Here is a 55,177-nt window from a genome sequence, read left to right as displayed (position 1 = left end):
GCTAGCGTTGAATCAGCTATGCGCATGGTTGAAGGTACTGCACGCAGTATGGGTATTGTCATCGAAGATTAATTTATTGTCTTGTTGGGTTGCGAGTTTGGTTTTGACAAGTTCGCAACCCTTATTCGTGGGAGGTTATTCCGCTAAAACCACATAAGGAGGATTTTTATAATGGCTAAAAAAGGTAAAAAGTATGTAGAAGCTGCTAAGCTGATCGAACGTACTAAAGCGTATGATGTAGCTGAAGCTGTTTCTCTTACAAAAAAAGCAAATACAGCGAAATTTGATGCGACTGTAGAAGTTGCTTTTCGTTTGGGCGTAGACCCTCGTAAAAACGATCAACAAATCCGCGGTGCAGTTGTACTTCCTAACGGAACTGGTAAAACTCAACGCGTTCTTGTGTTCGCTAAAGGCGAAAAAGCAAAAGAAGCAGAAGCTGCTGGAGCAGACTACGTTGGAGATTCTGATTACATCACTAAAATCCAACAAGGCTGGTTCGAATTCGATGTAATCGTTGCAACACCTGACATGATGGGTGAAGTTGGTAAGATCGGTCGTGTACTTGGACCAAAAGGTCTTATGCCAAACCCTAAAACAGGAACTGTTACATTCGAAGTAGAAAAAGCAATCAATGAAATCAAAGCTGGTAAAGTAGAATACCGCGTTGATAAAGCTGGTAACATCCACGCGCCAATCGGAAAGGTTTCTTTCGAGGACGAAAAGCTTGTTGAGAACTTTGCAACAATCTATGATACAATCCTTAAAGCAAAACCTGCAGCGGCTAAAGGTGTATACGTGAAAAACGTTTCTGTTACAACTACTATGGGCCCTGGCGTGAAAGTGGATCCATCTTCTTTCTCTGCAAAATAAATCTTGACTTATCACAATCGTTTTGATAATATCAAAATGTTGTAAAATAGAATATGTCCATTTATACCGTAGACAGCAGGGGCCTTATGGCTTAATTAACCCGCCGAGGTGTATATGTCACAGTCTTACGTTAACGTATGCTTGTATATACAGCCTCCATGTCTTAATGGAGGCTTTTTATATGGAGAACCGTTCGTTAGGAACGTGATGGCCTGATCGGTATAAGTGTTACACAAAGAATGTACAGGAGGTGTAACCATGAGCAATGCAATCGATACTAAAAAAGTTGTCGTTGATGAAATTACTTCTAAATTTAAAGACAGTATGTCTACTGTAATTGTAGATTACCGTGGTCTTTCAGTTTCTGAAGTGACTGAACTTCGTAAACAGCTTCGTGATGCTGGCGTAGAATTCAAAGTTTACAAAAATACTTTGACTCGCCGTGCAGTTGAACAAGTTGAACTAACGGGTTTAAACGATTTCTTAACAGGTCCAAACGCTATCGCATTCAGTAACGAAGATGTTATCGCACCTGCGAAAATCATCAACGAATTTGCGAAAAGCCACGAAGCTTTAGAAATCAAAGCTGGTGTCATCGAAGGAAACGTAGCGACTGTAGAAGAAGTGAAGGCTCTTGCGGAACTTCCGTCTCGCGAAGGCTTACTTTCTATGTTGCTTAGCGTTCTTCAAGCTCCAGTTCGTAACCTTGCTCTTGCTACTAAAGCAGTTGCAGAACAAAAAGAAGAACAAGGCGCTTAATGCGTACTTAACGTAAAAAACTTAAAATGGAGGAATTACAAATGGCTTTAAATATCGAAGAAATCATTGCTTCAGTTAAAGAAGCAACTGTACTTGAGTTAAACGACTTAGTAAAAGCAATCGAAGAAGAATTTGGCGTAACTGCTGCTGCTCCTGTAGCTGTAGCTGCAGCTGGTGGTGCCGCTGCTGAAGAGAAAACTGATTTTGATCTAGTACTTGCTGGTGCTGGAGACCAAAAAATCAAAGTTATCAAAGTGGTTCGTGAAATCACTGGTCTTGGCTTGAAAGAAGCTAAAGAACTTGTTGACAACACTCCAAAACCACTTAAAGAAGGTATTGCTAAAGAAGAAGCTGAAGAACTTAAAGCTAAGCTTGAAGAAGTTGGCGCTTCTGTAGAAGTTAAGTAATCTTCGCCTAATCTTTTGGGAAAGCTCGCTTTTACTGGCGGGCTTTTTCTTTTCTATTCTCCTGAAACGATTGAATCCAGAGGAGGTCCATTCATCATGAGTGACCACTATTATACGGAAAAGCCATCAGTGAAAAGCAATAAACAGACATGGGGCTTCACCTTGAGAAACCGTACCTTTACTTTTACAAGTGACAGTGGAGTGTTTTCTAAGAAAGAAGTCGACTTTGGTTCAAGGCTTTTAATTGAAGCTTTTGAAGAACCTGACGTGGATGGCGATGTCTTAGATGTCGGTTGCGGTTATGGACCGATTGGCTTATCGTTAGCAAACGAAATGACGAGCCGCACCATTCATATGATTGATGTGAACGAAAGAGCAGTCGAACTTTCAAAGGAAAACGCTAAACATAATCGCATTGATAATGTCCGCATCTATCAAAGTGATTTGTTCTCGAATGTTCATTCATCAGCTGCTTTTGCCTCTATACTGACCAATCCCCCAATACGGGCAGGGAAGAAAGTTGTACATGCGATCTTTGAAAAAAGTGCTGATCATTTATTGCCGGAAGGTGAGTTGTGGGTGGTTATTCAGAAAAAGCAGGGCGGACCATCTGCGATTGAAAAATTAGAACAGCTCTTTGGAGAAGTCGAGGTTGTATTGAAAAAAAAGGGCTACTATATTATCAAAGCTAAAAAAGTTTGACGCAGTTTCCTAGCTGTGTTAACATTATAAAATGCCAATGTGTATATTTTGCTTGATAGGCTTAAAAAACAACTATTTTGTATAAATTATGCATACTTGGGAAAACTAATAAAATCGGTATTTGTTTTTGGATGTGGTTTTCTTATTTTAGAAACCCTTTTTTCTTTTGTCTTGTAAAAGTATTTCTTTACTGACATTTGAAAGGCTGAAATACTTTTTACACATATAATACGCATGATTTGAGGGGTGAATCAGTTGACAGGTCAACTAGTTCAGTATGGACGACACCGCCAGCGCAGAAGCTACGCACGCATAAGCGAAGTGTTAGAATTACCAAATCTCATTGAAATTCAAACCTCTTCTTATCAGTGGTTTCTTGATGAGGGTCTTAGAGAGATGTTTCAAGATATATCCCCAATTGAGGATTTTACTGGTAACCTTTCTCTTGAATTCATTGATTACAGCCTAGGGGATCCTAAGTATCCTGTAGCAGAATCAAAAGAACGTGATGTAACTTACTCTGCTCCACTAAGAGTAAAAGTTCGTTTAATTAACAAAGAAACTGGAGAAGTAAAAGACCAAGATGTGTTCATGGGTGATTTCCCAATCATGACAGACACAGGTACTTTTATCATTAACGGTGCGGAACGTGTAATCGTTTCTCAGTTAGTGCGTTCTCCAAGTGTATATTTCAGTGGTAAAGTAGACAAAAACGGTAAAAAAGGTTTTACTGCGACTGTCATTCCAAACCGTGGCGCATGGTTAGAATACGAAACTGATGCGAAGGATGTAGTCTATGTACGCATCGATCGCACACGTAAGTTGCCGGTTACGGTTCTTTTGCGTGCTCTCGGCTTCAGCTCTGATCAAGAGATTCTTGACCTCATTGGCGAGAATGAATACTTACGCAACACGCTGGAAAAAGACAATACAGAGAATGCGGATAAAGCACTTCTCGAAATCTACGAGCGCCTCCGTCCTGGAGAGCCGCCAACTGTTGAAAATGCGAAAAGCCTGCTAGACTCTCGCTTCTTCGATCCGAAGAGATATGACCTAGCTAATGTTGGACGCTACAAGATTAATAAAAAGCTTCATATTAAAAATAGACTGTTCAATCAAAAATTGGCTGAAACGTTAGTTGACCCTGAAACAGGTGAAATTCTAGCAGAAAAAGGTCAAATTTTAGACAGAAGAGTTCTTGATAAAGTTCTTCCATACTTAGAAAACGGCATCGGATTTAGAAAGCTTTATCCAAATGGTGGCGTAGTAGAAGATGAAGTAGAACTTCAATCTATTAAGATTTATGCACCGTCTGATCAAGAAGGCGAGCAAGTGATCAACGTGATCGGGAATGCATACGTAGAGGAAGCTGTGAAAAACATCACGCCTTCTGACATCATTGCATCGATCAGTTACTTCTTCAACCTTCTTCATGGTGTAGGTGACACAGATGATATCGATCACCTTGGTAACCGTCGCCTGCGTTCTGTAGGTGAGCTTCTGCAAAACCAATTCCGTATTGGTTTAAGCAGAATGGAGCGTGTTGTTCGTGAAAGAATGTCGATCCAAGACACAAACACGATCACACCTCAGCAGCTGATCAACATCCGTCCTGTGATCGCTTCTATCAAAGAGTTCTTTGGTAGCTCTCAGCTTTCTCAGTTCATGGATCAAACAAACCCGCTTGCTGAATTGACGCACAAACGTCGTCTGTCGGCGCTTGGACCGGGTGGTTTGACACGTGAGCGTGCAGGAATGGAAGTTCGTGACGTTCACTACTCTCACTATGGCCGTATGTGTCCGATTGAAACACCAGAGGGTCCAAACATCGGTTTGATCAACTCTCTATCTTCATTTGCAAAAGTGAATCGCTTCGGCTTTATTGAAACACCTTACCGCCGGGTTGACCCTGAAACAGGTAAAGTGACACCGAGAATCGATTACTTAACTGCTGATGAAGAGGATAACTACGTTGTAGCACAAGCGAATGCTATATTAGGTGAAGATGGTTCGTTTATCGATGATAATATCATTGCTCGTTTCAGAGGGGAAAACACAGTTGTTCCTCGAAACCGCGTTGACTACATGGACGTTTCGCCAAAGCAGGTTGTTTCTGCAGCGACAGCATGTATCCCATTCTTAGAAAACGATGACTCTAACCGTGCTCTAATGGGAGCGAACATGCAACGTCAGGCTGTGCCTTTGATGCAGCCGGAATCACCGATTGTTGGTACAGGTATGGAGTATGTATCAGGGAAAGACTCTGGTGCTGCTGTTATCTGCCGCTACCCTGGTGTTGTAGAACGTGTTGAAGCGAAAAATATTTGGGTTCGCCGCTATGAAGACGTTGACGGACAACAAGTCAAAGGAAATCTAGACAAATACAGCTTGCTGAAATTTGTCCGATCTAACCAAGGGACTTGCTACAACCAGCGTCCAATCGTAAGTGTTGGAGATGAAGTCGTAAAAGGAGAAATCCTTGCAGACGGTCCTTCAATGGAAAAAGGTGAATTGGCTCTAGGACGTAACGTCATGGTCGGCTTCATGACTTGGGACGGTTATAACTACGAGGATGCGATCATCATGAGTGAGCGCCTTGTAAAAGATGACGTCTACACGTCTATTCATATTGAAGAATATGAATCAGAAGCTCGTGATACAAAGCTTGGACCGGAAGAAATCACTCGTGATATTCCAAACGTTGGGGAAGATGCTTTACGAAACCTTGACGAGCGCGGAATCATCCGTATTGGTGCAGAAGTAAAAGACGGAGACCTTCTTGTAGGGAAAGTAACGCCTAAAGGTGTAACAGAACTAACAGCTGAAGAACGTCTATTACATGCAATCTTCGGTGAAAAGGCTCGTGAAGTGCGTGATACGTCTCTACGTGTTCCACACGGCGGCGGCGGAATTATCCACGACGTCAAAGTCTTTAACCGTGAAGATGGAGATGAATTACCTCCAGGTGTAAACCAGTTAGTCCGCGTATACATCGTTCAGAAGCGTAAAATTTCTGAAGGTGACAAAATGGCCGGACGACATGGTAACAAAGGGGTTATCTCTAAAATCCTTCCAGAAGAAGATATGCCGTATCTTCCAGATGGAACACCGATTGATATCATGTTAAACCCTCTAGGGGTACCATCTCGTATGAACATCGGTCAGGTACTTGAGCTTCATATGGGTATGGCTGCACGTTACCTTGGCATCCACATTGCGTCACCAGTATTTGATGGTGCGCGCGAGGAAGATGTTTGGGAAACGCTTGAAGAAGCAGGTATGTCCCGTGATGCAAAAACAGTCCTTTATGACGGTCGAACTGGTGAACCATTCGATAACCGTGTATCAGTCGGAATCATGTACATGATCAAACTGGCTCACATGGTTGACGATAAACTTCACGCTCGTTCAACTGGACCATACTCACTTGTTACGCAGCAGCCACTTGGCGGTAAAGCCCAGTTTGGTGGTCAGCGTTTCGGAGAGATGGAAGTATGGGCGCTTGAAGCTTACGGTGCAGCATACACACTTCAAGAGATCTTAACAGTTAAATCGGATGACGTTGTAGGTCGTGTGAAAACATACGAGGCCATCGTCAAAGGGGATAACGTCCCTGAACCAGGTGTCCCTGAATCATTCAAAGTGTTAATTAAAGAACTTCAAAGTTTAGGTATGGATGTCAAAATCCTATCTGGCGATGAAGAAGAGATAGAAATGAGAGATTTAGAAGACGATGAGGAAACGAAGAAAGCAGACGGATTAGCGTTATCTAATGACGAAGATGCTGCAGACCTCGCACCTGTCGATCTTGAACGTGACGCAGTCACAAAAGAATGAAACGATTAGAGCAAGTGACTAGGGTATAACCCGAAGATTAAAAGGGAGGTAGGCCCCTTGCTAGATGTGAACAATTTTGAGTATATGAACATCGGTCTCGCATCACCTGATAAAATCCGTTCTTGGTCTTTTGGTGAAGTGAAAAAGCCTGAAACGATTAACTATCGTACACTGAAACCTGAAAAAGATGGTCTCTTTTGTGAACGTATCTTCGGACCGCAAAAAGACTGGGAATGTCATTGTGGAAAGTATAAACGCGTTCGTTATAAGGGTGTTGTATGTGACCGTTGTGGTGTAGAAGTAACACGGGCAAAAGTCCGTCGTGAGAGAATGGGGCATATCGAACTGGCTGCCCCAGTTTCCCACATTTGGTATTTCAAAGGTATCCCAAGCCGTATGGGTCTTGTTCTTGATATGTCACCACGTGCGTTAGAAGAAGTGATTTACTTCGCTTCTTACGTTGTAACAGATCCGGGCAACACACCGCTTGAGAAGAAACAACTTCTTTCTGAGAAGGAATTCCGTGCTTATTTAGATAAATACGGTAATACGTTCCAAGCAGCTATGGGTGCAGAAGCAATCAATAAACTTCTTCAAGATATCGATCTTGTAAAAGAAGTAGATACACTGAAAGAAGAGCTGAAAACTGCTCAAGGACAGCGTCGTACACGTGCGATTAAACGCCTTGAAGTGCTAGAAGCCTTCCGTAACTCAGGAAACAAACCATCATGGATGATTCTTGATGTACTTCCGGTTATTCCGCCAGAATTACGTCCAATGGTCCAGCTTGATGGTGGACGTTTTGCTACTTCTGACTTAAACGACCTTTATCGTCGTGTTATCAACCGTAACAATCGTCTGAAACGTTTATTAGATCTTGGTGCGCCAAGCATCATCGTTCAGAACGAGAAGCGTATGCTTCAAGAAGCTGTCGATGCCTTGATTGATAATGGACGTAGAGGCCGACCAGTAACAGGACCAGGAAATAGACCATTGAAATCTCTTTCTCATATGCTGAAAGGGAAACAAGGACGTTTCCGTCAAAACTTGCTCGGTAAACGTGTTGACTATTCTGGACGTTCCGTTATCGTCGTAGGACCTCATTTGAAAATGTATCAGTGTGGACTTCCGAAAGAAATGGCTCTTGAATTATTCAAACCATTCGTGATGAAGGAGCTTGTTGAAAAAGGTTTAGCTCACAACATCAAGAGTGCGAAGCGTAAAATTGAGCGCGTGCAGCCGGAAGTATGGGATGTTTTAGAATCAGTTATTCGTGAGCACCCAGTCTTACTAAACCGTGCACCGACTCTTCACAGACTTGGTATTCAAGCGTTTGAACCTACACTTGTGGAAGGACGCGCAATTCGTCTGCATCCACTTGTATGTACAGCCTACAACGCTGACTTTGACGGTGACCAAATGGCGGTTCACGTACCATTATCTGCTGAGGCTCAAGCTGAAGCTCGTATCTTAATGCTTGCTGCTCAAAACATTTTGAACCCGAAAGATGGAAAACCTGTTGTTACGCCATCTCAGGATATGGTGCTTGGTAACTACTACCTTACACTTGAGCGTAAAGGTGCTATCGGAGAAGGTATGGTCTTCAAAGATACTGACGAAGCCCTTCTAGCTTATCAAAATGGGTATGTGCATCTTCATACACGTGTAGCTGTTGCAGCTAGCTCGTTGAAGAATGTGACATTCACTGATGAACAGCGTTCTAAATTGTTGATTACAACAGTCGGAAAACTGATCTTTAACGAAATCTTACCGGAATCATTCCCTTACATGAATGAGCCGACAAAGAGCAATATTGAAGAAAAAACGCCTGACCGCTTCTTCCTTGAAAAAGGTGAGGATGTCAAAGCTGCGATCGAGAAACAAGAAATCAATGCGCCGTTCAAAAAAGGTATTTTAGGTAAAATCATTGCGGAAATCTTTAAGAGATTCCATATCACTGAGACATCTAAAATGCTTGACCGCATGAAAAATCTTGGTTTCAAATACTCTACTAAAGCGGGTATTACGGTTGGTGTGTCTGACATCGTCGTATTAGATGATAAGCAGAAGATCCTCGAAGAAGCACAAGCAAAAGTAGATAACGTCTTGAAGCAATTCAGACGTGGTTTGATTACTGAAGAAGAGCGTTACGAGAGAGTCATTTCGATCTGGAGTTCTTCTAAAGATGTCATCCAAGGTAAACTGATGAAGTCCCTTGATGAAGTCAACCCAATCTACATGATGAGTGACTCTGGAGCGCGTGGTAACGCATCTAACTTCACTCAGCTGGCTGGTATGCGTGGTCTGATGGCCAACCCGGCTGGACGTATCATTGAACTTCCGATTAAATCTAGTTTCCGTGAAGGTTTAACCGTATTGGAATACTTTATTTCCACTCACGGAGCGCGTAAAGGTCTTGCCGATACAGCCCTTAAAACAGCTGACTCAGGTTACCTTACGCGTCGTCTCGTCGATGTTGCACAGGATGTTATCATCCGTGAAACAGATTGCGGTACAGACCGTGGTATCTTGGCGAAGTCCATTAGAGAAGGAAATGAAATTATTGAGAAGCTTGAAGAACGTCTGATCGGACGTTTTGCAAGAAAACCAATTGTTCATCCTGAAACGGGCGAAGTCATTGTGGACGAAAACGAACTAATTGATGAAGATAAAGCACTTGAAGTAGTTGAAGCAGGAATTGAGGAAGTATGGATCCGTTCTGCATTTACATGTAACACGCCTCATGGTGTATGTAAACGATGCTACGGCCGTAACCTTGCAACTGGTACTGACGTTGAAGTCGGTGAAGCAGTTGGAATCATCGCTGCTCAATCAATCGGTGAGCCAGGAACACAGCTTACAATGCGTACGTTCCACACCGGTGGGGTAGCAGGAGACGATATCACACAAGGTTTACCTCGTATCCAAGAGCTATTTGAAGCGCGTAATCCGAAAGGGCAAGCGACCATTTCTGAAATTGATGGTGTCGTTGCTGAAATTAACGATGTTCGTGACAAGCAGCAGGAAATTGTGGTACAAGGCGACGTTGAAACTCGTTCTTACACAGCTCCTTACAATGCGCGTCTGAAAGTTGTTGAAGGTGACAAAGTCACTCGTGGTCAAGTACTGACAGAAGGTTCGATCGATCCGAAAGAACTTCTTAAAGTGACTGACATGACAGCTGTTCAAGAATATCTGCTTCATGAAGTACAAAAAGTATACCGTATGCAAGGGGTAGAAATCGGAGATAAGCACGTTGAGGTAATGGTTCGCCAAATGCTTCGTAAAGTGCGTGTCGCTGATGCAGGGGATACAGATGTATTACCAGGCACACTTCTTGATGTACATCAATTCACTGAAGCGAACAAAAAAGTACTATACGAAGGCAAACGTCCTGCAACAGGCCGTCCAGTTCTTCTTGGTATTACAAAAGCATCGCTTGAAACAGACTCATTCTTGTCTGCGGCATCCTTCCAAGAAACGACTCGTGTCCTAACAGATGCGGCGATCAAAGGAAAACGTGATGAACTGCTTGGCTTGAAAGAGAATGTTATCATCGGTAAACTTGTTCCAGCTGGAACAGGAATGCCAAACTACCGTAAAGTTAAGCCGGTTTCACAAGTGCAGCCGTCTGACGATATGGTTCCTGTAGAGTAATCTTTCTCGTGAGATTCCTATAAAATCATCAAAAAATGGTGAAGGATGTCAAGATAATCTGTCATATGATATTGACATCCTTCTGCCATGATGATAATATAACCAAGGTGCTCAAAATAAAACCTGTTACTTTGGAGGATATTCGATGTCTTATGATAAAGTATCACAGGCTCAATCCATTATTATTGGTACGAAGCAAACAGTAAAAGCTCTGAAACGAGATTCAGTAAAGGAAATCGTCGTAGCGAAAGATGCTGATCCTGCTTTAACAGCTAGTGTAATAAAACTAGCGCAAGAGAAGGGTGTAGACATTTTAGTGGTAGATTCCATGAAAAAGCTCGGCAAAGCCTGCGGAATTGAAGTTGGGGCAGCAGCTGTTGCCATTATGTTATAGCGTACTTGTTTTGTTTTTGCATGTGTAAATGCAAAAGCATTGTTTTTTGCCTTTTGATGAACCACCTGGGTATGTGGGTTATAAAAAAAGCAACGAAGGGAGGAATAACAACATGCCTACAATTAATCAGCTAATACGCAAAGGACGCGTGAGTAAAGTTGAAAACTCAAAGTCTCCTGCACTTAACAAAGGATACAACAGTTTCAAAAAAGAGCACACTAACGTAACATCTCCACAGAAGCGCGGGGTTTGTACTCGTGTCGGTACAATGACACCGAAAAAACCAAACTCAGCACTACGTAAATATGCTCGTGTACGTTTGTCTAACCTGATTGAGGTAACAGCTTACATTCCTGGTATCGGACATAATCTACAAGAGCACAGTGTAGTACTTATCCGTGGCGGACGTGTAAAAGACTTACCGGGTGTACGTTACCACATCGTTCGTGGTGCGCTTGATACTGCCGGAGTTGACGGTCGTATGCAAGGACGTTCTAAATACGGAACAAAACGCCCTAAACAAAGCAAATAATACAAACAAACATAAGGGTTTTTAGAAGTTGATATCAGATCAGTGGAGTCAGGCAACTGACAATGATATTGAGATGAGAGACAGATAGAAATCCTTTTAAATGAGAAGGGAGGCTATCAGATGCCACGTAAAGGTCCTGTAGCAAAAAGAGACGTATTGCCAGATCCAATTTACAATTCTAAACTTGTATCTCGTTTGATCAACAAAATGATGATCGACGGTAAAAGAGGAAAGTCACAAACAATTCTCTACAAGTCATTTGATATCATCAAAGAACGTACTGGTAATGAAGCGATGGAGGTTTTCGAACAAGCCTTGAAAAACATCATGCCAGTTCTTGAAGTTAAAGCACGTCGTGTAGGTGGAGCCAACTACCAAGTTCCTGTAGAAGTTCGCCCAGACCGTCGTACTACTTTAGGTCTTCGCTGGTTAGTAAACTACGCTCGTCTTCGTGGAGAAAAAACGATGGAAGAGCGTCTTGCTAACGAAATCCTTGACGCAGCTAACAACACTGGTGCTGCTGTTAAGAAACGTGAAGATACACACAAAATGGCAGAAGCGAACAAAGCATTCGCTCACTACCGCTGGTAGGATTTATACCAAACTAAAAAAACTATTCCCTAATAAGGAAGGAGAAATTACCCAATGGCAAGAGAGTTCTCCTTAGACAAAACTCGTAATATTGGTATCATGGCTCACATCGATGCCGGTAAAACGACAACGACTGAGCGTATCTTATACTACACTGGTCGTATCCATAAAATTGGCGAAACTCACGAAGGAGCTTCCCAAATGGACTGGATGGAGCAGGAGCAAGAACGTGGTATTACAATCACTTCTGCTGCTACTACAGCACAATGGAAAGGTTACCGTGTAAACATCATCGATACACCAGGACACGTAGATTTCACAGTTGAAGTTGAACGTTCTTTACGTGTACTTGATGGTGCGGTTACTGTTCTAGATGCACAATCAGGTGTAGAGCCACAAACTGAAACAGTTTGGCGCCAAGCAACAACTTACGGAGTACCTCGTATCGTATTCATTAACAAAATGGATAAAACAGGTGCGGACTTCCTTTACTCTGTAGGCACATTAAGAGATCGTCTTCAAGCGAACGCTCATGCAATTCAATTGCCGATCGGCGCTGAAGATCAATTCGAAGGAATCATCGACCTTGTAGAAAACGTAGCATACTTCTACGAAGATGACCTTGGAACTCGCTCTGATGCACAAGAAATCCCTGCTGAGTATAAAGACAAAGCTGAAGAGCTTCGCAACAGCCTAATTGAAGCTGTCGCTGAGCTTGACGAAGAGCTTATGGAAAAATACCTTGAGGGTGAAGAAATTACAATTCCTGAATTGAAAGCTGCAATCCGTAAAGGAACGTTGAATGTTGAATTCTATCCAGTTCTTGTTGGATCTGCTTTCAAAAACAAAGGTGTTCAGCTTGTACTTGACGCTGTGCTTGATTACCTTCCTGCACCAACTGATGTTGCTGCAATCAAAGGTACCTTGCCAGATTCAAATGAAGAGGTTGTACGTGAGTCTACTGATGACGCACCATTCGCAGCCCTTGCTTTTAAAGTAATGACTGACCCTTATGTTGGGAAACTAACTTTCTTCCGTGTATACTCTGGAACACTTGATTCTGGTTCTTACGTGAAGAACTCTTCTAAGAACAAGCGTGAGCGTGTTGGACGTATCCTTCAAATGCACGCAAACAGCCGTGAAGAAATTTCTACTGTATATGCAGGGGATATCGCAGCAGCTGTAGGTCTTAAAGATACATCAACTGGTGACACTCTTTGTGACGAGAAAAGTCTTGTTATCCTTGAGTCTATGGAATTCCCAGAGCCAGTTATCGATGTAGCAATCGAGCCTAAGTCTAAGGCTGACCAAGATAAAATGGGTATCGCTTTAGCTAAACTAGCTGAAGAGGATCCAACTTTCCGTACACAAACAAACACTGAAACTGGTCAAACGATCATCTCTGGTATGGGTGAGCTTCACCTTGATATCATTGTTGACCGTATGAAGCGTGAGTTCAAGGTTGAAGCTAACGTAGGAGCTCCTCAAGTTGCGTACCGTGAAACATTCCGTTCTGGTGCAAAAGTTGAAGGTAAATTCGTACGTCAGTCTGGTGGACGCGGTCAGTTCGGACACGTTTGGATCGAATTCGAACCAAACGAAGAAGGCGCAGGCTTCGAATTCCAAAATGCAATCGTCGGTGGGGTTGTTCCTCGTGAATACATTCCAGCTATTCAAGCAGGTCTTGAAGATTCACTTGAAAATGGTGTATTAGCTGGATTCCCATTAATCGACATCAAAGCAAAATTATTTGATGGATCTTACCACGATGTTGACTCTAACGAAATGGCGTTTAAAATTGCTGCATCTATGGCATTGAAAAATGCTGTCAGCAAATGTAACCCAGTTCTACTTGAGCCAATGATGAAAGTGGAAGTCGTTATCCCTGAAGAATACATGGGAGACATCATGGGTGATATCACATCTCGTCGTGGACGTGTAGAAGGTATGGAAGCTCGCGGTAACGCTCAAGTTGTTCGCGCAATGGTTCCACTTTCTGAAATGTTCGGATATGCAACTGCACTCCGTTCTAATACACAAGGACGCGGTACTTTCACTATGCACATGGATCACTACGAAGAAGTGCCTAAGAGCATCAGTGAAGAAATCATCAAAAAAAATAAAGGTGAATAATTGATTTTGCCTTTAAACTAAAGTATAACTACTATTGAAGATCAGAAAGTGAGAGGTAACTCTTCACTTTCTATCACTCTATACCAAATACAATGAACCTTTAAGGAGGATTTTTAGAATGGCTAAAGAAAAATTCGACCGTTCCAAATCGCATGCTAACATTGGTACAATTGGACACGTTGACCATGGTAAAACAACTCTAACTGCTGCTATCTCAACAGTTCTTCATAAGAAATCTGGTAAAGGTACGGCTATGGCTTATGACCAAATCGATGGTGCTCCAGAAGAGCGCGAGCGTGGAATCACAATCTCAACAGCACACGTTGAGTATGAAACTGAAACTCGTCACTATGCACACGTAGACTGCCCAGGACACGCTGACTATGTTAAAAACATGATCACTGGTGCTGCTCAAATGGACGGCGCGATCTTAGTAGTATCTGCTGCTGATGGTCCAATGCCACAAACACGTGAGCACATCCTACTTTCTCGTAACGTAGGTGTACCATACATCGTAGTATTCCTTAACAAATGTGACATGGTTGACGATGAAGAGTTACTTGAACTTGTTGAAATGGAAGTTCGTGACCTTCTTTCTGACTATGACTTCCCTGGTGACGATGTACCTGTTATCAAAGGTTCTGCTCTTAAAGCTCTTGAAGGTGATGCTGATTACGAAGCAAAAATCTTTGAACTTATGGATGCAGTTGATGAGTACATCCCAACTCCAGAGCGTGACACTGAGAAGCCATTCATGATGCCAGTTGAGGACGTATTCTCAATCACTGGTCGTGGAACAGTTGCTACTGGTCGTGTTGAGCGTGGACAAGTTAAAGTCGGTGACGAAGTTGAAATCATCGGTCTTCAAGAAGAAAACGGTAAAACAACTGTTACAGGTGTTGAAATGTTCCGTAAGCTTCTTGACTATGCTGAAGCTGGTGACAACATCGGTGCACTACTTCGTGGTGTATCTCGTGAAGATATCCAACGTGGTCAAGTACTTGCTAAACCAGGTACAATCACTCCACATAGCCGTTTCAAAGCTGAAGTTTATGTACTTTCTAAAGAAGAGGGTGGACGTCATACTCCATTCTTCGCTAACTACCGTCCGCAGTTCTACTTCCGTACAACTGACGTAACTGGTATCGTACATCTTCCAGAAGGTACTGAAATGGTAATGCCTGGCGATAACACTGAGATGGAAGTTGAACTTATCTCTACTATCGCTATCGAAGAAGGAACTCGTTTCTCTATCCGTGAGGGTGGACGTACTGTAGGTTCTGGCGTCGTTTCAACTATCATTAAGTAATAAAACATATAAAAGAGACTCCTTGCAAAAGGGTCTCTTTTTTTGCTTTTCCAGATCAGAACGGCTACTATAAGCTATAGAATCTAATTGGAACCGAGAGGATCACTGGAATGACGAAGATATATTTGAAGAAATGGTTAATCGGCGGGGTTGACCAATGGATTATGATCAAAGAAGATCACACAAATGAAGCGAAGCCTGTTCTTTTATTTTTACACGGTGGGCCCGGCTCCGCTCAAATCAGCTATATCGACTCGTTTCATGAGGAACTTAATCAAGATTTTACAGTAGTTCATTGGGATCAGCGAGGGGCAGGACTTTCCTATCAAAAGAATCTTCCCGATACTTCCATGACCATTCAGCAATTTATTGAAGATACGATTGAACTGACAGAGAAAGTCCTTTCATATCTAGGTCAATCAAAATTGTACATCGCAGGATATTCATGGGGATCATTAATCGCCATACAAGCAGTACATAAGCGTCCAGATCTATATCATGCTTATTATGGAATTAGTCAGGTAGTAGATGTATTAAAAGAAGATATTGTGTCGTACGAGCTCCTTTTGGAGAAATACCATCGGAATCGGTTGTTTACTTGGTGCCTGCGATTACTGACGCCTCCTCCGTGGAAACGAATATCAGCTCATGCTCTGTTCTCTCTCTATAAAGAGCTCGGAAGCGTAGGTCTCACACATAGGTGGAGGCCGCTTATTCAAATGCTGCGCGGATTTCTTTTTAGTAAGGAATATCAGCTGAAAGATAAGTGGAAATTCCTTAAAGGACAGAAGTTTAGTCAGGACATGCTATGGGATGAATTGATGAATGAGAGCATTGAATACCGAGTTTCTACTATATTAATACCTTGCTACTTTATCATTGGAGAATATGACATGATTACACCAGCTGCTGTATCAAAACCATATGTTGATCAATTAACAGCACCAATCAAAGAATGGTTCACCTTTAAAGAATCTGCACATTCCCCGCACCTAGAAGAACCAGAAAAATTCATCCGTACCATAAAAAAGACTGCTGTACATCATCTTCAGGGAAAGCTTGATTTATAGGCTGAACCCCTGTATAATATGAAAAGTGTGCAAATCATAAATTTATCCGATTTATTATTGCAACACGCAGGCCAATTTGGTACAATAGTGCATGTTGGTCTTTGACTGCGATGAAGTGAGAGGTTGCTGACACACCCGGCCGCTTTGCCATGGCAAGGTGATCAGGTTTTTCTCACGGAGAACTGTCTAACGTAAGTAGGCGAAAAGGAGGGAAAATAATGGCAAAACAAAAAATTCGTATTCGTTTAAAAGCATATGATCATAGAATTCTTGATCAATCTGCTGAGAAGATTGTTGAAACGGCTAAGCGTTCTGGTGCTAGTGTATCTGGTCCAATCCCGCTTCCAACTGAAAAATCAGTTTACACAATCCTTCGTGCGGTGCATAAGTACAAAGATTCTCGTGAGCAATTTGAGATGCGTACTCACAAACGTCTAATCGACATCGTGAATCCAACTCCGCAAACAGTTGATGCACTTATGCGTTTAGATTTACCATCTGGTGTAGATATCGAAATCAAACTTTAATTCAAATAGAAAACACATATTATAGGAGGTGTGACTAATGACCAAAGGAATCTTAGGTAGAAAAATTGGTATGACGCAAGTATTCGCAGAAAACGGTGATCTTATCCCTGTAACTGTTGTTGAGGCTGCTGCTAACGTTGTTCTTCAAAAGAAGACTGCTGACACGGATGGCTATGAAGCAATCCAAATCGGTTTTGACGACAAACGTGAAAAGCTTTCTAACAAACCAGAGAAGGGCCACGTTGCTAAAGCGGAAACTGCTCCTAAGCGCTTCGTAAAAGAATTACGCGGTGCGGAGTTAGATGCGTATGAAGTTGGTCAGGAAGTCAAAGTTGATATTTTCGCAAATGGAGATATCGTAGATGTAACAGGAACATCAAAAGGTAAAGGATTCCAAGGGGCTATCAAGCGCCACGGACAATCACGCGGACCAATGACTCACGGCTCACGTTACCACCGTCGTCCTGGTTCAATGGGACCTGTTGATCCAAACCGAGTATTCAAAGGTAAACTTCTTCCAGGTCGTATGGGCGGAGAGCAAATCACTGTCCAAAACCTTGAGATCGTTAAAGTTGATGCAGAACGCAATCTACTATTGATCAAAGGAAATGTACCAGGAGCTAAAAAATCTCTAGTAACTGTAAAGAGTGCAGTTAAATCTAAATAACTCTCTTAGGAAAGGAGGAAACAAGTCATGCCAAAAGTAGCATTATTTAACCAAAACGGTTCTACTAACGGTGAAATCGAATTAAACGCTTCTGTGTTTGGAATCGAGCCAAACGAAAGCGTAGTATTCGATGCTATTCTTATGCAAAGAGCTTCCTTACGTCAAGGAACTCATAAAGTAAAAACTCGTTCTGAAGTACGTGGCGGAGGTCGTAAGCCTTGGAGACAGAAGGGTACAGGTCGTGCTCGTCAAGGTTCTATTCGTTCACCACAATGGCGCGGAGGCGGTATCGTATTCGGTCCAACACCACGCAGTTATTCATATAAATTACCTAAAAAAGTTCGCCGCTTGGCTATCAAGTCAGTATTGTCTTCTAAAGTAATCGACAACAACATCATCGTTCTTGAAGATTTGACTCTTGATGCAGTGAAAACGAAAGAATTCGCAGGCATCCTTAAAGGATTATCTGTTGAGAAGAAAGCGTTGATCGTCACTGCGGATGCAAACGAAACAGTTGCTTTATCTGCTCGTAACATCCCTGGAGTAACAGTTGTTGAAGCTAACGGTATCAACGTTCTTGACGTTGTCAACCACGACAAACTTCTGATCACTAAAGCAGCGGTTGAAAAAGTAGAGGAGGGACTTGCATAATGAAAGATCCTCGTGATGTTCTAAAGCGCCCTATCATTACTGAACGTTCTGCTGATCTAATGACAGAGAAGAAGTACACGTTCGAAGTTGATGTCAGAGCTAACAAAACAGAAGTGAAAGACGCTGTTGAAGAAATCTTTGGAGTGAAAGTTGAGAAAGTCAACGTTCAAAACTACAAAGGAAAATCTAAACGCGTTGGACGCTACACTGGTATGACTAGCCGTCGCAGAAAAGCGATCGTGAAATTAACTGCTGACAGCAAAGAAATCGAAATTTTTGAAGCGTAAATCTTAAAAAGAAGGAGGGAAATTCAAAATGGCGATTAAAAAGTATAAACCAACCAGTAATGGTCGTCGTGGCATGACTACTTCAGATTTTGCTGAAATCACGACTGACAAACCAGAAAAATCGTTGCTTGCACCGCTTCACAGAAAAGGCGGACGTAACAACCAAGGTAGATTGACTGTTCGTCATCAAGGTGGCGGTCATAAACGTCAATACCGTATCATCGACTTTAAGCGTGATAAAGACGGTATACCTGGACGCGTTGCTACAATCGAGTATGATCCAAACCGTTCAGCGAACATCGCTCTTGTAAACTATGCAGATGGTGAGAAACGTTACATTCTTGCTCCGAAAGGAATCCAAGTTGGTACTGAAGTTACTTCTGGACCAGAAGCTGACATCAAACCAGGTAATGCTCTTCCACTTATCAACATCCCAGTTGGTACAGTTGTGCATAACATTGAATTAAAACCAGGTAAAGGTGGACAATTAGTTCGTTCTGCTGGTACTTCTGCTCAAGTTCTTGGTAAAGAAGGTAAATACGTTCTTGTACGTTTGAACTCAGGAGAAGTTCGCATGATTCTTTCTGCTTGCCGTGCGACTATCGGTCAAGTTGGAAACGAGCAACACGAATTAATTAACATCGGTAAAGCTGGACGTTCTCGCTGGAAAGGCGTACGCCCAACAGTTCGTGGTTCTGTAATGAACCCTAACGATCACCCACACGGTGGTGGTGAAGGACGCGCTCCAATCGGACGTAAATCACCAATGTCTCCATGGGGTAAACCGACTCTTGGATTCAAGACTCGTAAGAAAACCAACAAGTCTGATAAATTCATTGTACGTCGTCGTAAAAACAAGTAACGGGGTTGTCTACGGTTCATTTAGGACCGTAGTTCAATCACGAAGGGAGGTTCCACAATGGCTCGCAGCTTAAAAAAAGGACCATTTGTTGATGATCATTTGATGGCTAAAGTCGAGAAATTGAATGAAACTGACAAAAAGCAAGTCGTAAAAACTTGGTCTCGTCGTTCTACAATTTTCCCACAATTCATCGGTCACACAATCGCTGTCTATGACGGACGCAAACATGTACCTGTTTTCATTTCTGAAGATATGGTAGGTCACAAATTGGGCGAATTCGCACCAAGCCGTACTTACAAAGGTCATGCTAGTGACGATAAAAAAACAAGACGCTAATGAGAGGAGGCTTTTAAATGCAAGCTAAAGCTGTCGCAAGAACAGTCCGTATTGCTCCTCGTAAAGCACGTCTAGTAATGGACCTGATCCGAGGTAAGCAAGTAGGAGAAGCAGTTTCTATCTTAAACCTTACACCTAAGGCTGCTTCACCAATTATTGAAAAAGTATTAAAATCTGCTATCGCAAACGCTGAGCACAACTACGAGTTGGACGCTAACAGCCTAGTGATTACTCAAGCATTCGTTGACGAAGGTCCAACACTTAAGAGATTCCGTCCACGTGCTATGGGTCGTGCGAGCGCAATTAACAAACGTACTAGCCACATTACAATCGTTGTATCAGAAAAGAAGGAGGGATAATCCGTGGGTCAAAAGGTAAATCCAGTAGGTCTTCGTATTGGCGTCATTCGTGATTGGGAATCTAAATGGTTCGCAGGAAAAGATTACGCTGACTTCTTACATGAAGACTTGAAAATCCGTGAATTCATCAGCAAGCGTTTGTCTGACGCGTCTGTTTCTAAAGTAGAAATCGAACGTGCTGCAAACCGCGTAAATATCACAATCCACACGGCTAAACCAGGTATGGTAATTGGTAAAGGCGGATCTGAAGTTGAAGCACTTCGTAAAGCTCTTAACAGCCTAACTGGCAAACGTGTACACATCAACATTCTTGAAATCAAGAGAGCAGATCTTGATGCTCAGCTAGTTGCTGAAAACATCGCTCGTCAACTTGAAAATCGTATTTCATTCCGTCGTGCACAAAAACAAACAATCCAACGCACAATGCGTGCTGGAGCACAAGGAATCAAAACAATGGTTTCTGGTCGTCTTGGCGGTGCAGATATTGCTCGTTCTGAATATTACAGTGAAGGTACTGTTCCGTTGCACACACTTCGTGCTGACATCGACTATGCTACTGCTGAAGCTGACACTACTTATGGTAAGCTTGGCGTAAAAGTATGGATCTATCGTGGAGAAGTCCTTCCAACTAAGAAGAATACTGCGGAAGGAGGAAAATAATATGTTATTGCCAAAACGCGTGAAGTATCGCAGAGAACATCGTGGGAAAATGCGTGGTCGTGCAAAAGGTGGCACTGAAGTACATTTCGGTGAGTACGGTATCCAAGCTCTTGAAGCTTCTTGGATCACGAACCGTCAAATCGAAGCTGCTCGTATTGCTATGACTCGTTACATGAAACGTGGCGGTAAAGTTTGGATTAAAATTTTCCCTTCTAAGCCATACACAGCTAAACCTCTAGAAGTCCGCATGGGTTCCGGTAAAGGTGCTCCAGAAGGATGGGTAGCTGTAGTAAAACCGGGCAAAGTTTTATTTGAAATTTCTGGTGTGTCTGAAGAAGTTGCTCGTGAAGCTCTTCGTCTTGCATCTCACAAATTGCCAATTAAAACGAAGTTCGTAAAACGTGAAGAAATTGGTGGTGAATCAAATGAAAGCTAATGAAATTCGTGACCTTACCACTGCTGAAATTGAACAAAAAGTAAAGTCTCTTAAAGAAGAACTTTTCAATCTTCGTTTCCAATTAGCGACTGGGCAGCTTGAAAACACTGCTCGCATTCGTGAAGTGCGTAAATCAATCGCACGCATGAAAACTGTGATTCGTCAAAGAGAAATCGCTGCTAATAAATAATAATTAGAGGGGAGGCCCCGCAAACATGAGCGAACGTAACCAACGTAAAGTGTATCAAGGTCGTGTTGTTTCTGACAAAATGGATAAAACCATCACTGTTGTAGTTGAAACATACAAAAAGCATTCACTTTATGGCAAACGTGTAAGATACTCTAAGAAGTTCAAAGCACATGATGAAAACAACCAAGCAAAAATCGGAGACATCGTAAAGGTCATGGAAACTCGTCCTTTATCTGCGACTAAACGCTTTCGTCTAGTTGAAGTTGTCGAAGAAGCCGTTATTATCTAATAAAGTTCGGATTTCTTTTTCCGAAAGGAGGTAACATTAATGATTCAACAGGAGACTCGTTTAAAAGTAGCTGACAACTCTGGCGCACGCGAAGTACTAACGATTAAAGTTCTTGGTGGCTCTGGACGTAAGACGGCTAACATCGGTGATGTCATTGTTTGTACGGTTAAACAAGCAACACCAGGAGGCGTTGTCAAAAAAGGTGAAGTTGTGAAAGCAGTTATCGTTCGTACAAAGAGCGGAGCTCGCAGAAACGATGGATCTTACATCAGTTTCGATGAAAATGCATGTGTCATTATCCGTGACGACAAGAGCCCGCGTGGAACTCGTATCTTCGGACCAGTAGCACGTGAACTTCGTGAAAACAACTATATGAAAATTGTTTCTCTAGCACCAGAAGTACTTTAATGAATACAATCCGCGACTCAAGGAGGTGCGATTAAATGCATGTTAAAAAGGGCGATAAAGTAGTGGTTATCTCTGGTAAAGATAAAGGTAAACAAGGAGTCATCCTTGCTGCTTTCCCTAAGAATGACCGTGTTTTAGTAGAAGGTATTAACCTTGTGAAAAAACACTCTAAACCAACCCAAGCTAACCCTCAGGGCGGAATTTCTGAACAAGAAGCGCCGATCCACGTATCAAACGTAATGCCGCTTGATCCTAAAACGGGTGAAGTGACACGTGTTGGGTATAAAGTTGAGGACGGAAAGAAAGTCCGTGTAGCGAAAAAATCTGGGCAAGTTCTAGATAAATAGTAAATAAGGAAGGGAGGTCTTTCTCATGAACCGCCTTAAAGAAAAGTATGTAAAAGAAATTACACCTGCATTAGTTTCTAAGTTTGAATACAAATCAGTAATGCAAGTGCCAAAAATCGAAAAAATCGTGATCAACATGGGTGTTGGTGACGCTGTTCAAAACGCTAAAGCAATCGATACTGCTGTTGAAGAATTAACGTTTATCGCTGGTCAAAAACCTGTCGTTACTCGTGCGAAGAAGTCTATTGCTGGATTCCGTCTACGTGAAGGAATGCCAATCGGTGCGAAAGTAACACTTCGCGGAGAGCGCATGTACGATTTCCTTGATAAACTTATTTCTGTATCTTTACCACGTGTACGTGACTTCCGCGGGATTTCTAAGAAATCTTTCGACGGTCGTGGAAACTACACGCTTGGTATTAAAGAACAGTTAATCTTCCCAGAAATTGATTACGATAAAGTAACAAAAGTCCGCGGTATGGATATCGTTATCGTTACGACTGCCAATACGGACGAAGAAGCACGTGAGTTATTAACTCAAGTAGGTATGCCGTTCCAGAAATAATCAATGAAAGGGAGGCGAAATCGTGGCTAAAAAGTCTATGATTGCGAAACAACAACGCAAACAAAAGTTTAAAGTTCAAGAGTATACGCGCTGCGAACGTTGTGGACGTCCACATTCAGTAATTCGCAAGTTTAAACTTTGCCGTATTTGTTTCCGCGAACTTGCATATAAAGGACAAATTCCTGGCGTTAAAAAAGCCAGCTGGTAATCCCCATAAATGGGAAGGAGGTTATTAAATAATGGTTATGACAGATCCGATTGCAGATTTGCTGACTCGTATTCGCAATGCGAACATGGTACGTCATGAGAAGCTAGAAGTACCGGCTTCAAAAATCAAAAGAGAAATTGCTGAAATCTTAAAGCGTGAAGGTTTTATCCGTGACGTTGAATATGTTGAAGACAGCAAACAAGGAATTATCCGTATGTTCCTTAAATATGGCCAAAACAACGAGCGTGTTATCACTGGTCTAAAAAGAATCAGTAAACCTGGTTTACGTGTATATGCGAAATCAAATGAAGTACCACGTGTACTTAACGGACTTGGAATCGCAATTATTTCTACATCACAAGGTGTTTTATCGGACAAAGAAGCCCGTGCTAAACAAGCTGGTGGAGAAGTACTTGCTTACGTATGGTAAAAAAAGTTTAAGATGAATGGAGGTGCTTGGTATGTCTCGTATAGGTAAAAAACTAATCGAGATCCCTTCAGGAGTTACTGTGACAAACAACGATAACACAGTGACAGTAAAGGGACCAAAAGGTGAACTAACTCGTACATTTCACCCTGATATGGAAATTAAAATTGAGGACAGCGTCTTAACTGTAAGCCGTCCGTCTGATCATAAAGAACACCGTGCTTTACATGGTACAACACGTAGCTTAATTGCAAACATGGTTGAAGGTGTATCTAAAGGTTTCGAAAGAGGTTTAGAACTTATCGGTGTCGGTTACCGTGCAGCTAAATCTGGAAACAAACTTGTTCTTAACGTTGGATACTCTCATCCAGTTGAAATCGTTCCTGAGGCTGGAGTTGAAGTCGAAGTTCCATCTCAAACGAAAGTAGTCATTAAAGGTATCGATAAAGAGCGTGTGGGAGCTCTAGCTTCTAACATCCGCGCTGTCCGTTCTCCAGAGCCTTACAAAGGTAAAGGAATTCGTTACGAAGGTGAATTCGTTCGCCGTAAAGAAGGAAAAACTGGTAAGTAAGATCGCTTAATGTGAAGAAAGGAGTGACTCGGATGATTACGAAAACTAGCAAAAACGCTACTCGTCTTAAAAGACACGCTCGTGTTCGTGCGAAACTTTCAGGTACTGCTGAAAGACCTCGCCTTAACGTTTTCCGTTCTAACAAGAACATCTACGCTCAAGTAATTGATGATGTTAACGGTGTAACACTTGTAAGTGCTTCTACTCTTGATAAAGAGTTAAAGATCGAGAATAGTTCTGACGCTGCAGCTGCTACTAAAGTTGGCGAACTTGTTGCAAAACGTGCTGTTGAAAAAGGAATCTCTAACGTGGTATTTGACCGCGGAGGATACTTATATCATGGACGTGTAAAAGCTCTAGCTGAAGCTGCTCGTGAGGCTGGACTTAAATTTTAATAAAAGAAGGAGGGACACATCCGAATGAGTCGTATTGACCAAAGCAAATTAGAGTTAGAAGAACGCTTAGTTACGGTTAACCGCGTAGCGAAAGTTGTTAAAGGTGGACGTCGTTTCCGTTTTGCAGCTTTAGTTGTTGTCGGTGACAAAAACGGTCATGTAGGTTTCGGTACTGGTAAAGCACAAGAAGTACCAGAAGCGATCCGCAAAGCTGTTGAAGATGCGAAAAAGAATTTAATTGAAGTACCAATGGTTGGAACTACAATTCCACATGAAATCATCGGTCGATTCGGTGCAGGAAACGTTCTATTGAAGCCTGCTTCAGAAGGTACAGGAGTTATCGCTGGAGGCCCAGTGCGTGCGGTTCTTGAGCTTGCTGGTCTAGCTGATATCCTTTCTAAATCTCTAGGTTCTAATACACCGATCAACATGATCCGCGCAACACTTCAGGGTTTAAGTGAACTTAAACGTGCTGAAGACGTTGCGAAGCTTCGTGGAAAATCTGTAGAAGACCTGTTAGGATAAGGAGGGAACATTAATGGCAAATAAATTAGAAATTACCCTCAAACGCAGTGTAATCGGTCGCCCAGAAGATCAGCGTGTCACTGTTCGTACTCTTGGTCTTAAGAAAACAAACCAAACAGTCGTACATGAAGACAATGCAGCGATCCGCGGCATGATTAACAAGGTGTCTCATTTAGTTTCTGTTAAAGAACAATAAAACATTTTTAATCGATAAGGAGGTGCCCAAATGAAACTTCATGAATTGAAGCCTTCAGAAGGTTCACGTAAAGTACGCAACCGTGTTGGTCGTGGTATTGGATCAGGTAACGGTAAAACTTCTGGTAAAGGTCATAAAGGTCAAAACGCTCGTTCTGGCGGCGGTGTACGCCCTGGTTTCGAAGGTGGTCAAATGCCTTTATTCCAACGTCTTCCAAAACGTGGTTTTACAAACATCAACCGTAAAGATTACGCGGTTATCAACTTAGACAGATTAAACAGTTTTGACGAAGGAACGGAAGTAACTCCTGAACTTCTTCTAGAGACTGGTGCAATAAGCAAGTTAAAAGCAGGAGTAAAAATTCTTGGCAACGGTAAATTAGAAAAAAAATTAACTGTAAAAGCCAATAAATTCTCTGCTTCTGCGAAAGAAGCTATTGAAGCTGCTGGCGGTACAGCCGAGGTGATCTAACTTGTTTAAGACAATCTCCAATTTTATGCGCGTGAAAGATATACGGAATAAGATTATATTCACTCTTTTAATGTTAATCGTCTTTCGTATAGGTGCTTTCATCCCTGTGCCTAATGTGAACGCCGAAGTTCTCCAGGCACAGGATCAAATGAGTGTTTTCGGGATCCTCAACACGTTTGGGGGCGGGGCACTTTTCCAATTCTCCATTCTTGCAATGGGGATTATGCCGTATATCACTGCTTCGATCATCATTCAGCTCTTGCAGATGGATGTTGTTCCGAAGTTCACTGAGTGGTCAAAGCAAGGAGAGGTTGGCCGCCGAAAATTAGCACAATTCACAAGGTATTTTACAATTGTTCTAGGTTTTATCCAGGCGTTAGGAATGTCATATGGATTCAACAATATGGCAGGAGGCATGCTGATTGAAAACCCAGGTGTTTCAACGTACCTCTTAATTGCGGTCGTACTCACTGCGGGAACAGCATTTTTAATGTGGCTAGGAGAGCAGATTACTGCTCACGGTGTTGGTAACGGTATTTCGATTATTATCTTTGCCGGTATCATCGCAGGTATCCCTCAAACATTAAAACAAGTGTACGCTCAGCAATTTGTGGGTGGAGATGGACAGCTGTTCATGCAAATCCTGAAAATTGCCCTTATTGTTATTGCTATCCTTGTCATTGTTATCGGTGTTATTTACATTCAAATGGCAGTGAGAAAGATTGCGATTCAATATTCAAAAGGAACTGGCCGTGCACAAATGTCTGCTAGTCAAGCAACGCACCTTCCATTGAAAGTGAATCCAGCAGGGGTGATTCCAGTCATCTTTGCCGTTTCTTTCATTATTACTCCGCAGACGGTTGCATCGTTCTTCGGAACCAATAATGTGACAACTTGGATAACCAACAACTTTGACTATACTAAGCCAATCGGTATGACGATTTATGTAGCACTGATTGTTGCTTTCACATATTTTTATGCCTTTGTCCAAGTGAATCCTGAACAAATGGCTGAAAATCTGCAAAAGCAGGGTGGCTATATCCCGGGAGTTCGTCCAGGGAAAATGACTCAAGATAGAATTACGAGCATTTTGTACCGACTCACGTTTGTGGGCGCCATTTTCTTAGCCGTGATTTCAATACTTCCTATCTTTTTCATTCAATTCGCTGGATTACCTTCCGCTGCACAAATTGGCGGCACAAGTCTTCTCATTGTTGTAGGTGTTGCACTTGAAACAATGAAACAGCTTGAAAGCCAATTAGTGAAACGAAACTACCGTGGATTTATGAAATAAAACAGAGGGCTGGGCTTCTGCCCAACCTCTCTAAGTAAGGAAGGGGAAATCCGAAATGAACTTAGTCTTAATGGGGCTTCCGGGTGCTGGTAAAGGCACTCAGGCAGAACGAATTGTTGATGATTATGGGATCCCTCATATCTCAACAGGAGATATGTTCCGCGCTGCTATGAAAGAGGAGACACAACTTGGGCTCGAAGCAAAATCCTTTATCGATAAAGGAGAGCTTGTTCCTGATGAGGTCACAATCGGTATTGTTAGAGAAAGACTTGGCAAAAATGATTGTGAACAAGGTTTTCTTCTGGACGGATTTCCGCGAACAGTCGCTCAGGCTGAAGCTTTAGAAGAAATTCTAAAGGACCTTGGCAGAACGATTGATTATGTCATTAATATTAAAGTCGATAAAGATGCTTTGATGGAGCGTCTGACTGGCCGAAGAATTTGCAAAAATTGCGGAGCGACATATCATTTAGTATTCAATCCACCTGCGAAAGAAAATGTTTGCGATAAGTGTGGAGGCGAACTTTATCAACGTGCAGATGATAATGCAGAAACCGTTTCGACTAGACTTGAAGTAAACTTAAAGCAGACTGAACCTTTACTGAACTTCTATTCAGAAAAAGGATATCTTGCAAACATTGATGGTGCGAAGCACATTAACGATGTATATGCAGATATCAAGAACCTGCTTGGGGGATTAAATAAATGATTATCTGTAAAACTCCTCGCGAGCTTGAGATTATGAGAGAAGCTGGACGCATTGTCGCACTGACTCATGAAGAGCTGAAGAAACACATAAAACCAGGTATTTCGACAAAAGAATTGGATCAAATTGCCGAACGTTTTATTACAAAGCAGGGTGCAATCCCATCTTTTAAAGGGTATAATGGTTTTCGCGGGAGCATTTGCGTTTCGGTGAATGAAGAACTCGTTCACGGTATTCCTGGTAAACGGGTTTTACGTGATGGCGACATCATTAGTATCGATATTGGCGCAAAGTTAAATGGCTATCATGGTGACTCTGCTTGGACTTATCCAGTTGGGGTAATCAGTGATGAAGACCGCAAACTACTGGAAGTCACAGAGGAATCTCTATATAAAGGCTTACAGGAAGCAAAGCCAGGCGAACGTCTGTCGAACATTTCCCATGCCATACAAACGTATGTAGAAAACGAGAATTTCTCAGTTGTTAGAGAATATGTTGGACATGGGGTCGGACAGGATCTTCATGAGGACCCTCAAATTCCTCATTATGGTCCGCCCAACAAAGGCCCGCGGCTAAAACCTGGAATGGTGTTGGCCATCGAACCGATGGTGAACGCAGGCAGCCGATATGTGAAAACATTGGCTGATAACTGGACGGTTGTAACGGTTGATGGGAAAAAGTGTGCTCACTTTGAGCATACGATTGCGATTACAGATACAGGTTTTGATATACTGACTAAGATTTAGGTCTTCACTGAAGCCTTTCAGGCCCAAATCGGGCAGGTTGTCTGTATAGTCCAAAGGAAAGAACAAGATCAGTATACAGGTGTCATCGGCATGTTCGGTGGCTGCCATGTACTAATCGCAGACGGAGAAAAGCGTAAATTTCATTCTCCTAAGAAAAAATATCAATCATATAACCTTTTATGGTTGCGTATCTCCGGAAGTTCAGAACAGTATATTCAAAACAGGTCGGGTGATAGATGGACAATTGAGATGATCTCATTTGGACATTTGTCAGAGAGCAAGTTACTGATTTGAAGAAGGGAGAACACTTGAATGGCGAAAGACGATGTAATTGAAGTGGAAGGTACTGTAGCAGAAACTTTGCCAAATGCAATGTTCAAAGTTGAACTAGAGAATGGTCATACAGTTTTGGCTCATGTATCAGGAAAAATCCGTATGCACTTCATTCGCATTTTACCTGGAGACAAAGTTACGGTAGAATTATCTCCATATGACTTAACTCGTGGTAGAATTACGTACCGTTACAAATAAAGCAACTCCGGAAGAAGGAGGTTGGAAACACATGAAAGTGAGACCATCTGTTAAACCTATCTGTGAAAAATGTAAAGTGATTCGCAGAAAAGGAAAAGTAATGGTGATCTGTGAAAACCCAAAACATAAACAAAAACAAGGCTAATAACAAGGAGGTGCCCAAATCATGGCTCGTATTGCTGGTGTAGATATTCCACGTGATAAACGTGTTGTCATTTCTTTAACATATGTTTTTGGAATTGGTCGTACGACTGCGCAACAAGTCCTTAAAGAAGCAGGTGTTTCTGAAGACACTCGCGTTCGCGATCTAACTGAAGACGAACTTGGTAAAATCCGTGATATCATTGACAAACTTAAAGTAGAAGGTGACCTTCGTCGTGAAGTTTCACTTAACATTAAGCGTCTAATTGAAATCGGAAGCTACCGCGGAATCCGTCATCGTAGAGGACTTCCTGTTCGTGGACAAAACACAAAAAACAACGCGCGTACTCGTAAAGGTCCGCGTCGTACTGTAGCTAACAAGAAAAAATAAGTAAAGGAGGTAGTTAAAGAATGGCTGCTGCTCGTAAACAAAATACGCGTAAACGTCGCGTGAAAAAGAATATTGAAGCTGGAATCGCTCATATCCGTTCCACTTTCAACAACACGATTGTAACGATTACTGATGTTCATGGAAACGCAATTTCTTGGTCAAGTGCTGGTGCATTAGGATTCAGAGGTTCTCGTAAATCTACTCCTTTCGCTGCACAAATGGCTGCTGAAACTGCTGCTAAAGGTTCTATCGAACATGGTCTTAAAACACTTGAAGTAACTGTTAAAGGTCCTGGTTCTGGTCGTGAAGCTGCAATTCGTGCACTTCAAGCTGCAGGTCTTGAAGTTACTGCAATCAGAGACGTAACTCCAGTTCCTCATAACGGATGCCGTCCACCAAAACGTCGCCGCGTGTAATTTGTTTGTATAGATTTTGTGTCCCTGTCAATAATGGGTTATGATACAGTTATTTATGAGACGAATACACGACTCGTTGCCTGAGCACATACGGGACTAAACAATGAGGAATTTCGGATGGAATCTCATATGATTCTATTCGAGGTTTCGACGTTTTGAAGGAGGGTTTTATTAGATGATCGAAATTGAAAAACCAAAAATCGAAACGGTTGAAATCAGCGACGATGCCAAGTATGGCAAGTTTGTCGTAGAGCCACTTGAGCGTGGATATGGTACCACTTTAGGGAACTCCCTTCGTCGTATCCTTTTATCCTCACTTCCTGGTGCAGCTGTAACATCGATCCAGATAGATGGTGTCTTACACGAATTCTCAACGATCGAAGGCGTGGTTGAAGATGTTACAACGATTATCTTAAACATTAAAAAGCTTGCACTCAAAATCTACTCTGAAGAAGAGAAGACGCTTGAAATTGATGTACAAGATGAAGGTACTGTAACAGCTGCTGATATTACACACGACAGCGATATTGAAATCTTAAATCCAGATCTCCACATCGCAACTCTTGGCAAGAATGCGAGCTTCCGTGTTCGCTTAACTGCACAAAGAGGTCGCGGGTATAATCCTGCTGATGCAAACAAAAGAGACGATCAGCCAATCGGTGTTATTCCGATCGACTCAATCTATACACCTGTATCTCGTGTGACTTATCAAGTGGAGAACACCCGTGTTGGGCAAATCACAAACTATGATAAATTAACACTAGATGTATGGACTGATGGAAGCACAGGACCGAAAGAAGCGATCGCTCTAGGTTCTAAGATTTTAACTGAACACCTGAATATTTTCGTTGGGTTAACTGACGAAGCTCAGCATGCTGAAATCATGGTTGAGAAAGAAGAAGACCAAAAAGAAAAAGTGCTTGAAATGACAATTGAAGAGCTTGATCTTTCTGTTCGTTCTTACAACTGTTTGAAGCGTGCGGGTATTAACACTGTTCAAGAGCTTGCTAACAAGACAGAAGAGGATATGATGAAAGTTCGTAACCTTGGACGTAAATCTCTTGAAGAAGTGAAAGCGAAACTAGAAGAACTTGGACTGGGTCTTCGTAAAGACGATTGACTAGTTTCATTGTGAACTAGGATTTTCGTGTGTTTTTTATTCATACAGCATCTCTAACTAAGGAGGGGACATCACATGGCATACAGAAAGCTAGGACGCACTAGTGCACAACGTAAAGCAATGCTTCGTGACCTAACGACTGATTTGATCATCAACGAACGCATCGAAACAACTGAAACACGTGCGAAAGAACTTCGCTCTGTAGTTGAAAAAATGATCACTCTTGGCAAACGCGGAGATCTTCATGCTCGCCGTCAAGCTGCAGCTTACATTCGTAATGAAGTAGCTAATGCTGAAACAAACCAAGATGCACTTCAAAAATTATTCGCTGACGTTGCAACTCGCTACGAAGATCGCCAAGGTGGATACACTCGTATCATGAAGCTTGGACCTCGTCGCGGCGATGGCGCACCAATGGCTGTCATTGAATTAGTTTAATCACATAGCGTGTATCTAAGAAAGGGCGGGACAGTTCATAACTGGATCTATGCCCTTTTTTAGATACTACGGCTTTTTAGCAATAAGCAAAGAAGAGGTTGAGCTGAGAGGAGGTCCGGTAGAGATGGGGAAGACATTAGTTGACGTAAAGGACATTGTATTTCGTTATCACAAGGATGCGGACAAGCCCGCTTTAGATCAAGTGTCATTGCATGTGAATCAAAATGAATGGCTCGCCATTGTTGGTCATAACGGTTCAGGTAAATCCACACTTGCCCGTGTACTGAATGGGCTCATTTTACCGGATGCTGGAACGGTCAAGGTTGGAGAGATTGAGCTCAAAGAAGAGAGCGTTTGGGATATTCGCAAAAAGATCGGAATGGTCTTTCAAAACCCAGATAACCAATTCGTTGGCTCAACGGTTCGTGATGATGTGGCTTTTGGTTTAGAAAATAACGGGGTTGAGCGGGAATTGATGATAGAGCGTGTAGATTGGGCTGTCAAACAGGTCAATATGCAGGAGTTTCTTGATCAAGAGCCGCACCATCTATCAGGCGGGCAAAAGCAGAGAGTCGCCATTGCAGGTGTACTTGCCGCAAGCCCTGACATCATGATCTTGGATGAAGCAACATCGATGCTTGATCCGATTGGCCGTGAAGAAGTGTTAGAGACTGTGAGACTATTGAAGGAACAAGGAACGGTCACAGTCATTTCCATCACACATGATTTAGACGAGGCCGCTAAGGCAGACCGGGTCATTGTCATGAATGGCGGGAAAAAATTTGCTGAGGGAACCCCAGAGGAAGTATTTGAACTAGATGAACAGCTGGTTCAGATTGGACTTGATCTGCCATTCTCCTATCGGTTGAGCAAACAATTGAAGCAGCAAGGTGTGCCGCTTGCAAATGCCCATTTGACACAAGAAGGATTGGTGAAAGAGCTATGGACATTACGATCAAAGAACTAGAGCATCGTTATCAAATGAAAACGCCGTTTGAGCGTCTCGCTTTGTATGATGTCAATGCTTCCATCCAAGAGGGCAGTTATGTCGCTGTCATTGGTCATACAGGCTCTGGCAAGTCCACATTGCTGCAGCATTTAAATGGATTGCTCAAACCAACGAAGGGGAGCATTGCGCTTGGAGATACCGTCTTACAAGCCAATAAAAAGCAGAAGGATTTAAAGTCCCTCCGGAAAAAAGTAGGCATCGTGTTTCAGTTTCCTGAGCATCAGCTCTTTGAAGAAACGATCCTAAAGGATATCTGCTTTGGTCCGATGAATTTTGGCGTTCCTCAGGAGAAGGCAGAAGCGAAGGCAAAGGAAATGCTGAAGCTGGTTGGTCTTCATGAATCTCTATTATCTCGATCTCCCTTTGAACTAAGCGGCGGTCAAATGAGACGTGTGGCGATTGCAGGTGTTCTAGCGATGGAGCCAGAAGTGCTTGTGCTGGATGAACCGACTGCAGGGTTAGATCCACGCGGACGGAAGGAAATCATGGACATGTTCTATGAGCTTCATCAAAAGGCAAACCTTACCACGATTCTGGTTACACACAGTATGGAGGACGCCGCTCATTATGCGGATCAAATGATTGTGATGCATAAAGGAACAGTGAAGGCGACAGGTACGCCGAGAGAATTGTTTGCTAATCGTACAGACATGTCTTCGTTTGGTCTCGACCTCCCAGAAACGATTAAATTCCAGCAGACTGTAGAAGAAAAGCTGGGCATTACGTTTCCGAGGCCGCTTCTGACCATGGATGAAATGGCAGAAGCCTTAACAGCTCTTTATCAGGAGGACACGACATCATGATGGATAGTATGATTATCGGCAAATATGTGCCAGGTTCATCCTTTGTCCATCGTCTTGATCCAAGGACAAAGCTGTTATCAATTTTCTTTTTTGTCTTTATTGTCTTTTTTGCTAATAATTACATCACTTACGGGCTTTTAGGTGTCTTTACCCTCCTTGTGGTGATGGTTTCTCAGGTGCCGCTATACTTTATTCTCAAGGGAATGAAGCCGATCCTATGGATTGTCCTGTTTACCTTCATTCTGCATATATTCATGACAAAGGATGGCGCCTTGCTATTTCACTTTGGTTTTTTAAATATTTATGAAGAAGGTCTAAAGCAGGGGATTTTCATTTCACTCCGTTTTGTCTATCTCATCATGATGACGACACTTCTGACGTTAACCACAACGCCTATAGAAGTGACAGACGGTATGGAAAAATTGCTTCATGCATTCCGTAAAATCAAACTGCCTGTTCACGAGCTTGCTCTCATGATGTCCATCTCTCTTCGGTTTATTCCAACTTTACTAGAAGAGACGGACAAAATCATGAAGGCACAAATGGCAAGAGGTGTTGATTTTACAAGCGGACCTCTAAAGGACCGCATGAAAGCAATTGTTCCTTTGCTTGTTCCGCTTTTCGTCAGTGCGTTTAAGCGTGCAGAGGAACTGGCGACAGCAATGGAAGCGAGAGGCTACCGCGGTGGAGAAGGGCGGACGAAATACCGTCAGCTTGTCTGGGGCATGAAAGACACGTTCACGCTGCTCCTATTCATCCTGTTAACAGCACTCCTTGTGCTTCTGAGAAATTAGGTGATTCCTAGATGAAGGTCAAATGTACCGTCTCCTACGATGGGACACATTTTAAAGGCTATCAGGTGCAGCCTGGGCAGCGGACTGTTCAGACGGAGATCGAGTCGGCTCTTGCAAGAATGCACAAACAGGATGAACTGATTCCGATCGTGGCTTCTGGCCGCACGGACAGCGGTGTGCATGCGAAAGGGCAGGTCATCCATTTTGATACCCCGCTCTCGATCCCGATGGAGAGATGGCCTTTTGCCCTCAACAGTCTCCTGCCGGATGATATCCGGGTTCTAAAGGCTGAGGAAGTGGATGAGTCGTTTCATGCACGTTTTAGTGTCGTTTCGAAGGAGTACCGTTATAAGGTCTCAACGGAAACGCACCAAAATGTGTTCACGAGACAGTATGCCTGCCACTTTCCTTACCGGCTGGATGCAGGCAAAATGAGAGAAGCCGCTGGGCACCTCATTGGCACACATGATTTCACAAGCTTTTGTGCGGCCAATACAGAGGTTCAGGACAAGGTGAGGGAGATTTACACCCTTGAGTGGAAAAACGTCTCAGACGGGCTTGAAATGCGTGTGAGAGGAAATGGCTTTTTATACAACATGGTGCGAATTATCGCTGGAACGTTACTTGAAATCGGATCTGGTAAATTTCACCCTGAGGAGATAAAAGCCATGCTTGCCGCCCGAAATCGCGAAGCGGCAGGCAAGACTGCGCCTAGTCACGGACTGTATTTATGGGAAGTTTTCTATGACAACTAAACCAGGTGTAACATGTTCTTGACACAGGAAGCAGAAAGTTATAAGATATCATATGGTATGTATTTCAACCCCACAAATAAGCCCCGGAAGACTTATCTTGTGTTTTGAAATAGAACGTAGCATTTGATTCAAGGAAAAATCATTGATTTATTTAGGAGGGAAACTCATGCGTACAACACCAATGGCGAACGCAAGCACAATTGAGCGCAAATGGCTAGTTGTTGATGCGGCAGGCAAGACTCTAGGTCGTCTTTCTACTGAAGTAGCATCACTTTTGCGCGGTAAGCACAAACCAACTTATACACCACACGTTGATACAGGTGATCACGTCATCATCATCAATGCTGAGAAAATTGAATTAACAGGTAAGAAATTGACGGACAAAATTTACTACCGTCACACAATGCACCCAGGTGGTTTGAAACAAAGAACTGCTCTTGAGATGCGTACAAACTACCCTGAAAAAATGTTGGAGCTTGCTATCAAAGGTATGCTTCCAAAGGGTCCATTAGGCCGTCAAATGTTCAAAAAATTAAATGTGTACCGTGGTTCTGAGCATCCACATCAAGCACAACAACCTGAAGTTTACGAACTTCGCGGTTAATTATAAGGGAGGTTAACAATTTGGCACAGGTTCAATATTACGGTACAGGTCGTCGTAAAAGTTCTGTAGCGCGCGTTCGCTTAGTTCCAGGTGAAGGCCGTATCGTCGTTAATAATCGTGAAATTACTGAATACATTCCATTCGCTGCTTTAATCGAAGACGTGAAACAGCCTTTGAACATCACAGAAACAGCTAACAGCTACGATGTTCTTGTAACTGTTCACGGTGGTGGATTCTCTGGTCAAGCTGGAGCAATTCGTCACGGTATCTCTCGTGCTCTTCTAGAAGTAGATCCTGAGTACCGTACATCACTTAAACGTGCTGGACTTCTTACTCGTGACCCTCGTATGAAAGAGCGTAAGAAATACGGTCTTAAAGGCGCACGTAGAGCTCCTCAGTTCTCAAAACGTTAATCAATTTTATATTGTATGGACGTTTTACAAAGGTTTGTTACAGACAAACCATATATTAAAAGCATCAGCATCCTGCTGGTGCTTTTTTTGTGCTTTTTATTTAATAAATAATGACTGGTCACTTCCTTTTGGATACGTATAAAATATGAGTATAGAAAGTTTTCTGTTTAAAAGAAGATTATTTATGGAGGTTGTCCTATGAATCTAACGACAGAAAGGTGTCTCATTCGACCATTTACTGATGATGATTGGCAGGATGTTTATGCATATACATCTGATCCGGCAGTGATGAAGTATATTCCGGAAGATGTATTTTCTAAAGAAGATGCGGAGGAATTTATCAAAAATAATCGTCATGAAAATGCTAAGTATGTCGCTGTCCTATTAAAAGAAGATCATACATGCATTGGGCATCTCGCGTTTCATCCGTACTTTGGTGAGCACACATATGAAATTGGGTGGGTCTTCAATCCTGCATATCAAAACAAAGGCTATGCATCAGAAGCGGCTTATGCTGTACTAAATTATGGCTTTCACACAATGAATTTACATCGAATCATTGCCACTTGTCAGCCTGAAAATGTGCCATCGTGGAGAGTGATGGAGAAAATGGGGATGAGAAGAGAAGGATATTTTAAAAAGTGTATACCACAAGGAAACGAGTGGTGGGATGAGTTTTACTATGCCATTTTACAAGATGAATGGTTCATGAAGAAGACTTGATAAGTTTTCATGATATGAAGTAATTCGGCATTCCAAATATCCCTTCGCTTTCGCTATTGATATAATCAGGTCAAATAAGCAGAAGAGGGGCGCGGGCATGAGGATCTTTGATGCACATTTTCATATCATTGATTTTGATTTTCCCATTCAAGAAAACCAAGGATATACACCGTATAGTTATGTGGTGAATGATTATAGGAGAGAGACGGCTGATTTTGGGATTTTAGGTGGAGCAATCGTGTCAGGGTCATTTCAAGGCTTTGACCAAGGCTATTTGTTGAAGGTGCTGGATGAAATGGGGCCGTCTTTTTGCGGTGTGACTCAATTACCTTTTACAGCAACTGATGATGAGATTGTTCATTTGGATCAACATGGGGTAAAAGCTTTACGTTTTAACGTGAAGCGGGGTGGTTCGGAGAATATTTCGAAGCTCGATTATTTTGCGAGAAGGGTGTATGAGCTGGCGGGATGGCATAGTGAGATTTACATAGACGCTAAGCATCTCCCTGACATCTCATCAACACTTGAAAAGCTGCCGGCCGTTTCAATTGATCATTTAGGCTTATCGGAAGAAGGCTTGCCGCATTTGCTAAAGCTGGTTGAAAAAGGGGTTCGTGTGAAAGCAACAGGTTTTGGACGTGTCGATTTAAACGTTGAACATGCATTGACTTCTATCTATCAAACGAACCCTGATGCACTGATGTTTGGTACAGACCTTCCATCCACAAGGGCAAAGCGTCCATTTGAATACGGTGATGTTGAGTTGATTCAACAGCTTTTTGATGAAAAAGCTGCTGATCACATCTTATATAAGAACGCACATCATTGGTATGTTGGTCAATAAGTTCCACTTCATTTCAAAGGAGGTGTGTTCATTGGATTTAAGCCAACTGACGTTCAGAGAAGCCACTCTGAAAGATCTCGACAAGATCGTCTTCATGCTCGCTGATGATATGTTAGGTCAAAAAAGAGAGCGCTACACTCAACCATTATTAGAAAGCTATATCAAAGCCTTTCACTCAATAGATGCTGATCCAAATATTGAACTCATGGTTGCGTGTGATCAGGAAGAAGCTGTAGGTGTTCTCCAATTGACCATGACGCCATTTCTTACACATCAAGGAGGATGGAGAGCATCAATAGAAGGAGTTCGTACGGCTTCTACTCATAGAGGAAAAGGAGTCGGCAAGCTGCTCATAAAATGGGCCATTCAACGCGCCAGCGACAGTGGATGTCATATGGTTCAGCTAACAACAGACAAACAGAGGCCAGATGCACACCGTTTTTATGAAAAATTAGGATTTGAAGCTACGCATGATGGGATGAAACTGCATCTGCCCCATCAATAAGAACATCAAGAAGTGGAGGGATTCACGAACCTCTGCTTTTTTGCGCCTTTATTTGAAATATTTGTTATATTGAATATGTAAATCTTCTGTTATTTGGAAAGGAGAAACATTGAAGACGGAAAAAGATCAATATATTTGGTATAAAGGCGGATCGACTTTGTTTGTTTTCACAGCTGCTTTATATCGAAAAACGGAAACATCATCCATATCCATTTCTCTATTTATCAATGATCCGAAAGCGAATCATTCTCACTGGGTTGGGGAAGTATTCAATGAATTTATGCTTACTGCAGCAGTAGATCAAAACTTTCGACAACGATTGGTGCAGGCTTTGACTACATAGTTACCAAAAAAACAGAGGGCAGCACCCCTCTGTTTTTATTATTTCTTCATGGGAAACGTTTTGTATACTTCTTGACGTTTCTCTTTTGACTTCACAACTCCATCTACAATCTCCTTTTGCCAAAGAACTGCATCATCTTTGTGCTCTTTAAAAGAGTGAGGCAGCTTCTTTTCTAGCAGTTGTCTTTTAAACGTGACGGATGGCTCGTCTTTAGAGCTCATGTATCTCCATTTCCATTTACTGAACTGCATGTTTTGTTCAAACCAACGAACAATACAAAGAAAAAAGGAGTTCAGTCCATGGCAGAAGTGCTTTCATTTTATCAACTGAAAACAAAACGAGATGTCACGCTTGAAAAGAAGCTTTTGCGTACATTGTCTCTTCAACAAGTGACGGTCGCTTCCGAGAAATTCACAAAGAAGCTGTTTCCATTTGCAGATGATCCAGCGGGTATTATGAGTGATGGCTGCATCGATTTCGCCATTGAAGCTTTTTTAGCTGGCGGGAGATACGGTGAGTCGAGTAAATACGGCGAATCGTTCGACGATATCAAGAAGCGGTCCTCCCAGGAGGAAGCTGAGCTGATTGAAGAGCTGGCAGGGTGTTTGCAATCGTGGGGAAATATGTTCCGAATGGAGCGGGAGATGTCATGTTTTTATCCATTTGCGAGGGATTTTTTAAGCATGTGGTGGCAGGAAGGCTTTCGAGAATCAGAAAAAAGGCATAAGCTTCGGCTGCACTAAGCATATTTCCAGCCCTTGTCCCATATCTATAAAATAATGGTGTATGGGAGGGACAGGGATGAAAAGAAAGCTGAAATGGACAGGGTTTTTAATCGGGTTTATCGTCCTCTTATTCTTATTCAGGTTTCAGTTTCTAAATGATGATTCGTGGAAATCGTGGAATTTGCCTCTAAGCGGGAAGATCATCTATCTAGATCCGGGTCATGGCGGTCCAGATGGCGGGGCTGTAGGAGGAGAGCTGCTTGAAAAAGAGATTGCACTGGATGTATCCATGAAGATACGTGACTATTTACAGGAGCAGGGTGCCCTTGTTCTTATGACCCGCGAGGATGATTCTGATTTATCATCAAAGAATACAAAGGGATATGCCCGGAAGAAAGCGGAGGATTTGAGGAACCGCGTAAAAGTCATTAATGAGTCTGAAGCGGATTTCTACTTAAGTATTCATTTAAATGCGATCCCATCGAACAAATGGAGCGGAGCGCAGACGTTTTTTTACGGAAAATATGAAGAGAATGAAAAGGCAGCGAAGTTCATCCAAGATGAATTACGCAGGAATCTTGAAAACACAGATCGAAAGGCGAAACGGATCAATGGCATTTATTTAATGCAAAATGTCACAAAGCCAGGAGCCCTTGTGGAAATTGGCTTTCTCTCCAACCCGAAAGAGGCAGGTCAGCTGGCAACACCTAAATATCAAGATCAAATTGCTGCCTCCATTTATAAAGGCATTCTCAGATATTTAACAGAGCAAAAAGAGCCGCCTGAATAAGGGGCTTTTTCCTTTTGATCGCAGGCAAACAGGACAGACATTGTAAGGATATGTATGATATACTTGGATTGTAAACGAATTCAATAAAGGGTGAGGTTCTGCTATGATCGGACAAGACGATGTGAGAAAATTAATTGGGAAGATGGACGAACCTTTCCTTCATATACCGCTTGGTGAGCTGGATGCCATCAAGGAAATCAGCCTAAAGCCTGAAAAAGAGCATGTGAGCTTAAAGGTGGCCATTGCCAAAACGGGTACTGCTGAGCAGATGAAGCTGCAGCAAGACATCGTACAAGCCTTGAAATCAGCTGGCGCTAACACAGTAGGGCTACGTTTTGAAGAATTGCCTCAGGAAACACTTGAAAGGTTTATGCCTTCACAAGATGAGGAAGAAAATTTGCTCAACTCTAAAAATCCGCCTGAGTTCTTAGCGATTGCGAGTGGAAAGGGCGGCGTTGGTAAATCCACCGTGTCTGTTAACCTTGCTGTAGCACTGGCTCGTCTAGGGAAAAAAGTCGGACTGATTGATGCAGATATTTATGGCTTTAGTGTACCGGATATGATGGGAATCACCGTCAGACCAACTGTTAAAGGGGAAAAAATTATTCCTGTGGAACGCTTTGGTGTCAAAGTGATTTCAATGGGCTTTTTTGTTGAAGAAAATGCACCGGTCATTTGGAGAGGACCGATGCTTGGTAAAATGCTGAATAACTTCTTCCACGAAGTCGAGTGGGGAGAATTAGATTACTTACTATTAGACCTTCCGCCTGGAACGGGAGATGTGGCGCTTGATATTCATACAATGCTTCCAAGCTGTAAAGAAATCATTGTCACAACACCGCATCCAACAGCTGCTTTCGTTGCTGCTAGAGCGGGCGCAATGGCACTGCAAACAGATCACGAGGTGCTGGGTGTCGTTGAGAATATGAGCTATTATGAAAGCAAAAAAACAGGTGATAAAGAATATGTCTTTGGAAAAGGAGGCGGGGATAAGCTGGCGGAAGAGCTGCGAGTATCGGTCCTTGGTCAAATTCCTCTAAGGCAGCCTGATTGGAATGAAGATGATTTTGCTCCATCCGTCTATGATGCGAGCCATCCAACAGGAGAAGTGTATCAACACATTGCGAATAAAGTCATTGAACAATTAGCAGTAAAAGCATAATGAAAGCCCGAGTGGAACTACATCCACTCGGGTGATGTTTAACTGCCGCTTTCTTCGCTGCCTTTTGAACCAGTATCACTGCTGCTTTCAGATGCTGCTTTTTTGAGCTCATCTTCGAATTTCTTCTTATAAAGAGGACTGCTTAATGTTTCTGTAATGACTTTTTCTAAGTGCTTTCTGAACTCTTTGCTTTTCACCAGTTCACCGTATTTCTTTTCCATTTCGGGATCCTTGAGAATATCCATCATCAATTGCTGATAGTCAGGGTCCTTCATTAACTGTTTTAACATCTTTTCATGCTGTTGCTGCATGGATTTAGCGAAAGTCTCGGCAAATTTAGAATCCTCAAAGACCTTCTTCCAGAACTCTTTGCCTTTATCAGAAGTCAGTGTTTTCTCTATCGTTTTTTTCACAGTTTGTTCATCCATTACCAAAGCTTCATTCATTGCCTCGTCATTTAATAACTGTTGAATGGCCTTTTTACCGTCATCTGTCTTCAATATATCGACGACCATTTTCTTTGTTTCGTCATAGTCCATATTAGATGAGGATTGGGTTTTGGGAGCACAAGCTGTTAGAGATAAAAGAAGAAAACAGCTCATTATACGCAAGATGCCTTTTGACATACTGTGGCTCCTTTCGTTACATGTCTTACTTTTAATATGAATGTTTCACGTAAATTTATACATAACAAAAATAGGGGTTGGATCAATTCAATGAAAAGTCGGGATTTAGTTCGTTTTTTCTTCTCTGTGCTAGCTGTTGGAGCGGTCATTACAAGCGTAGTAGGCTTTGCGCTGGAGTGGGGGAAATATCAGAAGCTTTTTATATCGTTTGAAATTCTAGAGATCGCATCTGTATTGTTTTGGTTCATTGGTGTGGGGATGATTTTTAGTGTCATTAGCCAGATGGGGTTTGTTGTCTTTTTGACGGTGCACCGGTTTGCGCTAGAGATATTCCGGTCTCATTCTTTATGGAATACCATTCAATTGTTTCTAGTGATCTTTGTGCTGTTTGATTTAGCTTACTTGCGGTTTTTGTTTTTCGGGGAGAATGAATCATTTCTTCCATACCTATGGCTGCCCGTCTTTATCGGTGTGTTCGCATTGATCGTGGCTTACTTTAAACAGCAGCAGTCCTCTAAGAAAACATTTGTTTCCGCAATGTTTCTCATGGTCGTCATCACGTCGTTAGAATGGTTCCCGGCGCTCAGAGTCAATGAAGAGGACTGGCTGTATTTGATGCTATTTCCGCTATTAGGCTGTAATGCGTTTCAGTTATTAGCTATGCCGCGTTTTTCAAAGGCGAAAGCTACTTAACTTCCGATGACTTTGTTTTGGTATTGGAGATCAGTTCGCCAACCGTCACATTTTTTAAATTCTTTTCTTTGATTTGTTTCAAAATAGCTGGTAAGGCTTGAGCGGTTTGGGTTGCTGAATCTGAGGCGTGCAGAAGAACAATGTCTCCGCTTTTCATTCGATCATTTACATTCTGAACAATCTGGTCGACGCCCGGATTCAGCCAATCCTGTGAATTGACGCTGTAATGGACAACTGTATAACCGTACTGTGTGGCAATTTTCAATGCTTTTTCGTTAAATTGCCCAGTTGGCGGTCTTAATAGTTGAATGTCATCTAGTCCAAGCTTTTGAAATGAATTTTGTGCCCGGACAAGATCTCGCTTGATTTCACTGTCTTCAAGCTGGCTATAATTTTTATAAGCATAGCCAAGGCTGCCGATTTGGTGACCGTCCTCTCTAATTTGTTTGACGATATCAGGATGACGCTCGGCCCAAGAAGCAGACAGAAAGAAAGTAGCGTTCTTTATATCGTACTCTCGAAGGACATTTAAAATAGGGACTGCCTTCTCATCTCCCCAGCCAATATTAAAAGTGAGGGAGACATGTTTTGAGGAAGTCTCGCCTTTATAAATGGCTCGGGGTCCGTGTTCTGTTTTAAATACCGACAGCGGCGGTGCCTTTTGTACATAAAAAAAGGTTGCAGCTGCAAGGGCTGCTACAAGAATAATGACAATTTGCTTCAGCCGTTTAATAGGCAACACATATAGTCGACTCAATTCAAACACTCCTGCCTTGTCCAAGATTGTTACTTGATTGTATGCAGGACAAGGGTTTGAGATGCACAATAAAACTATTTTAAAAAAAGTTTTGAAAAGGCGTTGACCGATAGAATATTTTCGTGATATATTATTAATCGTCGCTGACACACAGTGACAAACACAAAACGCTTCGGGAAATAAACTTGAAAAAAGTTGTTGACATAAGATGAAGTGAAATGTTATATTATTAAAGCCGCTAAGAACGGCGAAGATGATCTTTGAAAACTAAACAAGACAAAACGTACCTGTTAATTCGAGTTTTTATAAAAAAATCCTATGAAACATCATAGGTAGTCAGTCAAACTGGCGAAAAACAAAACTTCGGTTTTGTACTTTTTCGGAGAGTTTGATCCTGGCTCAGGACGAACGCTGGCGGCGTGCCTAATACATGCAAGTCGAGCGGACAGAAGGGAGCTTGCTCCCGGATGTTAGCGGCGGACGGGTGAGTAACACGTGGGTAACCTGCCTGTAAGACTGGGATAACTCCGGGAAACCGGAGCTAATACCGGATAGTTCCTTGAACCGCATGGTTCAAGGATGAAAGACGGTTTCGGCTGTCACTTACAGATGGACCCGCGGCGCATTAGCTAGTTGGTGGGGTAATGGCTCACCAAGGCGACGATGCGTAGCCGACCTGAGAGGGTGATCGGCCACACTGGGACTGAGACACGGCCCAGACTCCTACGGGAGGCAGCAGTAGGGAATCTTCCGCAATGGACGAAAGTCTGACGGAGCAACGCCGCGTGAGTGATGAAGGTTTTCGGATCGTAAAGCTCTGTTGTTAGGGAAGAACAAGTGCGAGAGTAACTGCTCGCACCTTGACGGTACCTAACCAGAAAGCCACGGCTAACTACGTGCCAGCAGCCGCGGTAATACGTAGGTGGCAAGCGTTGTCCGGAATTATTGGGCGTAAAGGGCTCGCAGGCGGTTTCTTAAGTCTGATGTGAAAGCCCCCGGCTCAACCGGGGAGGGTCATTGGAAACTGGGAAACTTGAGTGCAGAAGAGGAGAGTGGAATTCCACGTGTAGCGGTGAAATGCGTAGAGATGTGGAGGAACACCAGTGGCGAAGGCGACTCTCTGGTCTGTAACTGACGCTGAGGAGCGAAAGCGTGGGGAGCGAACAGGATTAGATACCCTGGTAGTCCACGCCGTAAACGATGAGTGCTAAGTGTTAGGGGGTTTCCGCCCCTTAGTGCTGCAGCTAACGCATTAAGCACTCCGCCTGGGGAGTACGGTCGCAAGACTGAAACTCAAAGGAATTGACGGGGGCCCGCACAAGCGGTGGAGCATGTGGTTTAATTCGAAGCAACGCGAAGAACCTTACCAGGTCTTGACATCCTCTGACAACCCTAGAGATAGGGCTTTCCCTTCGGGGACAGAGTGACAGGTGGTGCATGGTTGTCGTCAGCTCGTGTCGTGAGATGTTGGGTTAAGTCCCGCAACGAGCGCAACCCTTGATCTTAGTTGCCAGCATTTAGTTGGGCACTCTAAGGTGACTGCCGGTGACAAACCGGAGGAAGGTGGGGATGACGTCAAATCATCATGCCCCTTATGACCTGGGCTACACACGTGCTACAATGGACAGAACAAAGGGCTGCGAGACCGCAAGGTTTAGCCAATCCCATAAATCTGTTCTCAGTTCGGATCGCAGTCTGCAACTCGACTGCGTGAAGCTGGAATCGCTAGTAATCGCGGATCAGCATGCCGCGGTGAATACGTTCCCGGGCCTTGTACACACCGCCCGTCACACCACGAGAGTTTGCAACACCCGAAGTCGGTGAGGTAACCTTTATGGAGCCAGCCGCCGAAGGTGGGGCAGATGATTGGGGTGAAGTCGTAACAAGGTAGCCGTATCGGAAGGTGCGGCTGGATCACCTCCTTTCTAAGGATATATGGAGCAGCGTACGTTTTCGTCTTGTTTAGTTTTGAAGGATCATTCCTTCAAAACATGTCTCTAGCGAGACAGGATTGTTCTTTGAAAACTAGATAACAATAAGTAATACATTCACATTGAATGCAATGCAAAGTTCATCACACATAGTGATTCTTTCTAAAGTAAGAAATGGTTAAGTTAGAAAGGGCGCACGGTGGATGCCTTGGCACTAGGAGCCGATGAAGGACGGGACGAACACCGATATGCTTCGGGGAGCTGTAAGCAAGCTTTGATCCGGAGATTTCCGAATGGGGAAACCCACTGCTCGTAATGGAGTAGTATCCATACTTGAATACATAGAGTATGAGAAGGCATACCCGGGGAACTGAAACATCTAAGTACCCGGAGGAAGAGAAAGCAAATGCGATTCCCTGAGTAGCGGCGAGCGAAACGGGAACAGCCCAAACCAAGAGGCTTGCCTCTTGGGGTTGTAGGACACTCTATACGGAGTTACAAAGGAACGATATAAGCGAAGAGGTCTGGAAAGGCCCGCCAAAGAAGGTAACAGCCCTGTAACTGAAATGTTGTTCTCTCCAGAGTGGATCCTGAGTACGGCGGAACACGTGAAATTCCGTCGGAATCCGGGAGGACCATCTCCCAAGGCTAAATACTCCCTAGTGACCGATAGTGAACCAGTACCGTGAGGGAAAGGTGAAAAGCACCCCGGAAGGGGAGTGAAATAGATCCTGAAACCGTGTGCCTACAAGTAGTCAGAGCCCGTTAATGGGTGATGGCGTGCCTTTTGTAGAATGAACCGGCGAGTTACGATCCCGTGCAAGGTTAAGCAGAAGATGCGGAGCCGCAGCGAAAGCGAGTCTGAATAGGGCGCATGAGTACGTGGTCGTAGACCCGAAACCAGGTGATCTACCCATGTCCAGGGTGAAGTTCAGGTAACACTGAATGGAGGCCCGAACCCACGCACGTTGAAAAGTGCGGGGATGAGGTGTGGGTAGGGGTGAAATGCCAATCGAACCTGGAGATAGCTGGTTCTCTCCGAAATAGCTTTAGGGCTAGCCTCAAGGTAAGAGTCTCGGAGGTAGAGCACTGATTGGACTAGGGGCCCCTACCGGGTTACCGAATTCAGTCAAACTCCGAATGCCGATGACTTATCCTTGGGAGTCAGACTGCGAGTGATAAGATCCGTAGTCGAAAGGGAAACAGCCCAGACCGCCAGCTAAGGTCCCAAAGTATACGTTAAGTGGAAAAGGATGTGGAGTTGCTTAGACAACCAGGATGTTGGCTTAGAAGCAGCCACCATTTAAAGAGTGCGTAATAGCTCACTGGTCGAGTGACTCTGCGCCGAAAATGTACCGGGGCTAAACGTATCACCGAAGCTGCGGACTGTTCTTACGAACAGTGGTAGGAGAGCGTTCTAAGTGCTGTGAAGTCAGACCGGAAGGACTGGTGGAGCGCTTAGAAGTGAGAATGCCGGTATGAGTAGCGAAAGACGGGTGAGAATCCCGTCCACCGAATGCCTAAGGTTTCCTGAGGAAGGCTCGTCCGCTCAGGGTTAGTCGGGACCTAAGCCGAGGCCGAAAGGCGTAGGCGATGGACAACAGGTTGATATTCCTGTACCACCTCCTCACCATTTGAGCAATGGGGGGACGCAGGAGGATAGGGTAAGCGCGGTATTGGATATCCGCGTCCAAGCAGTTAGGCTGGGAAATAGGCAAATCCGTTTCCCGTAAAGGCTGAGCTGTGATGGCGAGCGAAATTTAGTAGCGAAGTTCCTGATTCCACACTGCCAAGAAAAGCCTCTAGCGAGGTGAGAGGTGCCCGTACCGCAAACCGACACAGGTAGGCGAGGAGAGAATCCTAAGGTGATCGAGAGAACTCTCGTTAAGGAACTCGGCAAAATGACCCCGTAACTTCGGGAGAAGGGGTGCTTCTTAGGGTGTTAAAGCCCCGAGAAGCCGCAGTGAATAGGCCCAGGCGACTGTTTAGCAAAAACACAGGTCTCTGCGAAGCCGTAAGGCGAAGTATAGGGGCTGACGCCTGCCCGGTGCTGGAAGGTTAAGAGGAGCGCTTAGCGTAAGCGAAGGTGCGAATTGAAGCCCCAGTAAACGGCGGCCGTAACTATAACGGTCCTAAGGTAGCGAAATTCCTTGTCGGGTAAGTTCCGACCCGCACGAAAGGCGCAACGATCTGGGCACTGTCTCAACGAGAGACTCGGTGAAATTATAGTACCTGTGAAGATGCAGGTTACCCGCGACAGGACGGAAAGACCCCGTGGAGCTTTACTGCAGCCTGATATTGAATGTTGGTACAGCTTGTACAGGATAGGTAGGAGCCTTGGAAACCGGAGCGCTAGCTTCGGTGGAGGCATCGGTGGGATACTACCCTGGCTGTATTGACCTTCTAACCCGCTGCCCTTATCGGGCAGGGAGACAGTGTCAGGTGGGCAGTTTGACTGGGGCGGTCGCCTCCTAAAATGTAACGGAGGCGCCCAAAGGTTCCCTCAGAATGGTTGGAAATCATTCGCAGAGTGTAAAGGCACAAGGGAGCTTGACTGCGAGACCTACAAGTCGAGCAGGGACGAAAGTCGGGCTTAGTGATCCGGTGGTTCCGCATGGAAGGGCCATCGCTCAACGGATAAAAGCTACCCCGGGGATAACAGGCTTATCTCCCCCAAGAGTCCACATCGACGGGGAGGTTTGGCACCTCGATGTCGGCTCATCGCATCCTGGGGCTGTAGTCGGTCCCAAGGGTTGGGCTGTTCGCCCATTAAAGCGGTACGCGAGCTGGGTTCAGAACGTCGTGAGACAGTTCGGTCCCTATCCGTCGCGGGCGCAGGAAATTTGAGAGGAGCTGTCCTTAGTACGAGAGGACCGGGATGGACGCACCGCTGGTGTACCAGTTGTTCTGCCAAGGGCATCGCTGGGTAGCTATGTGCGGACGGGATAAGTGCTGAAAGCATCTAAGCATGAAGCCCCCCTCAAGATGAGATTTCCCATTCCGCAAGGAAGTAAGATCCCTGAAAGATGATCAGGTTGATAGGTCTGAGGTGGAAGCGTGGTGACACGTGGAGCTGACAGATACTAATAGATCGAGGACTTAACCTATATTCTAATGTGAAGCATGAACATTGTTATCTAGTTTTGAGAGAACATTCTCTCCATCAGGTTTGGTGGCGATAGCGAAGAGGTCACACCCGTTCCCATACCGAACACGGAAGTTAAGCTCTTCAGCGCCGATGGTAGTTGGGGGTCTCCCCCTGTGAGAGTAGGACGCCGCCAAGCTTTTTATTTATATCCTTCCAATGGAAGAAGTTACTTTATCATTCCGCAGTAGCTCAGTGGTAGAGCTATCGGCTGTTAACCGATCGGTCGTAGGTTCGAGTCCTACCTGCGGAGCCATGCTTCCATAGCTCAGTAGGTAGAGCACTTCCATGGTAAGGAAGAGGTCAGCGGTTCGAGCCCGCTTGGAAGCTTTCCTCTATATGATAATAATGGTCAATGTTTAAGGTTTCTCGATGATGAGAAGGCTTTTTTTGTTTGTTTTAAAATGTTGAACTTGCTCAGTGACAAGTAGACTAATGAAAATGGAATAGATCGATTTATAAGGAAGCTTTGTATCAATTTTCTACACATTCCTTCTTTTTGTTCTTGATTCTTTAGTGCCTTTCTTATATTCTTACTAAAGTGATGATATCCTCTCTAACAAAAGACTCTGTACGTCCCTCTTCCCCCCCCCCGAAAGTGAAGCATTATTTATTTTTCCTTTCTTCATCTCCAGGTTTGGTTGATCTTCTTTTTCCATGTTCGGTATGTATATAAAAAGGAGTAGATGGTTTGAAAGATTTATTTGTAAAGCAAGAATGGTTTGGGCATGTGCGTCAGGATGTGCTTGCGGGTATTTTAGTGGCTCTGGCTTTAATTCCTGAGGCGATTGCGTTTTCAATTATTGCGGGCGTTGATCCGAAGATCGGGTTGTATGCTTCGTTTTGTATTGCAATTGTGATTTCGTTTGTTGGTGGACGGCCAGGTATGATTTCGGCCGCTACAGGGGCTATGGCTCTGGTCATGGTTAATTTGGTTGCCGATCATGGATTGCAATATTTGTTTGCAGCTACGATTTTAACAGGTCTGATTCAAATAGTGTTTGGACTCTGCCGAGTGTCTCGTCTGATGAAATTTATTCCGAGGTCCGTGATGGTTGGTTTTGTGAATGCGTTGGCTATTATGATCTTCATGGCTCAGCTTCCACATTTCGTCGGAGAATCAATGGCCATGTATATCATGACAGGTGGCGCCTTGTTGATTATTTATTTATTGCCGATGGTGGTAAAAGTGATACCTTCCCCACTCATTGCGATTATTGTCATGACGATCATTGCTGTATTTGGACATATTGATGTTAGAACGGTTGGAGATATGGGAGAGCTTCCTAGTTCTTTGCCTGCTTTTCTGATTCCTCAAGTACCGTTTAGCTGGGAGACACTTACTATCATTTTTCCTTATTCTTTAGCACTTGCGATGGTTGGTTTACTTGAGTCTCTTTTAACTGCACAGATTGTCGATGATATGACGGAGACGTCTAGTCGTAAGAACAAGGAAGCGAGAGGTCAAGGGATTGCTAATGTGGTTGCAGGATTCTTTGGTGGTATGGCTGGCTGTGCGATGATTGGTCAATCAGTGATTAATACGAAGGCAGGCGGGCGTGGCCGTCTTTCTACCTTTGTAGCGGGTGCATTTCTAATGGTGCTGATTTTTGTACTCGGAGATGTGGTGGTTCAAATTCCGATGGCTGCTCTTGTGGCTGTGATGATTATGGTCTCCGTTGGGACATTTGATTGGAGTTCCTTTCAGCAGCTAAAAAAGAATCCGAAAACAGATTCTATTGTCATGATTGTCACGGTCGTGACTGTGGTGTTGACTCATGATTTATCAAAAGGTGTGTTTGCAGGTGTGCTGCTTAGTGCGATATTCTTTGTAGCAAAAATATCAAAGCTTCATATTACCTCTACAGAAAGCCAAGCGGGTATTTGGGTGTATCGAATTAAAGGGCAAATTTTCTTTGCTTCTGTCACTGATTTCATCCAAGCGTTCCATCATGAGAAAGATCTCCAAGCCGTTGTGATTGATTTGTCTGAAGCGCGTATATGGGATGAATCAGGCGTGGCAGCGATAGAACGTGTAAAGGAAAAGTATCAAGCAGCTGGTGTACAGGTAGACGTAGTTGGAATGGATACCTCGAGTCGAAAGCTTGTGAAACAGGTGAATGGTTCTTAAAAAGATCTTTCTGTTTGTTACAATAGAAAAGGTAAGAAAGTGAAGGATGGAGGTGGCCGGCATGCTTGTGCGTTTGAATCAAGTGCTCGGCCGGATGATGCCGCTTATTACGCCCATTAGTGTGTTACTCGGTGTACTATTGTCGGCCTATTTAAAGGATTATACGTTTATGGTGCCCTGGGTATTTGCCATGATGACATTTTCAGGGAGCTTGTCATCTACTTTTTCAGCTTTAAAGCATACGGTGATGCACCCATTGCCTTTGATTTTATCGTTTATGATTTTACATGTGTTGATGCCCCTTTATGCCTGGTCAGCAGGGCATTTGATATTTGCGGGTGATTCCATGACGATCACCGGTTTGACGCTTGCGATGGTGATTCCAACAGGTGTTTCTAGTTTAATATGGGCGGCGATGTATAAAGGGAATGTCGGGTTAACGTTATCCATCATTTTAATTGATACATTGCTTTCGCCATTGATTGTGCCAGCCAGCTTGTCACTCTTCGTCGGTACACAGGTCCATATGGACATGGTCGCAATCATGAAAGGGCTGTTTGGTATGGTGGTGCTGCCCTCTATTTTAGGGATGCTCGTTCGCCAGTATGCAAAGCCATCGGTGACGAAAACAATTGGTCAGACCCTGTCTCCTTTTTCAAAATTAGGCTTGTTTGTTGTCGTATCGATTAACAGTTCTGTTGTCGCCCCATATTTGCGTGAACTGGATGTTGCATTTTTTAGCAAAGCAGCGACTGTCTTTTTCATTGCGATGAGTGGGTATGCTTTTGCATGGTTGATTGGAAAGGTGATGAAATGTACTCAAGGGGAGATTGTGGCCATTGTGTATACGGGCGGCATGAGAAATATTAGTGCCGGAGCTGTGCTTGCTATTAGCTTTTTCCCGCCTGCTGTTGCTGTCCCTGTTGTGATTGGCATGCTATTTCAGCAAGTGCTTGCTGCCTTGTTTGGTTTCTTACTCAATCGTTTTGAGCTGAAGGCGCCTGCTGTGACTAAATCTTTATCATGAAAAGACCTCCATCTTATAAGATGGAGGTCTTTTTGCGAATTAATAGATGAGATATTTCTTCCGTTTCTTTTCGAACGATTTGAGGTCGTGATGATAGCGCTTCATGATGTGTTTGACGGAAGTACCTTGATTGATTTCTTCTTTGATCCAACCATTTCCGATGAGTTTATCAAAGCTGCCTGTTTGAAGGAACTGAAAGTCTTTTGGATATAAATCATGTATTGCTTTGATGATGGATAACCCTGTTTTTACCGCTTCGAATGAAGAGCGGTCTGTGACGTATAGCTGCACACCGTGTGATAGCTTACCTGCATGTTTAGAAAAAGTGGGGGTGAATGATACTGGTCTAAATTGTACACCCTTTAGTTTTAACTGATTTAAATGATCTGCTAGTTCGCTGCTATTGATATATGGAGCGCCAATGAGCTCGAACGGTTTTGTTGTTCCTCTGCCTTCAGAGACATTTGTTCCTTCAATTAATCCTGTGGCGGGATATACAAAGGTACTATCCACTGTCGGCATGTTAGGTGAAGGAAGGACGAACGGCAGCTTCGTGTCATCAAACGTCATGGAACGCTTCCAATTTTTCAATTTGATGACTGTGACATCAGCATTGATATGAAACTCTTTGTTAAAGAATTTTGCTAGTTCACCAGTGGTCATTCCATGTCTTAATGGTATTGGATAGAGCCCTACAAATGAAGCGTGCTCAGGTTCTAAGACAGGGCCTTCTACTTTTAGTCCGCCAATGGGGTTTGGACGGTCTAGGACAACAAAGGGAATGTTGTTTTCTTTAGCGGCTTCCATCGCATAAGCCATCGTGTAAATATAGGTGTAATAACGAGCGCCAACATCTTGGATATCAAACAACAAGACATCTACATTTTTGAGCATGTCAGGTGTGGGTTTTCTTGTTTTTCCATAGAGAGAGTAAACAGGAAGACCTGTTTTTTCATCAGTATAGGATTCGACGCCTTCTCCTGCTTGTGCATCGCCGCGCACACCATGTTCTGGTCCATATAGAGCAGTAAGCTTGATACTTGGATGCTCAAATAGGAGATCGACACTGTTTTTCATATTTGCATCAATGCCAGTTGGGTTCGTAATGAGACCGACTCTTTTTCCTTTTAACCATGAAAGGTTGCTTGAGAGTAGTGTTTCGATCCCTGTTTTGACTGTTGCTTTTTTTCCTTTTGTGTCTGTTCGTCCTTGCTCTGCAGGGGAGGCTGCGGTCAATGTGCTCATGATGAGAATGCTTGCGAGTATCAAGCTTGCTGTTTTTTTCAAGAGAATCCCTCCTATTTGATCTGTTTCCCTTTCAAGTTGAGTCCATAGCCGAATGGATACAGGGTTTGATTTGGATGAGTGACAGATGGGATATCCACAGGCAATTTGCCCTTAGGTGATGCAGCGCCAAATATCACTTCTAATCCAGCAGGAATATTTGGCTGATTGAATTGTCCGTTTGAGTAGCCTTTAAAACCGTAAACGGTTAGTAAGGCATCAGCCTCCTCAAAATTTGCCGCATCGTAAGGATTTCTTAGACTCATGATGACCATTTTTTTGTTTTGTGCTGCTGTTTCTTTCATGACAGCACGCGGAAAAGCAGTAGCCCACTTTTTCGGGTCCTGGACATTGTCATCAATCACACCATCATTCACAGCTGGGTCATTTTGGACAACGTAAGAGCCAGTAATCACATAGTCAGCATCTTGAATCAGTTTGGCTGTTTCTTTAGTGAAAGTCTTATCCGCAAACGCATATGATTGGATACGTACAGGTTTGATCCTTTTTTTATTGATCAGAGAGTCAATTGTGACAGACATGGCTTTTGTCTGATCTTCGTAAGGTGCCATGACCAAGATCTTGTCATTCTTTTTAGGCTGGAATGGTAAGGTCTTTTCGTTGTTTTTAAGCAGGGTGATCCCTTCACGTGCCATTTTTTGTTCTGCTTTCCGGTGCGACTTTTTCCCAACGACTTGAGTGGCTTTTTTGATTTTTTTCTCAAGGGTGATGGGTTTCTTGGAAGAAATGATGCCGCGTTTGATTTTCAATTGAAGAATTTTTTCGACAGATTGGTTGATTTGAGACATCGGAATTTCTTTCTTTACAATCGCCTGTTTTACAGCATTGAACACATTCTCTAGGTTTTTTTCTGTTTTTAGAGAGGTGACTGGTGCTGGCATAAGGGCGATGTCGACACCTGCCTTAATAGCCATCACCACGGCTTCTTCCTGCCCAAAGTTATCTGCAATCGCTTTCATATTTAGGGCGTCTGTTACGACAACTCCTTGAAAGCCCATCTCTTCTTTTAATAAGTGTGTGATGACTTTTTTCGATAAGGTTGCTGGAACCATAATGTCCTCGCCATCTTTTTTGCTTTTGTACGTTGTGTGGTCAATGGCAGGGAATTGAACATGAGCGGTCATGACCATATCCGCACCAGCGTTGATGGCTTGTTGAAACGGATAGAGCTCAACCTTTTTTAAACGATCTAGATCATGTTCTACGAGCGGCAAGCCGTAGTGACTATCGACAGCTGTATCACCATGTCCCGGGAAATGCTTGAGTGTCGAAATAGTTTTTTCCTTTTGAAGTCCTTTCATGGTTTGAAGACCGAGCCTAGTGACGAGAGCAGGATCAGAGCTAAAGGAACGGACACCAATGACGGGGTTGTTTGGGTTATTATTCACATCAAGCACAGGAGAGAAGTTTGTATTGATCCCTAGTGCATTTAGTTCTTTGCCGATGATTTTACCTGTGTCGTATGCATTTTTCTTACTTCTAGAGGCACCAATCGACATATTTCCTGGGAAATGTGTTCCCTTTTGTAATCTTGTGACGATTCCACCTTCTTGATCAATTGAAATGAGTAATGGAATGTTCGGTGATGCTTTTTGAAATTCATGAGTGAGTTTGACGGTTTGTTTCGTATCAACGACATTCTCCGCAAATAAGATGACACCGCCTAGATGATATTTTTCAACAAGATGAGACACTTCTTTATTCATCTTTGTTAAGCCTGTAGGTGCAGATTCATCTTTTGTTTGCCAATTGCGAAAGTCTGGCATGAGCATTTGACCTATCTTTTCATCCAGGGACATGTCTTGCACCATTTGTTTTGCGGTTGGAAGAGGGGCAGAGCTAACCTTTTCCGTTGGAATGGAAGAGGTTAGCAGGGCCAAAACCAGAGCAGCGGGGAAAAGAGCTTTTAACATCGAATTCCTCCTTTTACTTAAAAGATTCGTAGATTGCGGTCATGATGCTTCCATAAGTACCAGTTGGGAAAAGGTCACCTTCAAATTGATTTGGGTTGGTTTCAGGTGAAACGACAGGCGAATGTTTCTTATTTGTCAGCAAGACGATACCTAGATTATGTTTTGGATCAATCAATGTCATGGTTCCGGTCCAGCCAGTATGTCCATAGGCTTCGTTACTTGCATATTTTCCAAACATCCATTCCATGTCAGTATGACCGTTTTTTCGCCAGCCTAGCCCGTATGTTGGGTTTGTATCAGAAGAGGCTGTAAAGAGATCGATAGAAGCTTGATCAAAGATGGTGGTTTTTCCATAGCCTCCTTTGTTCAGCATGAGCTGGAGCAGCACGGCCATGTCTGATATGTTAGAAAAAAGTCCAGCATGACCAGAGATACCTGCCATTGAGTAATATGCTTTCTCATCGTGGACTTCGCCTAGCAGGGTGTACCTGCGAATGTTTTCAAAATCAATGACACCATCTCGCGAATTACCTAAACGTTCGGTTGCTGCAAAATGCTTTTGTTTGAATCTTTTTTGCAGTGGATTGAACATTGTATGTTTGAGACCTAGCGGCCGATAGATTGTCGACTCTACATATTGATCAAGAGGCATACCTGTTTTTTTCTCAATGATCATGCCTAACAGCATGTAATCAATGTCACTATAAATGTGCTGGGTGCCTGGTTTGTATTGCAGCGGCACCTTTGGCAGCCATTTC

65 protein-coding genes, 2 tRNA genes, 3 rRNA genes, 1 pseudogene and 1 other annotated feature (2 of these 72 cut by a window edge) are annotated in these 55,177 nt (G+C 43.3%); of the genes and pseudogenes, 65 read left to right on the top strand and 6 right to left on the bottom strand.

What is annotated here, in order from left to right:
- The 54 genes and pseudogenes from rplK to ACSSTM_RS10865 form a co-directional block, all read left to right on the top strand.
- On the top strand, nt 1-72 hold the final stretch of the coding sequence (gene rplK, locus ACSSTM_RS11130; protein WP_003216956.1) for a 50S ribosomal protein L11. Its footprint begins 354 nt before the window's first position; 72 of the gene's 426 nt are visible here — the last part of the coding sequence; its start codon lies beyond the left edge, outside the window; it ends in the stop codon at nt 70-72.
- 99 nt (nt 73-171) lie between these two features.
- Complete coding sequence (rplA, locus tag ACSSTM_RS11125; protein WP_034665623.1) at nt 172-870, top strand: 50S ribosomal protein L1; 699 nt, start codon at nt 172-174, stop codon at nt 868-870.
- Between the two features lie 48 nt (nt 871-918).
- Nucleotides 919-1,059 (top strand) — a sequence feature (ribosomal protein L10 leader region).
- A 69-nt stretch (nt 1,060-1,128) separates the two neighbouring features.
- Complete coding sequence (gene rplJ, locus ACSSTM_RS11120) at nt 1,129-1,629, top strand: 50S ribosomal protein L10 (protein ID WP_034665618.1); 501 nt, start codon at nt 1,129-1,131, stop codon at nt 1,627-1,629.
- Between the two features lie 41 nt (nt 1,630-1,670).
- Entirely contained in the window at nt 1,671-2,036 is a 366-nt protein-coding gene (gene rplL / locus ACSSTM_RS11115; RefSeq protein WP_003216952.1) for a 50S ribosomal protein L7/L12, read from the top strand.
- A gap of 96 nt (nt 2,037-2,132) precedes the next feature.
- On the top strand, nt 2,133-2,738 hold the full coding sequence (locus ACSSTM_RS11110; RefSeq protein WP_106038589.1) for a class I SAM-dependent methyltransferase: 606 nt from the start codon (nt 2,133-2,135) through the stop codon (nt 2,736-2,738).
- Nucleotides 2,739-2,993: 255 nt separating this feature from the next.
- Nucleotides 2,994-6,575 carry a DNA-directed RNA polymerase subunit beta gene (gene rpoB, locus ACSSTM_RS11105; protein ID WP_003217223.1) on the top strand — a complete coding sequence of 1,194 codons (3,582 nt, stop codon included), beginning with the start codon at nt 2,994-2,996 and terminating at the stop codon, nt 6,573-6,575.
- Between the two features lie 57 nt (nt 6,576-6,632).
- The gene (rpoC, locus tag ACSSTM_RS11100) at nt 6,633-10,232 is read left to right on the top strand and encodes a DNA-directed RNA polymerase subunit beta' (RefSeq protein ID WP_437404175.1); all 3,600 of its coding nucleotides are present in this window, start codon (nt 6,633-6,635) and stop codon (nt 10,230-10,232) included.
- Nucleotides 10,233-10,377: 145 nt separating this feature from the next.
- Nucleotides 10,378-10,626 carry a 50S ribosomal protein L7ae-like protein gene (locus ACSSTM_RS11095; protein WP_034665612.1) on the top strand — a complete coding sequence of 83 codons (249 nt, stop codon included), beginning with the start codon at nt 10,378-10,380 and terminating at the stop codon, nt 10,624-10,626.
- 112 nt (nt 10,627-10,738) lie between these two features.
- A complete protein-coding gene (rpsL, locus tag ACSSTM_RS11090; RefSeq protein WP_003216962.1) occupies nt 10,739-11,158 on the top strand; it encodes a 30S ribosomal protein S12 in 420 nt (139 codons plus the stop codon).
- Nucleotides 11,159-11,278: 120 nt separating this feature from the next.
- Nucleotides 11,279-11,749, top strand: coding sequence for a 30S ribosomal protein S7 (rpsG, locus tag ACSSTM_RS11085; protein WP_003216884.1), 471 nt, complete (start codon nt 11,279-11,281; stop codon nt 11,747-11,749).
- 54 nt (nt 11,750-11,803) lie between these two features.
- A complete protein-coding gene (gene fusA, locus ACSSTM_RS11080) occupies nt 11,804-13,882 on the top strand; it encodes an elongation factor G (RefSeq protein WP_034665610.1) in 2,079 nt (692 codons plus the stop codon).
- A 118-nt stretch (nt 13,883-14,000) separates the two neighbouring features.
- Entirely contained in the window at nt 14,001-15,191 is a 1,191-nt protein-coding gene (gene tuf, locus ACSSTM_RS11075; protein ID WP_034283892.1) for an elongation factor Tu, read from the top strand.
- Between the two features lie 110 nt (nt 15,192-15,301).
- A complete protein-coding gene (locus ACSSTM_RS11070) occupies nt 15,302-16,261 on the top strand; it encodes an alpha/beta fold hydrolase (protein WP_034665606.1) in 960 nt (319 codons plus the stop codon).
- Between the two features lie 218 nt (nt 16,262-16,479).
- Nucleotides 16,480-16,788, top strand: a complete 309-nt coding sequence (gene rpsJ, locus ACSSTM_RS11065) for a 30S ribosomal protein S10 (RefSeq protein WP_003156464.1) — start codon at nt 16,480-16,482, stop codon at nt 16,786-16,788.
- Nucleotides 16,789-16,825: 37 nt separating this feature from the next.
- Nucleotides 16,826-17,455: a 50S ribosomal protein L3 gene (rplC, locus tag ACSSTM_RS11060; RefSeq protein ID WP_003217069.1), complete on the top strand. Its 630-nt coding sequence runs from the start codon at nt 16,826-16,828 to the stop codon at nt 17,453-17,455.
- A gap of 27 nt (nt 17,456-17,482) precedes the next feature.
- Entirely contained in the window at nt 17,483-18,106 is a 624-nt protein-coding gene (gene rplD / locus ACSSTM_RS11055) for a 50S ribosomal protein L4 (RefSeq protein WP_007496312.1), read from the top strand.
- A complete protein-coding gene (gene rplW, locus ACSSTM_RS11050; protein ID WP_003217016.1) occupies nt 18,106-18,393 on the top strand; it encodes a 50S ribosomal protein L23 in 288 nt (95 codons plus the stop codon). The genes rplD and rplW overlap by 1 nt, the downstream gene beginning before the upstream one ends.
- Nucleotides 18,394-18,421: 28 nt before the next feature.
- Complete coding sequence (rplB, locus tag ACSSTM_RS11045; RefSeq protein WP_007496314.1) at nt 18,422-19,255, top strand: 50S ribosomal protein L2; 834 nt, start codon at nt 18,422-18,424, stop codon at nt 19,253-19,255.
- Between the two features lie 57 nt (nt 19,256-19,312).
- The gene (rpsS, locus tag ACSSTM_RS11040; RefSeq protein WP_003216920.1) at nt 19,313-19,591 is read left to right on the top strand and encodes a 30S ribosomal protein S19; all 279 of its coding nucleotides are present in this window, start codon (nt 19,313-19,315) and stop codon (nt 19,589-19,591) included.
- 17 nt (nt 19,592-19,608) lie between these two features.
- Complete coding sequence (gene rplV, locus ACSSTM_RS11035; protein WP_007496316.1) at nt 19,609-19,950, top strand: 50S ribosomal protein L22; 342 nt, start codon at nt 19,609-19,611, stop codon at nt 19,948-19,950.
- Nucleotides 19,951-19,953: 3 nt separating this feature from the next.
- The gene (gene rpsC / locus ACSSTM_RS11030; protein WP_003217241.1) at nt 19,954-20,610 is read left to right on the top strand and encodes a 30S ribosomal protein S3; all 657 of its coding nucleotides are present in this window, start codon (nt 19,954-19,956) and stop codon (nt 20,608-20,610) included.
- A 1-nt stretch (nt 20,611) separates the two neighbouring features.
- The gene (gene rplP, locus ACSSTM_RS11025; protein ID WP_003156478.1) at nt 20,612-21,046 is read left to right on the top strand and encodes a 50S ribosomal protein L16; all 435 of its coding nucleotides are present in this window, start codon (nt 20,612-20,614) and stop codon (nt 21,044-21,046) included.
- Nucleotides 21,036-21,236 (top strand): 50S ribosomal protein L29, encoded by a 201-nt coding sequence (rpmC, locus tag ACSSTM_RS11020; protein WP_003217155.1) that lies wholly within the window; start codon nt 21,036-21,038, stop codon nt 21,234-21,236. Before rplP ends, rpmC begins: the two co-directional genes overlap by 11 nt.
- A gap of 25 nt (nt 21,237-21,261) precedes the next feature.
- Nucleotides 21,262-21,525, top strand: a complete 264-nt coding sequence (gene rpsQ / locus ACSSTM_RS11015; protein ID WP_003216906.1) for a 30S ribosomal protein S17 — start codon at nt 21,262-21,264, stop codon at nt 21,523-21,525.
- Nucleotides 21,526-21,564: 39 nt separating this feature from the next.
- Nucleotides 21,565-21,933 carry a 50S ribosomal protein L14 gene (rplN, locus tag ACSSTM_RS11010; protein WP_003216882.1) on the top strand — a complete coding sequence of 123 codons (369 nt, stop codon included), beginning with the start codon at nt 21,565-21,567 and terminating at the stop codon, nt 21,931-21,933.
- Between the two features lie 35 nt (nt 21,934-21,968).
- Complete coding sequence (rplX, locus tag ACSSTM_RS11005; protein WP_003217151.1) at nt 21,969-22,280, top strand: 50S ribosomal protein L24; 312 nt, start codon at nt 21,969-21,971, stop codon at nt 22,278-22,280.
- A 25-nt stretch (nt 22,281-22,305) separates the two neighbouring features.
- Complete coding sequence (gene rplE / locus ACSSTM_RS11000) at nt 22,306-22,845, top strand: 50S ribosomal protein L5 (RefSeq protein WP_003217159.1); 540 nt, start codon at nt 22,306-22,308, stop codon at nt 22,843-22,845.
- Nucleotides 22,846-22,867: 22 nt separating this feature from the next.
- Complete coding sequence (rpsN, locus tag ACSSTM_RS10995; RefSeq protein WP_008356542.1) at nt 22,868-23,053, top strand: 30S ribosomal protein S14; 186 nt, start codon at nt 22,868-22,870, stop codon at nt 23,051-23,053.
- Between the two features lie 31 nt (nt 23,054-23,084).
- Nucleotides 23,085-23,483 carry a 30S ribosomal protein S8 gene (gene rpsH, locus ACSSTM_RS10990; protein WP_003217040.1) on the top strand — a complete coding sequence of 133 codons (399 nt, stop codon included), beginning with the start codon at nt 23,085-23,087 and terminating at the stop codon, nt 23,481-23,483.
- A 31-nt stretch (nt 23,484-23,514) separates the two neighbouring features.
- Nucleotides 23,515-24,051 (top strand): 50S ribosomal protein L6, encoded by a 537-nt coding sequence (rplF, locus tag ACSSTM_RS10985; protein WP_003217186.1) that lies wholly within the window; start codon nt 23,515-23,517, stop codon nt 24,049-24,051.
- Nucleotides 24,052-24,083: 32 nt separating this feature from the next.
- Complete coding sequence (gene rplR, locus ACSSTM_RS10980; protein ID WP_003216951.1) at nt 24,084-24,446, top strand: 50S ribosomal protein L18; 363 nt, start codon at nt 24,084-24,086, stop codon at nt 24,444-24,446.
- Nucleotides 24,447-24,470: 24 nt separating this feature from the next.
- Nucleotides 24,471-24,971 (top strand): 30S ribosomal protein S5, encoded by a 501-nt coding sequence (gene rpsE, locus ACSSTM_RS10975; RefSeq protein ID WP_003217179.1) that lies wholly within the window; start codon nt 24,471-24,473, stop codon nt 24,969-24,971.
- A gap of 13 nt (nt 24,972-24,984) precedes the next feature.
- The gene (rpmD, locus tag ACSSTM_RS10970) at nt 24,985-25,167 is read left to right on the top strand and encodes a 50S ribosomal protein L30 (RefSeq protein ID WP_003217067.1); all 183 of its coding nucleotides are present in this window, start codon (nt 24,985-24,987) and stop codon (nt 25,165-25,167) included.
- Between the two features lie 30 nt (nt 25,168-25,197).
- Nucleotides 25,198-25,638: a 50S ribosomal protein L15 gene (gene rplO / locus ACSSTM_RS10965; RefSeq protein ID WP_003216888.1), complete on the top strand. Its 441-nt coding sequence runs from the start codon at nt 25,198-25,200 to the stop codon at nt 25,636-25,638.
- Nucleotide 25,639: 1 nt separating this feature from the next.
- Nucleotides 25,640-26,932 carry a preprotein translocase subunit SecY gene (gene secY, locus ACSSTM_RS10960; RefSeq protein ID WP_012008710.1) on the top strand — a complete coding sequence of 431 codons (1,293 nt, stop codon included), beginning with the start codon at nt 25,640-25,642 and terminating at the stop codon, nt 26,930-26,932.
- Between the two features lie 55 nt (nt 26,933-26,987).
- Entirely contained in the window at nt 26,988-27,641 is a 654-nt protein-coding gene (locus ACSSTM_RS10955; RefSeq protein WP_034665602.1) for an adenylate kinase, read from the top strand.
- A complete protein-coding gene (gene map, locus ACSSTM_RS10950) occupies nt 27,638-28,384 on the top strand; it encodes a type I methionyl aminopeptidase (protein ID WP_003217210.1) in 747 nt (248 codons plus the stop codon). The genes ACSSTM_RS10955 and map overlap by 4 nt, the downstream gene beginning before the upstream one ends.
- 27 nt (nt 28,385-28,411) lie before the next feature.
- Nucleotides 28,412-28,719 (top strand): annotated as a pseudogene (locus ACSSTM_RS10945) (KOW domain-containing RNA-binding protein).
- The gene (gene infA, locus ACSSTM_RS10940) at nt 28,697-28,915 is read left to right on the top strand and encodes a translation initiation factor IF-1 (RefSeq protein WP_003217190.1); all 219 of its coding nucleotides are present in this window, start codon (nt 28,697-28,699) and stop codon (nt 28,913-28,915) included. Before ACSSTM_RS10945 ends, infA begins: the two are co-directional and overlap by 23 nt.
- A gap of 31 nt (nt 28,916-28,946) precedes the next feature.
- Nucleotides 28,947-29,060: a 50S ribosomal protein L36 gene (rpmJ, locus tag ACSSTM_RS10935; RefSeq protein WP_003156543.1), complete on the top strand. Its 114-nt coding sequence runs from the start codon at nt 28,947-28,949 to the stop codon at nt 29,058-29,060.
- 21 nt (nt 29,061-29,081) lie between these two features.
- Nucleotides 29,082-29,447, top strand: a complete 366-nt coding sequence (gene rpsM, locus ACSSTM_RS10930) for a 30S ribosomal protein S13 (protein WP_003217023.1) — start codon at nt 29,082-29,084, stop codon at nt 29,445-29,447.
- 20 nt (nt 29,448-29,467) lie between these two features.
- Nucleotides 29,468-29,863, top strand: coding sequence for a 30S ribosomal protein S11 (gene rpsK, locus ACSSTM_RS10925; RefSeq protein ID WP_003217231.1), 396 nt, complete (start codon nt 29,468-29,470; stop codon nt 29,861-29,863).
- A 175-nt stretch (nt 29,864-30,038) separates the two neighbouring features.
- Nucleotides 30,039-30,983: a DNA-directed RNA polymerase subunit alpha gene (locus ACSSTM_RS10920; protein ID WP_003217009.1), complete on the top strand. Its 945-nt coding sequence runs from the start codon at nt 30,039-30,041 to the stop codon at nt 30,981-30,983.
- A 75-nt stretch (nt 30,984-31,058) separates the two neighbouring features.
- Entirely contained in the window at nt 31,059-31,421 is a 363-nt protein-coding gene (gene rplQ / locus ACSSTM_RS10915) for a 50S ribosomal protein L17 (RefSeq protein ID WP_003216944.1), read from the top strand.
- A gap of 124 nt (nt 31,422-31,545) precedes the next feature.
- Entirely contained in the window at nt 31,546-32,388 is an 843-nt protein-coding gene (locus tag ACSSTM_RS10910) for an energy-coupling factor ABC transporter ATP-binding protein (protein ID WP_034665597.1), read from the top strand.
- Entirely contained in the window at nt 32,364-33,233 is an 870-nt protein-coding gene (locus ACSSTM_RS10905; protein ID WP_034665594.1) for an energy-coupling factor ABC transporter ATP-binding protein, read from the top strand. The genes ACSSTM_RS10910 and ACSSTM_RS10905 overlap by 25 nt, the downstream gene beginning before the upstream one ends.
- A complete protein-coding gene (locus ACSSTM_RS10900) occupies nt 33,230-34,027 on the top strand; it encodes an energy-coupling factor transporter transmembrane component T family protein (RefSeq protein WP_034665591.1) in 798 nt (265 codons plus the stop codon). Before ACSSTM_RS10905 ends, ACSSTM_RS10900 begins: the two co-directional genes overlap by 4 nt.
- An 11-nt stretch (nt 34,028-34,038) precedes the next feature.
- Nucleotides 34,039-34,782, top strand: a complete 744-nt coding sequence (truA, locus tag ACSSTM_RS10895; RefSeq protein ID WP_034665588.1) for a tRNA pseudouridine(38-40) synthase TruA — start codon at nt 34,039-34,041, stop codon at nt 34,780-34,782.
- A gap of 166 nt (nt 34,783-34,948) precedes the next feature.
- A complete protein-coding gene (rplM, locus tag ACSSTM_RS10890; RefSeq protein WP_003217042.1) occupies nt 34,949-35,386 on the top strand; it encodes a 50S ribosomal protein L13 in 438 nt (145 codons plus the stop codon).
- A gap of 20 nt (nt 35,387-35,406) precedes the next feature.
- Nucleotides 35,407-35,799, top strand: coding sequence for a 30S ribosomal protein S9 (rpsI, locus tag ACSSTM_RS10885; RefSeq protein WP_003217273.1), 393 nt, complete (start codon nt 35,407-35,409; stop codon nt 35,797-35,799).
- Between the two features lie 198 nt (nt 35,800-35,997).
- Nucleotides 35,998-36,522 (top strand): GNAT family N-acetyltransferase, encoded by a 525-nt coding sequence (locus ACSSTM_RS10880; RefSeq protein ID WP_309416384.1) that lies wholly within the window; start codon nt 35,998-36,000, stop codon nt 36,520-36,522.
- A 97-nt stretch (nt 36,523-36,619) separates the two neighbouring features.
- The gene (locus ACSSTM_RS10875; protein WP_034665582.1) at nt 36,620-37,366 is read left to right on the top strand and encodes an amidohydrolase family protein; all 747 of its coding nucleotides are present in this window, start codon (nt 36,620-36,622) and stop codon (nt 37,364-37,366) included.
- A 31-nt stretch (nt 37,367-37,397) separates the two neighbouring features.
- A complete protein-coding gene (locus ACSSTM_RS10870) occupies nt 37,398-37,871 on the top strand; it encodes a GNAT family N-acetyltransferase (RefSeq protein ID WP_034665579.1) in 474 nt (157 codons plus the stop codon).
- Nucleotides 37,872-37,980: 109 nt separating this feature from the next.
- The gene (locus ACSSTM_RS10865) at nt 37,981-38,214 is read left to right on the top strand and encodes a hypothetical protein (protein ID WP_309416385.1); all 234 of its coding nucleotides are present in this window, start codon (nt 37,981-37,983) and stop codon (nt 38,212-38,214) included.
- Nucleotides 38,215-38,252: 38 nt separating this feature from the next.
- On the opposite strand, the gene ACSSTM_RS10860 is transcribed toward ACSSTM_RS10865, so the two are convergent.
- Nucleotides 38,253-38,435 carry a hypothetical protein gene (locus ACSSTM_RS10860; protein WP_309416386.1) on the bottom strand — a complete coding sequence of 61 codons (183 nt, stop codon included), beginning with the start codon at nt 38,433-38,435 and terminating at the stop codon, nt 38,253-38,255.
- 78 nt (nt 38,436-38,513) lie between these two features.
- Between ACSSTM_RS10860 and ACSSTM_RS10855 the strand changes: the two genes are divergently transcribed.
- The 3 genes from ACSSTM_RS10855 to ACSSTM_RS10845 all read left to right on the top strand — a co-directional run bounded on the left by ACSSTM_RS10855 (nt 38,514) and on the right by ACSSTM_RS10845 (nt 40,891).
- Nucleotides 38,514-38,957 (top strand): DUF2521 family protein, encoded by a 444-nt coding sequence (locus ACSSTM_RS10855; RefSeq protein WP_034665574.1) that lies wholly within the window; start codon nt 38,514-38,516, stop codon nt 38,955-38,957.
- Between the two features lie 58 nt (nt 38,958-39,015).
- Nucleotides 39,016-39,729, top strand: a complete 714-nt coding sequence (cwlD, locus tag ACSSTM_RS10850; protein ID WP_034665571.1) for an N-acetylmuramoyl-L-alanine amidase CwlD — start codon at nt 39,016-39,018, stop codon at nt 39,727-39,729.
- A 103-nt stretch (nt 39,730-39,832) separates the two neighbouring features.
- Complete coding sequence (locus tag ACSSTM_RS10845; protein WP_034665567.1) at nt 39,833-40,891, top strand: Mrp/NBP35 family ATP-binding protein; 1,059 nt, start codon at nt 39,833-39,835, stop codon at nt 40,889-40,891.
- Between the two features lie 38 nt (nt 40,892-40,929).
- Here the strand turns inward: ACSSTM_RS10845 and gerD are convergent, their stop codons facing one another.
- On the bottom strand, nt 40,930-41,517 hold the full coding sequence (gene gerD, locus ACSSTM_RS10840; RefSeq protein ID WP_066031430.1) for a spore germination lipoprotein GerD: 588 nt from the start codon (nt 41,515-41,517) through the stop codon (nt 40,930-40,932).
- A 90-nt stretch (nt 41,518-41,607) separates the two neighbouring features.
- Here gerD and kbaA point away from each other — a divergent pair, with 90 nt between their 5' ends.
- Entirely contained in the window at nt 41,608-42,210 is a 603-nt protein-coding gene (kbaA, locus tag ACSSTM_RS10835) for a KinB-signaling pathway activation protein (protein ID WP_003217204.1), read from the top strand.
- On the opposite strand, the gene pdaB is transcribed toward kbaA, so the two are convergent.
- The gene (gene pdaB / locus ACSSTM_RS10830; protein WP_034665559.1) at nt 42,203-42,967 is read right to left on the bottom strand and encodes a polysaccharide deacetylase family sporulation protein PdaB; all 765 of its coding nucleotides are present in this window, start codon (nt 42,965-42,967) and stop codon (nt 42,203-42,205) included. The genes kbaA and pdaB overlap by 8 nt on opposite strands.
- Nucleotides 42,968-43,343: 376 nt before the next feature.
- Here pdaB and ACSSTM_RS10825 point away from each other — a divergent pair.
- The 7 genes from ACSSTM_RS10825 (at nt 43,344) to ACSSTM_RS10795 (ending at nt 51,201) form a co-directional block, all read left to right on the top strand.
- Nucleotides 43,344-44,892 (top strand): 16S ribosomal RNA (locus ACSSTM_RS10825).
- A gap of 182 nt (nt 44,893-45,074) precedes the next feature.
- Nucleotides 45,075-48,005: ribosomal RNA gene (locus ACSSTM_RS10820) — 23S ribosomal RNA — on the top strand.
- A 61-nt stretch (nt 48,006-48,066) separates the two neighbouring features.
- Nucleotides 48,067-48,182: ribosomal RNA gene (rrf, locus tag ACSSTM_RS10815) — 5S ribosomal RNA — on the top strand.
- The 16S, 23S and 5S rRNA genes sit together here with 2 tRNA genes alongside, the layout of an rRNA operon.
- A 42-nt stretch (nt 48,183-48,224) precedes the next feature.
- Nucleotides 48,225-48,299, top strand: a tRNA-Asn gene (locus tag ACSSTM_RS10810).
- Nucleotide 48,300: 1 nt separating this feature from the next.
- Nucleotides 48,301-48,373: transfer RNA gene (locus ACSSTM_RS10805), tRNA-Thr, on the top strand.
- 361 nt (nt 48,374-48,734) lie between these two features.
- The gene (locus ACSSTM_RS10800; RefSeq protein ID WP_187704286.1) at nt 48,735-50,174 is read left to right on the top strand and encodes a SulP family inorganic anion transporter; all 1,440 of its coding nucleotides are present in this window, start codon (nt 48,735-48,737) and stop codon (nt 50,172-50,174) included.
- Nucleotides 50,175-50,220: 46 nt separating this feature from the next.
- Nucleotides 50,221-51,201, top strand: coding sequence for a bile acid:sodium symporter family protein (locus ACSSTM_RS10795; protein ID WP_095285878.1), 981 nt, complete (start codon nt 50,221-50,223; stop codon nt 51,199-51,201).
- A gap of 39 nt (nt 51,202-51,240) precedes the next feature.
- Here ACSSTM_RS10795 and ACSSTM_RS10790 read toward each other — a convergent pair whose 3' ends face one another.
- The 3 genes in view from ACSSTM_RS10790 to pbp4b are tightly spaced (at most 13 nt apart) and all read right to left on the bottom strand, a layout consistent with a single transcriptional unit that may run on beyond the window.
- Nucleotides 51,241-52,488 (bottom strand): exo-beta-N-acetylmuramidase NamZ family protein, encoded by a 1,248-nt coding sequence (locus ACSSTM_RS10790; RefSeq protein WP_268496343.1) that lies wholly within the window; start codon nt 52,486-52,488, stop codon nt 51,241-51,243.
- Between the two features lie 11 nt (nt 52,489-52,499).
- A complete protein-coding gene (locus ACSSTM_RS10785; protein WP_268496341.1) occupies nt 52,500-54,419 on the bottom strand; it encodes a glycoside hydrolase family 3 protein in 1,920 nt (639 codons plus the stop codon).
- 13 nt (nt 54,420-54,432) lie between these two features.
- Nucleotides 54,433-55,177: the 3' portion of a penicillin binding protein PBP4B gene (pbp4b, locus tag ACSSTM_RS10780; protein ID WP_034664439.1), read on the bottom strand. It continues 611 nt past the right edge of the window; 745 of the gene's 1,356 nt are visible here — the last part of the coding sequence; its start codon lies off the right edge, out of view — the gene reads right to left on this strand; the stop codon is at nt 54,433-54,435.

Source organism: Bacillus sp. RK1064 (assembly GCF_051488405.1).
Lineage (GTDB): Bacteria > Bacillota > Bacilli > Bacillales > Bacillaceae > Bacillus.
The sequence above is the reverse complement of the archived record's forward strand: the minus strand, read 5'-3'. Positions and strand labels throughout refer to the sequence as shown.

What these genes read in the sequence shown, in the direction of transcription:
- cwlD (WP_034665571.1), top strand. Translation starts at nt 39,016, where the DNA reads ATGAAAAGAAAGCTGAAATGGACAGGGTTTTTAATCGGGTTTATCGTC.
- rpsL (WP_003216962.1), top strand. Translation starts at nt 10,739, where the DNA reads ATGCCTACAATTAATCAGCTAATACGCAAAGGACGCGTGAGTAAAGTT.
- fusA (WP_034665610.1), top strand. Translation starts at nt 11,804, where the DNA reads ATGGCAAGAGAGTTCTCCTTAGACAAAACTCGTAATATTGGTATCATG.
- map (WP_003217210.1), top strand. Translation starts at nt 27,638, where the DNA reads ATGATTATCTGTAAAACTCCTCGCGAGCTTGAGATTATGAGAGAAGCT.
- rpsE (WP_003217179.1), top strand. Translation starts at nt 24,471, where the DNA reads ATGAGTCGTATTGACCAAAGCAAATTAGAGTTAGAAGAACGCTTAGTT.
- ACSSTM_RS10955 (WP_034665602.1), top strand. Translation starts at nt 26,988, where the DNA reads ATGAACTTAGTCTTAATGGGGCTTCCGGGTGCTGGTAAAGGCACTCAG.
- ACSSTM_RS10920 (WP_003217009.1), top strand. Translation starts at nt 30,039, where the DNA reads ATGATCGAAATTGAAAAACCAAAAATCGAAACGGTTGAAATCAGCGAC.
- rpsJ (WP_003156464.1), top strand. Translation starts at nt 16,480, where the DNA reads ATGGCAAAACAAAAAATTCGTATTCGTTTAAAAGCATATGATCATAGA.
- rplE (WP_003217159.1), top strand. Translation starts at nt 22,306, where the DNA reads ATGAACCGCCTTAAAGAAAAGTATGTAAAAGAAATTACACCTGCATTA.
- kbaA (WP_003217204.1), top strand. Translation starts at nt 41,608, where the DNA reads ATGAAAAGTCGGGATTTAGTTCGTTTTTTCTTCTCTGTGCTAGCTGTT.
- rplV (WP_007496316.1), top strand. Translation starts at nt 19,609, where the DNA reads ATGCAAGCTAAAGCTGTCGCAAGAACAGTCCGTATTGCTCCTCGTAAA.
- rplJ (WP_034665618.1), top strand. Translation starts at nt 1,129, where the DNA reads ATGAGCAATGCAATCGATACTAAAAAAGTTGTCGTTGATGAAATTACT.
- ACSSTM_RS10900 (WP_034665591.1), top strand. Translation starts at nt 33,230, where the DNA reads ATGATGGATAGTATGATTATCGGCAAATATGTGCCAGGTTCATCCTTT.
- rpsK (WP_003217231.1), top strand. Translation starts at nt 29,468, where the DNA reads ATGGCTGCTGCTCGTAAACAAAATACGCGTAAACGTCGCGTGAAAAAG.
- ACSSTM_RS10880 (WP_309416384.1), top strand. Translation starts at nt 35,998, where the DNA reads ATGAATCTAACGACAGAAAGGTGTCTCATTCGACCATTTACTGATGAT.
- ACSSTM_RS11070 (WP_034665606.1), top strand. Translation starts at nt 15,302, where the DNA reads ATGACGAAGATATATTTGAAGAAATGGTTAATCGGCGGGGTTGACCAA.
- rplL (WP_003216952.1), top strand. Translation starts at nt 1,671, where the DNA reads ATGGCTTTAAATATCGAAGAAATCATTGCTTCAGTTAAAGAAGCAACT.
- rpsH (WP_003217040.1), top strand. Translation starts at nt 23,085, where the DNA reads ATGGTTATGACAGATCCGATTGCAGATTTGCTGACTCGTATTCGCAAT.
- rplA (WP_034665623.1), top strand. Translation starts at nt 172, where the DNA reads ATGGCTAAAAAAGGTAAAAAGTATGTAGAAGCTGCTAAGCTGATCGAA.
- rplC (WP_003217069.1), top strand. Translation starts at nt 16,826, where the DNA reads ATGACCAAAGGAATCTTAGGTAGAAAAATTGGTATGACGCAAGTATTC.
- rplD (WP_007496312.1), top strand. Translation starts at nt 17,483, where the DNA reads ATGCCAAAAGTAGCATTATTTAACCAAAACGGTTCTACTAACGGTGAA.
- rplM (WP_003217042.1), top strand. Translation starts at nt 34,949, where the DNA reads ATGCGTACAACACCAATGGCGAACGCAAGCACAATTGAGCGCAAATGG.
- truA (WP_034665588.1), top strand. Translation starts at nt 34,039, where the DNA reads ATGAAGGTCAAATGTACCGTCTCCTACGATGGGACACATTTTAAAGGC.
- ACSSTM_RS10795 (WP_095285878.1), top strand. Translation starts at nt 50,221, where the DNA reads ATGGAGGTGGCCGGCATGCTTGTGCGTTTGAATCAAGTGCTCGGCCGG.
- tuf (WP_034283892.1), top strand. Translation starts at nt 14,001, where the DNA reads ATGGCTAAAGAAAAATTCGACCGTTCCAAATCGCATGCTAACATTGGT.
- rpsS (WP_003216920.1), top strand. Translation starts at nt 19,313, where the DNA reads ATGGCTCGCAGCTTAAAAAAAGGACCATTTGTTGATGATCATTTGATG.
- ACSSTM_RS11095 (WP_034665612.1), top strand. Translation starts at nt 10,378, where the DNA reads ATGTCTTATGATAAAGTATCACAGGCTCAATCCATTATTATTGGTACG.
- infA (WP_003217190.1), top strand. Translation starts at nt 28,697, where the DNA reads ATGGCGAAAGACGATGTAATTGAAGTGGAAGGTACTGTAGCAGAAACT.
- gerD (WP_066031430.1), bottom strand. Translation starts at nt 41,517, where the DNA reads ATGTCAAAAGGCATCTTGCGTATAATGAGCTGTTTTCTTCTTTTATCT.
- ACSSTM_RS10785 (WP_268496341.1), bottom strand. Translation starts at nt 54,419, where the DNA reads ATGTTAAAAGCTCTTTTCCCCGCTGCTCTGGTTTTGGCCCTGCTAACC.
- rpmJ (WP_003156543.1), top strand. Translation starts at nt 28,947, where the DNA reads ATGAAAGTGAGACCATCTGTTAAACCTATCTGTGAAAAATGTAAAGTG.
- rpsG (WP_003216884.1), top strand. Translation starts at nt 11,279, where the DNA reads ATGCCACGTAAAGGTCCTGTAGCAAAAAGAGACGTATTGCCAGATCCA.
- rpmD (WP_003217067.1), top strand. Translation starts at nt 24,985, where the DNA reads ATGGCAAATAAATTAGAAATTACCCTCAAACGCAGTGTAATCGGTCGC.
- rplF (WP_003217186.1), top strand. Translation starts at nt 23,515, where the DNA reads ATGTCTCGTATAGGTAAAAAACTAATCGAGATCCCTTCAGGAGTTACT.
- rplO (WP_003216888.1), top strand. Translation starts at nt 25,198, where the DNA reads ATGAAACTTCATGAATTGAAGCCTTCAGAAGGTTCACGTAAAGTACGC.
- rplP (WP_003156478.1), top strand. Translation starts at nt 20,612, where the DNA reads ATGTTATTGCCAAAACGCGTGAAGTATCGCAGAGAACATCGTGGGAAA.
- rpsQ (WP_003216906.1), top strand. Translation starts at nt 21,262, where the DNA reads ATGAGCGAACGTAACCAACGTAAAGTGTATCAAGGTCGTGTTGTTTCT.
- ACSSTM_RS10905 (WP_034665594.1), top strand. Translation starts at nt 32,364, where the DNA reads ATGGACATTACGATCAAAGAACTAGAGCATCGTTATCAAATGAAAACG.
- ACSSTM_RS10875 (WP_034665582.1), top strand. Translation starts at nt 36,620, where the DNA reads ATGAGGATCTTTGATGCACATTTTCATATCATTGATTTTGATTTTCCC.
- rplB (WP_007496314.1), top strand. Translation starts at nt 18,422, where the DNA reads ATGGCGATTAAAAAGTATAAACCAACCAGTAATGGTCGTCGTGGCATG.
- rplW (WP_003217016.1), top strand. Translation starts at nt 18,106, where the DNA reads ATGAAAGATCCTCGTGATGTTCTAAAGCGCCCTATCATTACTGAACGT.
- ACSSTM_RS10860 (WP_309416386.1), bottom strand. Translation starts at nt 38,435, where the DNA reads ATGAGCTCTAAAGACGAGCCATCCGTCACGTTTAAAAGACAACTGCTA.
- ACSSTM_RS10910 (WP_034665597.1), top strand. Translation starts at nt 31,546, where the DNA reads ATGGGGAAGACATTAGTTGACGTAAAGGACATTGTATTTCGTTATCAC.
- rplR (WP_003216951.1), top strand. Translation starts at nt 24,084, where the DNA reads ATGATTACGAAAACTAGCAAAAACGCTACTCGTCTTAAAAGACACGCT.
- ACSSTM_RS10845 (WP_034665567.1), top strand. Translation starts at nt 39,833, where the DNA reads ATGATCGGACAAGACGATGTGAGAAAATTAATTGGGAAGATGGACGAA.
- rplX (WP_003217151.1), top strand. Translation starts at nt 21,969, where the DNA reads ATGCATGTTAAAAAGGGCGATAAAGTAGTGGTTATCTCTGGTAAAGAT.
- rplQ (WP_003216944.1), top strand. Translation starts at nt 31,059, where the DNA reads ATGGCATACAGAAAGCTAGGACGCACTAGTGCACAACGTAAAGCAATG.
- rpmC (WP_003217155.1), top strand. Translation starts at nt 21,036, where the DNA reads ATGAAAGCTAATGAAATTCGTGACCTTACCACTGCTGAAATTGAACAA.
- ACSSTM_RS10855 (WP_034665574.1), top strand. Translation starts at nt 38,514, where the DNA reads ATGGCAGAAGTGCTTTCATTTTATCAACTGAAAACAAAACGAGATGTC.
- ACSSTM_RS11110 (WP_106038589.1), top strand. Translation starts at nt 2,133, where the DNA reads ATGAGTGACCACTATTATACGGAAAAGCCATCAGTGAAAAGCAATAAA.
- rpsM (WP_003217023.1), top strand. Translation starts at nt 29,082, where the DNA reads ATGGCTCGTATTGCTGGTGTAGATATTCCACGTGATAAACGTGTTGTC.
- rplN (WP_003216882.1), top strand. Translation starts at nt 21,565, where the DNA reads ATGATTCAACAGGAGACTCGTTTAAAAGTAGCTGACAACTCTGGCGCA.